47 protein-coding genes, 1 tRNA gene and 1 pseudogene (2 of these 49 only partly in view) are annotated in these 57671 nt (G+C 56.5%); 16 read left to right on the top strand and 33 right to left on the bottom strand.

Annotated features, from left to right (window positions below):
* Both ACRDD5_RS19350 and rplY read left to right on the top strand, forming a co-directional pair.
* Positions 1-1321, top strand: partial view of a DEAD/DEAH box helicase gene (locus ACRDD5_RS19350; protein ID WP_438677712.1) — the 3' portion only. The gene continues 440 nt to the left of window position 1, outside the view; 1321 of the gene's 1761 nt are visible here — the last part of the coding sequence; its start codon lies off the left edge, out of view; its stop codon occupies positions 1319-1321.
* A gap of 124 nt (positions 1322-1445) precedes the next feature.
* Entirely contained in the window at positions 1446-1730 is a 285-nt protein-coding gene (gene rplY, locus ACRDD5_RS19345) for a 50S ribosomal protein L25 (RefSeq protein WP_271282788.1), read from the top strand.
* 51 nt (positions 1731-1781) lie between these two features.
* Here rplY and yejK read toward each other — a convergent pair whose 3' ends face one another.
* Positions 1782-2789, bottom strand: a complete 1008-nt coding sequence (gene yejK / locus ACRDD5_RS19340; protein WP_438677711.1) for a nucleoid-associated protein YejK — start codon at positions 2787-2789, stop codon at positions 1782-1784.
* Between the two features lie 134 nt (positions 2790-2923).
* Between yejK and ACRDD5_RS19335 the strand changes: the two genes are divergently transcribed.
* From ACRDD5_RS19335 to ACRDD5_RS19325, 3 genes are all read left to right on the top strand, one after another.
* Positions 2924-3151, top strand: a complete 228-nt coding sequence (locus ACRDD5_RS19335; RefSeq protein ID WP_271282790.1) for a YejL family protein — start codon at positions 2924-2926, stop codon at positions 3149-3151.
* A gap of 19 nt (positions 3152-3170) precedes the next feature.
* Positions 3171-4931, top strand: coding sequence for an LPS biosynthesis-modulating metalloenzyme YejM (gene yejM, locus ACRDD5_RS19330; RefSeq protein WP_438677710.1), 1761 nt, complete (start codon positions 3171-3173; stop codon positions 4929-4931).
* Between the two features lie 73 nt (positions 4932-5004).
* Positions 5005-5081 (top strand) — tRNA-Pro (locus ACRDD5_RS19325).
* 67 nt (positions 5082-5148) lie between these two features.
* On the opposite strand, the gene ACRDD5_RS19320 is transcribed toward ACRDD5_RS19325, so the two are convergent.
* The 4 genes from ACRDD5_RS19320 to ACRDD5_RS19305 form a co-directional block, all read right to left on the bottom strand.
* Entirely contained in the window at positions 5149-5535 is a 387-nt protein-coding gene (locus tag ACRDD5_RS19320; RefSeq protein ID WP_438677709.1) for a hypothetical protein, read from the bottom strand.
* 361 nt (positions 5536-5896) lie between these two features.
* Positions 5897-7300 carry a DUF1996 domain-containing protein gene (locus ACRDD5_RS19315; RefSeq protein WP_438677708.1) on the bottom strand — a complete coding sequence of 468 codons (1404 nt, stop codon included), beginning with the start codon at positions 7298-7300 and terminating at the stop codon, positions 5897-5899.
* 91 nt (positions 7301-7391) lie between these two features.
* On the bottom strand, positions 7392-8576 hold the full coding sequence (locus tag ACRDD5_RS19310; RefSeq protein WP_438677707.1) for an MFS transporter: 1185 nt from the start codon (positions 8574-8576) through the stop codon (positions 7392-7394).
* Positions 8577-8585: 9 nt separating this feature from the next.
* On the bottom strand, positions 8586-8846 hold the full coding sequence (locus ACRDD5_RS19305; protein ID WP_271282795.1) for a DUF2534 family protein: 261 nt from the start codon (positions 8844-8846) through the stop codon (positions 8586-8588).
* Positions 8847-9040: 194 nt separating this feature from the next.
* On the opposite strand from ACRDD5_RS19305, the gene eco reads away from it, so the two are divergent.
* Positions 9041-9532, top strand: coding sequence for a serine protease inhibitor ecotin (eco, locus tag ACRDD5_RS19300; protein WP_438677706.1), 492 nt, complete (start codon positions 9041-9043; stop codon positions 9530-9532).
* Positions 9533-9573: 41 nt separating this feature from the next.
* Here eco and mqo read toward each other — a convergent pair whose 3' ends face one another.
* Positions 9574-11223, bottom strand: coding sequence for a malate dehydrogenase (quinone) (mqo, locus tag ACRDD5_RS19295; RefSeq protein ID WP_438677705.1), 1650 nt, complete (start codon positions 11221-11223; stop codon positions 9574-9576).
* A gap of 188 nt (positions 11224-11411) precedes the next feature.
* Here mqo and ACRDD5_RS19290 point away from each other — a divergent pair.
* Positions 11412-12709, top strand: a pseudogene (locus ACRDD5_RS19290) (SulP family inorganic anion transporter).
* Here ACRDD5_RS19290 and mgtE read toward each other — a convergent pair.
* From mgtE to ACRDD5_RS19260, 6 genes are all read right to left on the bottom strand, one after another.
* The gene (gene mgtE, locus ACRDD5_RS19285; protein WP_271282799.1) at positions 12672-14108 is read right to left on the bottom strand and encodes a magnesium transporter; all 1437 of its coding nucleotides are present in this window, start codon (positions 14106-14108) and stop codon (positions 12672-12674) included. The pseudogene ACRDD5_RS19290 and the gene mgtE overlap by 38 nt on opposite strands.
* A 146-nt stretch (positions 14109-14254) precedes the next feature.
* Positions 14255-15898: a multidrug ABC transporter permease/ATP-binding protein gene (locus ACRDD5_RS19280; protein ID WP_438677704.1), complete on the bottom strand. Its 1644-nt coding sequence runs from the start codon at positions 15896-15898 to the stop codon at positions 14255-14257.
* A gap of 76 nt (positions 15899-15974) precedes the next feature.
* Positions 15975-16625, bottom strand: coding sequence for a DNA oxidative demethylase AlkB (gene alkB, locus ACRDD5_RS19275; RefSeq protein WP_438677703.1), 651 nt, complete (start codon positions 16623-16625; stop codon positions 15975-15977).
* Positions 16625-17689 carry a bifunctional DNA-binding transcriptional regulator/O6-methylguanine-DNA methyltransferase Ada gene (gene ada / locus ACRDD5_RS19270; RefSeq protein WP_438677702.1) on the bottom strand — a complete coding sequence of 355 codons (1065 nt, stop codon included), beginning with the start codon at positions 17687-17689 and terminating at the stop codon, positions 16625-16627. Before ada ends, alkB begins: the two co-directional genes overlap by 1 nt.
* A 72-nt stretch (positions 17690-17761) precedes the next feature.
* Positions 17762-18817 (bottom strand): FAD:protein FMN transferase ApbE, encoded by a 1056-nt coding sequence (apbE, locus tag ACRDD5_RS19265; RefSeq protein ID WP_438677701.1) that lies wholly within the window; start codon positions 18815-18817, stop codon positions 17762-17764.
* A 120-nt stretch (positions 18818-18937) separates the two neighbouring features.
* Positions 18938-20059, bottom strand: coding sequence for a porin OmpC (locus tag ACRDD5_RS19260; RefSeq protein ID WP_271282805.1), 1122 nt, complete (start codon positions 20057-20059; stop codon positions 18938-18940).
* Positions 20060-20805: 746 nt separating this feature from the next.
* Between ACRDD5_RS19260 and rcsD the strand changes: the two genes are divergently transcribed.
* Entirely contained in the window at positions 20806-23478 is a 2673-nt protein-coding gene (gene rcsD, locus ACRDD5_RS19255; protein ID WP_438677700.1) for a phosphotransferase RcsD, read from the top strand.
* 16 nt (positions 23479-23494) lie between these two features.
* Entirely contained in the window at positions 23495-24145 is a 651-nt protein-coding gene (gene rcsB, locus ACRDD5_RS19250) for a response regulator transcription factor RcsB (RefSeq protein ID WP_271268840.1), read from the top strand.
* A gap of 100 nt (positions 24146-24245) precedes the next feature.
* Here the strand turns inward: rcsB and rcsC are convergent, their stop codons facing one another.
* Both rcsC and gyrA read right to left on the bottom strand, forming a co-directional pair.
* On the bottom strand, positions 24246-27092 hold the full coding sequence (rcsC, locus tag ACRDD5_RS19245) for a two-component system sensor histidine kinase RcsC (protein WP_271282807.1): 2847 nt from the start codon (positions 27090-27092) through the stop codon (positions 24246-24248).
* A 143-nt stretch (positions 27093-27235) separates the two neighbouring features.
* Positions 27236-29872 (bottom strand): DNA topoisomerase (ATP-hydrolyzing) subunit A, encoded by a 2637-nt coding sequence (gene gyrA / locus ACRDD5_RS19240; RefSeq protein WP_438677699.1) that lies wholly within the window; start codon positions 29870-29872, stop codon positions 27236-27238.
* A 146-nt stretch (positions 29873-30018) separates the two neighbouring features.
* On the opposite strand from gyrA, the gene ubiG reads away from it, so the two are divergent.
* From ubiG to yfaE, 4 genes are all read left to right on the top strand, one after another.
* Positions 30019-30747 (top strand): bifunctional 2-polyprenyl-6-hydroxyphenol methylase/3-demethylubiquinol 3-O-methyltransferase UbiG, encoded by a 729-nt coding sequence (gene ubiG, locus ACRDD5_RS19235; RefSeq protein WP_271282809.1) that lies wholly within the window; start codon positions 30019-30021, stop codon positions 30745-30747.
* A 333-nt stretch (positions 30748-31080) separates the two neighbouring features.
* Positions 31081-33366: a class 1a ribonucleoside-diphosphate reductase subunit alpha gene (gene nrdA / locus ACRDD5_RS19230; protein WP_438677698.1), complete on the top strand. Its 2286-nt coding sequence runs from the start codon at positions 31081-31083 to the stop codon at positions 33364-33366.
* Between the two features lie 100 nt (positions 33367-33466).
* On the top strand, positions 33467-34597 hold the full coding sequence (gene nrdB / locus ACRDD5_RS19225; RefSeq protein WP_271282811.1) for a class Ia ribonucleoside-diphosphate reductase subunit beta: 1131 nt from the start codon (positions 33467-33469) through the stop codon (positions 34595-34597).
* A complete protein-coding gene (gene yfaE / locus ACRDD5_RS19220) occupies positions 34597-34851 on the top strand; it encodes a class I ribonucleotide reductase maintenance protein YfaE (protein WP_438677697.1) in 255 nt (84 codons plus the stop codon). Before nrdB ends, yfaE begins: the two co-directional genes overlap by 1 nt.
* 9 nt (positions 34852-34860) lie before the next feature.
* Here yfaE and ACRDD5_RS19215 read toward each other — a convergent pair whose 3' ends face one another.
* Both ACRDD5_RS19215 and ACRDD5_RS19210 read right to left on the bottom strand, forming a co-directional pair.
* Positions 34861-36060 (bottom strand): nicotinamide mononucleotide deamidase-related protein YfaY, encoded by a 1200-nt coding sequence (locus ACRDD5_RS19215; RefSeq protein ID WP_438677696.1) that lies wholly within the window; start codon positions 36058-36060, stop codon positions 34861-34863.
* Between the two features lie 93 nt (positions 36061-36153).
* Positions 36154-36696, bottom strand: a complete 543-nt coding sequence (locus ACRDD5_RS19210) for a YfaZ family outer membrane protein (protein ID WP_271282818.1) — start codon at positions 36694-36696, stop codon at positions 36154-36156.
* Between the two features lie 270 nt (positions 36697-36966).
* Here ACRDD5_RS19210 and ACRDD5_RS19205 point away from each other — a divergent pair, with 270 nt between their 5' ends.
* On the top strand, positions 36967-38415 hold the full coding sequence (locus tag ACRDD5_RS19205; protein WP_438677695.1) for a catalase: 1449 nt from the start codon (positions 36967-36969) through the stop codon (positions 38413-38415).
* Between the two features lie 42 nt (positions 38416-38457).
* Here ACRDD5_RS19205 and ACRDD5_RS19200 read toward each other — a convergent pair whose 3' ends face one another.
* The 9 genes from ACRDD5_RS19200 to ACRDD5_RS19160 form a co-directional block, all read right to left on the bottom strand.
* Positions 38458-39390: an Rpn family recombination-promoting nuclease/putative transposase gene (locus ACRDD5_RS19200; protein ID WP_438677694.1), complete on the bottom strand. Its 933-nt coding sequence runs from the start codon at positions 39388-39390 to the stop codon at positions 38458-38460.
* Positions 39391-39483: 93 nt separating this feature from the next.
* Positions 39484-40851: an o-succinylbenzoate--CoA ligase gene (gene menE / locus ACRDD5_RS19195; RefSeq protein ID WP_438677693.1), complete on the bottom strand. Its 1368-nt coding sequence runs from the start codon at positions 40849-40851 to the stop codon at positions 39484-39486.
* On the bottom strand, positions 40848-41813 hold the full coding sequence (gene menC, locus ACRDD5_RS19190) for an o-succinylbenzoate synthase (protein WP_438677692.1): 966 nt from the start codon (positions 41811-41813) through the stop codon (positions 40848-40850). Before menC ends, menE begins: the two co-directional genes overlap by 4 nt.
* The gene (gene menB, locus ACRDD5_RS19185) at positions 41813-42670 is read right to left on the bottom strand and encodes a 1,4-dihydroxy-2-naphthoyl-CoA synthase (protein WP_271282822.1); all 858 of its coding nucleotides are present in this window, start codon (positions 42668-42670) and stop codon (positions 41813-41815) included. The genes menC and menB overlap by 1 nt, the downstream gene beginning before the upstream one ends.
* Positions 42667-43443 carry a 2-succinyl-6-hydroxy-2,4-cyclohexadiene-1-carboxylate synthase gene (menH, locus tag ACRDD5_RS19180; protein WP_438677691.1) on the bottom strand — a complete coding sequence of 259 codons (777 nt, stop codon included), beginning with the start codon at positions 43441-43443 and terminating at the stop codon, positions 42667-42669. The genes menB and menH overlap by 4 nt, the downstream gene beginning before the upstream one ends.
* Positions 43440-45110, bottom strand: coding sequence for a 2-succinyl-5-enolpyruvyl-6-hydroxy-3-cyclohexene-1-carboxylic-acid synthase (menD, locus tag ACRDD5_RS19175; RefSeq protein ID WP_271282824.1), 1671 nt, complete (start codon positions 45108-45110; stop codon positions 43440-43442). The genes menH and menD overlap by 4 nt, the downstream gene beginning before the upstream one ends.
* 88 nt (positions 45111-45198) lie before the next feature.
* Positions 45199-46494 (bottom strand): isochorismate synthase MenF, encoded by a 1296-nt coding sequence (gene menF, locus ACRDD5_RS19170; protein WP_438677690.1) that lies wholly within the window; start codon positions 46492-46494, stop codon positions 45199-45201.
* A 92-nt stretch (positions 46495-46586) separates the two neighbouring features.
* Positions 46587-46892 (bottom strand): stress response protein ElaB, encoded by a 306-nt coding sequence (elaB, locus tag ACRDD5_RS19165; protein WP_142486542.1) that lies wholly within the window; start codon positions 46890-46892, stop codon positions 46587-46589.
* 71 nt (positions 46893-46963) lie between these two features.
* Positions 46964-47416, bottom strand: coding sequence for a GNAT family N-acetyltransferase (locus tag ACRDD5_RS19160; RefSeq protein WP_438677689.1), 453 nt, complete (start codon positions 47414-47416; stop codon positions 46964-46966).
* A 71-nt stretch (positions 47417-47487) separates the two neighbouring features.
* Between ACRDD5_RS19160 and rnz the strand changes: the two genes are divergently transcribed.
* Positions 47488-48405, top strand: a complete 918-nt coding sequence (gene rnz / locus ACRDD5_RS19155) for a ribonuclease Z (protein ID WP_438677688.1) — start codon at positions 47488-47490, stop codon at positions 48403-48405.
* A 66-nt stretch (positions 48406-48471) separates the two neighbouring features.
* Positions 48472-49476, top strand: coding sequence for a chemotaxis protein (locus ACRDD5_RS19150; protein ID WP_438677687.1), 1005 nt, complete (start codon positions 48472-48474; stop codon positions 49474-49476).
* Positions 49477-49563: 87 nt separating this feature from the next.
* Here ACRDD5_RS19150 and nuoN read toward each other — a convergent pair whose 3' ends face one another.
* The 8 genes from nuoN to nuoG form a co-directional block, all read right to left on the bottom strand.
* A complete protein-coding gene (nuoN, locus tag ACRDD5_RS19145; protein ID WP_438677686.1) occupies positions 49564-51021 on the bottom strand; it encodes an NADH-quinone oxidoreductase subunit NuoN in 1458 nt (485 codons plus the stop codon).
* 6 nt (positions 51022-51027) lie between these two features.
* A complete protein-coding gene (gene nuoM, locus ACRDD5_RS19140) occupies positions 51028-52557 on the bottom strand; it encodes an NADH-quinone oxidoreductase subunit M (protein WP_438677685.1) in 1530 nt (509 codons plus the stop codon).
* A gap of 75 nt (positions 52558-52632) precedes the next feature.
* A complete protein-coding gene (nuoL, locus tag ACRDD5_RS19135; RefSeq protein ID WP_438677684.1) occupies positions 52633-54474 on the bottom strand; it encodes an NADH-quinone oxidoreductase subunit L in 1842 nt (613 codons plus the stop codon).
* Positions 54471-54773, bottom strand: a complete 303-nt coding sequence (nuoK, locus tag ACRDD5_RS19130) for an NADH-quinone oxidoreductase subunit NuoK (RefSeq protein ID WP_271268862.1) — start codon at positions 54771-54773, stop codon at positions 54471-54473. The genes nuoL and nuoK overlap by 4 nt, the downstream gene beginning before the upstream one ends.
* The gene (gene nuoJ, locus ACRDD5_RS19125; RefSeq protein ID WP_271282831.1) at positions 54770-55324 is read right to left on the bottom strand and encodes an NADH-quinone oxidoreductase subunit J; all 555 of its coding nucleotides are present in this window, start codon (positions 55322-55324) and stop codon (positions 54770-54772) included. The genes nuoK and nuoJ overlap by 4 nt, the downstream gene beginning before the upstream one ends.
* An 11-nt stretch (positions 55325-55335) precedes the next feature.
* Positions 55336-55878 (bottom strand): NADH-quinone oxidoreductase subunit NuoI, encoded by a 543-nt coding sequence (nuoI, locus tag ACRDD5_RS19120; protein ID WP_038256279.1) that lies wholly within the window; start codon positions 55876-55878, stop codon positions 55336-55338.
* Positions 55879-55891: 13 nt separating this feature from the next.
* Positions 55892-56869 carry an NADH-quinone oxidoreductase subunit NuoH gene (gene nuoH, locus ACRDD5_RS19115; RefSeq protein WP_271282832.1) on the bottom strand — a complete coding sequence of 326 codons (978 nt, stop codon included), beginning with the start codon at positions 56867-56869 and terminating at the stop codon, positions 55892-55894.
* Positions 56866-57671: the 3' end of an NADH-quinone oxidoreductase subunit NuoG gene (gene nuoG / locus ACRDD5_RS19110; protein ID WP_438677683.1), read on the bottom strand. It continues 1921 nt past the right edge of the window; the window shows 806 of its 2727 coding nt (coding positions 1922-2727); its start codon lies off the right edge, out of view — the gene reads right to left on this strand; its stop codon occupies positions 56866-56868. The genes nuoH and nuoG overlap by 4 nt, the downstream gene beginning before the upstream one ends.

Raw genomic sequence — 57671 nt, 5'->3', positions numbered from 1 at the left:
GGGGCTGACCGCCACGCCGTTTCGGCTCGGCAAGGGCTGGATCTACCGCTTCCACTATCACGGCATGGTGCGCGGCAATGAAAAGGCGTTGTTTCGCGACTGTATTTACGAGCTGCCGCTGCGCTATATGATTAAACACGGCTACCTCACGCCACCGGAGCGACTGGATATGCCGGTGGTGCAGTACGATTTCAGCCGCCTGCAGGTACAGAGCAACGGCCTGTTCAGCGAGGCGGATCTTAATCTGGAGCTGAAAAAGCAGGATCGCATTACCCCGCACATTATCAGCCAGATTATGGAGTTCGCCGAGGCGCGCAAAGGGGTGATGATTTTTGCCGCCACCGTGGAACACGCCCGGGAGGTCACCGGCCTGCTGCCCGCCAATGACGCCCGACTTATCACAGGCGAAACGCCGGGCCCGGAGCGCGACCGGCTGATTGAGGATTTTAAGGCGCAGCAGTTTCGCTATCTGGTCAACGTCTCGGTCCTGACCACCGGCTTTGATGCCCCGCATGTGGATCTGATTGCGATCCTGCGCCCGACCGAATCCGTCAGCCTTTATCAGCAGATTGTCGGCCGCGGGTTGCGTTTAGCCCCCGGCAAAACCGATTGCCTGATTCTGGATTACGCCGGCAATCCGCACGATCTCTATGCCCCGGAAGTGGGTGCGCCAAAAGGCAAAAGCGACAATGTGCCGGTACAGGTGTTTTGCCCGGCCTGTGGATTTGCCAACACCTTCTGGGGAAAGACCACCGCCGACGGCACCTTAATAGAGCACTTTGGTCGTCGCTGTCAGGGCTGGTTTGAGGATGATGAAGGCCATCGGGAACAGTGTGACTTCCGCTTTCGGTTTAAAAACTGCCCGCAGTGCAACGCCGAAAATGATATTGCTGCCCGTCGCTGCCGCACCTGCGATACGGTACTGGTGGATCCGGACGATATGCTGAAAGCCGCCCTCAAGCTGAAAGACGCGCTGGTGCTGCGCTGTAGCGGCATGGTGCTGGCTCACGGCGCGGATGAAAAAGGGGAGTGGCTGAAAATCACCTATTACGATGAAGATGGCACCGATGTGAGTGAGCGCTTCCGTCTGCAGACACCCGCCCAGCGCACCGCCTTTGAACAGCTGTTTATCCGTCCGCATACCCGCACGCCCGGGGTGCCGCTGCGCTGGATCACCGCCGCCGATATCGTTCAGCAGCAGCCGCTGTTACGCCATCCTGACTTTGTGGTGGCACGTAAAAAAGGCCTGTTCTGGCAGGTGCGCGAGAAGGTTTTCGATTACCAGGGCCGCTACCGCCGGGCCAATGAATTGCGGGGATAAGGGCACTTTTCATTGATGTGCGGGCCGTTTAAGTATAAAATGCCGCCCGCTTCACATCCGTGAGGCAGAACACTTACCTGTTACTGGGTCGCCTGTAGCAGGACTAATTTACAGAGAGTAATCAATGTTCACTATCGATGCAGAAGTACGTGCAGTGCAGGGTAAGGGTGCGAGCCGCCGCCTGCGCACAGCTAACAAGTTCCCGGCTATCGTTTACGGTGCCGATGTTGCTCCAGTAGCTATCGAACTGGATCATGACAAAGTCTGGAACCTGCAGACTAAAGAAGGGTTCTACACTGAAGTTCTGACTATCGTTGTTGACGGTAAAGAAGAGAAAGTGAAAGTTCAGGCTGTTCAGCGTCACCCGTTCAAGCCAAAACTGACCCACATCGACTTCGTTCGCGCTTAATCGCTAACACGTCGAGAAAAAACCCCGCGCTGCGGGGTTTTTTTATGGCGCTTACTTACCACCCGCGCTACGGCGCTGCAGCTGGTCGCGCAGGTTCGGCGGCGTGCCTTTAATGGTCAGCGTGTCGGTTGCCGGATCCCAAAAAATGCGCTCGCCCAGCAGCATGGCGTCAAAGTTAATGGTTAACCCACCGCCGCTACCGGCAAACTTCGTCAGCTGACGCAAGGTACTGCGATCCGCCGGGAAGCTCTCTTCCAGCTCATACCCTTTCTCTGCGGTAAAGTCCTGGAAACTCACCTCGCTGACGCCCGCCAGCTCTTTTGACAGCGACTCCAGCTCGATCTCTTCACCGGCCTGCAGCTGTTCGTTGCAGTAGGCGTAAACCTGCTGACGCACGTTTTGTCGCTCGGATTTATCCAGCGCCGCCTCTGCGGTGAAATCATCCACCGCCTGCAGCAGACCTTTGTTCTGCGCTTTAGCGTTCAGACCTTCGCTGGCGCCGAGGAAATCCATAAAGAAGTCGGCGACTTTGCGCCCTACCCGCCCTTTCAGGAACGTCAGGTAGCGGGTTGATTCCGGATTGGTTTCCCATTCGGTCAAATCAATACGCGCCACGATATCCGCGTGGTTGATGTCCAGATAGTGCGTTGGGTTGATATCCAGCTGTTCGTTAACGCGCATGCTGCTTAAATTGTTCAGCACCGTCACCAGCAGGTATTCGACCGCCAGATAGCGATAGTGGCAGAACAGGACGATCCCGCCATCAGCAAAGGGGTATTTTGCCAACTCATCGCGCAGGCGTCCGGTTGCCGCCCGGCTGAAGGCGAGGAAGTCCTCTTCACCCTGACGCTGCAGGCGCAGCGCTTGCGCCAGCTCACTCTCTTCGCTAAACAGGCCATAGGCTTTGTTTTTGGCGCTATACACCCGATGCAGCTCCGCCACCATGTCAACAACGGTAGCTGTCGGTTCAAGTAACGAATCGCGCAGCACCAGCTCAAGGGTTTGCTCATCGCGCTTGATAAGCTGGTGCAGGGCAATCTGGTTGATATCCAGACTCATGATAAACTCTCCTTTTAGACCGGGCCGTATTCAACCACCCCCCAGTCATCTGTGCAACAGAAGATAAAAAAGGGGAAAAAAAGCTGTTGCTACGGTAATATGTTGCCCTTTCCTCCACAAACAGATTTCGATTTATGCCACAACTCTCCCGCTACAGTGATGAACACGTTGAACTCATGCTCAGTGAGCTGCTCAACGTATTGGAAAAACATAAGGCACCGACCGATCTTTCCCTGATGGTTCTGGGAAATATGGTGACTAACCTTATCAATACCAGCGTTGCGCCGGCCCAGCGCCAGGCAATCGCGAAATCTTTCGCTCAGGCCTTACAGTCTTCGGTTAACGACGACCAGGCGCACTAAGGGAAACGAACGACAGTCTATGGTGACGAATCGTCAGCGCTATCGTGAAAAAGTCTCCCAGATGGTTAGCTGGGGGCACTGGTTTGCCCTGTTCAACATTTTGTTGGCGATGGTGCTGGGCAGTCGCTATCTGTTTGTTGCCGACTGGCCAACAACGCTTGTCGGGCGCGTCTACTCATGGATTAGCGTCATTGGCCACTTTAGCTTTCTGGTCTTCGCCACCTATCTACTGATCCTGTTTCCGCTGACGTTTGTCGTCATGTCGCAGCGGCTGATGCGGTTTGTCTCCGCAATCCTGGCCACTGTGGGCATGACGCTGCTGCTCATCGACAGCGAAGTCTTTACCCGTTTTCACCTGCATCTCAACCCCATCGTCTGGGAACTGGTGATCAATCCCGACCAGAACGAAACCGCACGCGACTGGCAGCTGATGTTTATCAGCGTGCCGATCATCCTGCTGATTGAGATGCTATTTGCCACCTGGAGCTGGCAGAAGCTGCGCAGCCTGACGCGCCGTCGTCACTATGCCCGACCTGTCGCCGCCCTCTTTTTTGTTGCCTTTATTAGCTCGCACGTCATGTACATCTGGGCCGATGCTAACTTCTATCGTCCCGTGACCATGCAGCGCGCGAACCTGCCGCTCTCCTATCCGATGACGGCGCGCCGTTTTCTGGAAAAACACGGTCTGCTGGATGCGCAGGAGTATCAGCGTCGACTGGTTGAACAGGGCGATCCCGAGGCGGTTTCAGTACAGTATCCGCTTAGCGAGCTGCGCTATCGCGATATGGGTCAGGGCCAGAACGTCCTGCTGATTACCGTCGACGGACTGAACTATTCGCGTTACGAGAAGCAGATGCCTGCCCTGGCGGAGTTTGCCGAACAGAGCATCAACTTTACCCAGCACATGAGCTCCGGTAACGCGACTGATGCCGGGATCTTTGGCTTGTTCTACGGTATTTCGCCAGGTTATATGGACGGGGTATTGTCATCGCGTACGCCTGCGGCACTGATTACCGGCCTGAATCAGCAGGGTTATCAGCTGGGGCTGTTCTCTTCCGATGGTTTCACCAGCCCACTGTATCGCCAGGCGCTGCTGTCCGACTTTTCGCTACCTGCAGCAAAAAGCCAGTCAGACGAACAAACTGCCGGTCAGTGGATCAGCTGGCTTAACCGCTATGCGCAGGATGATAACCGCTGGTTCTCCTGGGTTGCGCTCAACGGGACGTCAATTGATGACGGCAACCAGAAAACCTTTGCCCGCCGCTATGCGCAGGCCGCAGGTGAAGTTGATGCCCAGATTGCGCGCGTACTGAACGCCCTGCGCGACTCCGGCAAGCTGGAAAACACGGTGGTGGTGATCACCGCCGGTCACGGTGTTCCGTTGGGAAGTGAGCGCAATGACGTTGAGTGGTCGCGCCCTCGCCTGCAGGTTCCACTGGTGATCCACTGGCCTGGCACGCCGTCGCAGCGCATCAGCACCCTGACCGATCATAAAGACGTGATGACGACCCTGATGCAGCGTCTGCTGCACGTCAGTACGCCAGCCAATGAATATTCCCAGGGTCAGGATCTGTTCAGCGCAACGCGTCGCCATTCCTGGGTTACCGCCGCCAGCAGTAACACGCTGGCCGTGACCACGCCGTCGCTGACACTGGTGCTGAACAGCAACGGCAGCTACAGAACCTATAACCTGCAAGGTGAGAAGCTCAATGACCACACGCCGCAGCTGAGTCTGCTGCTGCAGGTGCTGACGGAAGAGAAACGGTTCATCGCTAACTGATTAATTTTTAATCAGTTAGTCTGGGCTATTCTTGCATTACACGCGGAAATGAGTAGTATAAATTTCCATGTGTCGGCACGTAGCGCAGCCTGGTAGCGCATCGTCATGGGGTGGCGAGGGTCGAGAGTTCAAATCTCTCCGTGCCGACCAACTCAATCAAAAAAGGGATGAACTCATCGAGTTCATCCCTTTTCTTTTACCTGAAATCAGTCTGTAATCAGTGAGCGGATGTGGCGCTCGTCACGACATCAGCACTGTTCACTTTCAGTGTGACCTTCTGCTTCCCTTTGACCCAGATCAGAGGCTCATTATTTTTGAAACCATATCCCTCAAGCGCACTGTAAGCATCATCCGTTTTCTGTCCACGAACGCTGTCACGCAGAAAATTTTCCAGCTCAGCACGATCGCCTGAGGTCGCGGCAGAGGCTTTCGCTGCTTTCTGGTTTTCCGCTTTGGTTTTATGGATGTTGCAGGTTCCGTCCAGCTCGGTTTGCTGCGTACAGCCGGAGCGCTCAAGCTGCGCGCGATAGTTGGCGCTGATCGCAAATGCCGGCGCTGCCACGAAAGAAGAGAGCACAACAGAGATAATCAATTTCTTAAACATACCCGTCACCACCACAATAAAGAAAAATGAGGATTAACAGCCGATATAAACAGGCAGTGTTAATACGTCCTGAAAATTAGCATTTCGTGCTGTAATTCACAAAAGAAAATATTACGTTAGTGAACTAATGAAAATTTGACATAAGTCAGGGCAGGCAGATAGCGTATTATTTTGATTGAGAAAAAGCACGGATTTACGCCCGTAACGGGGATTTCGAATGAAACACATCTGGACTCTTATTATTGGTAACCTACTGATATAAAGACTTTTTACAGGCACCCCTTTCAAGTGTAAACAATTGTAATACAAAAAAGCCAGTCAGTGGCCTGACTGGCTTATGCCTTACGCCTCACCTATTCCATCAAATTTCCGGCGTGGTTTTGAACCCCGTCAGCATCAGCAGCAGGCTCTCTTTTGAAGATGCCGGGCTGAACTGGTAATGGTTGCCCTGGCGATCGCCGCCAATATACCAGGAGATCTCCGTTTTCCCTGCCGCCAGCGCTTTACGCACCGCTTTGTCCACGTCCACCATCCGGTATTCAACCTTGTTATCGAGATACAAGATCGCATCCGAGTTGTAGCTGGTGGTTGGGCGTTTTTTCCAGGTCACCGTAGCCGGATCCCAGTCGTTGCTGGCCGGATAGAAGAAGATCTGGTCGGCACCGTTGGCTTCGACTTTCCCACCGTAGATCCGCACCTTGTACTTGAACAGGGAAGGATCCTGGCCGGTTGGTAGCGCAGGGATTGTAAATTTGACCAAACTCATGGTCTCCGGATTACGGGTTCGGCCGCCGTTTTTCCAGTTATCCTGAATTAGCAGCATCTGCGCGTCTGGCACGGGAACGGTCGGCGTCTCGCTGCTCACCCAGACGTTGGCCTGCGCTTTCGAATAGCCGTAAGGCACGTTAGTCCCGCAGTCGGTGCCTTCGTTCATGCACATATCGGTCATAAACTGCGCGCCCTGTTCCGTCCAGCCATTCATAAAATCGGCATGAGCAGTATACAGGCTGCCCCAGTGCTCTTCGCGTACATCGCCGTTCATGGTGGGATCGAGAGAAAGCTGCGCTTTGGCGGTATCAAGGGAGGTGATGCCCTTAAGCACATACGCCACGTTCATATTGACGGTCGGGATTTTCACCGGGAAGCCGGACGGGCACTGCCCTTTCACGTCGTAAGTGGCATTCGCCATGCCGTGCATCGGCTGCAGGTGAATACCGTCCCAACAATTGGGGAACTGGATCCCGATATTAAACTGGACTCCATCTTTGGCATTTCTCAGGCCGCAGACTTCCCCCACTTTATTGCTGTAGCCTTTGCCGTTGGCGCACAGAAAGGTGATGCGGGAGCTGGGTTGAGTACCGTGGTGATCGCCCGCCAACAGCGCCAGTCCGGCCGGGAACGGACTGAGGGGAAACTGCTCAACGTTGGATGCCTGGTAATAGGTTTTCTGGTAAGCGGGTTGCACCACCGTCCCGTCCGGCAGGCGCAGCGACGGTGCCCAGTACGCCGAGCTGTCGGCTTTGTTATCGCAGGTGGTTTCTGGCTGCTGACGCAGCGACTGATAGCTGGAATGGGCATCGGTGCGGGTGTTGCCGAAAAAATCATGCCACATCGCCTGATTGGTTTTGCCGAACATCATAATGGCATCGTCGCCCAGGGTGTGATTGTAGGCGCAGACAACCTGCGCCTGCGGGCCAGCATGTGCATACAGTGATGGCAGCAACAGAGCAAATGCCAGGGCGGTGTAAAGTGTGGTCCTTTTCATAACGTTCTCCTGAAATAAAGGACCACATTGGTACCAAAACCGCGCTAACGCGCCGAATTAATTACAGAATAATTTTCCTCTGCACGACGCTTTACAGCACCGCCGGGCGCTTCAACAGGTACACCAGCGTCAGCAGGCAGATAGCGGCGCCGGTCCAGAAGGTGTATTCCGCCCCCCAGGTTTCCCAGATGATACCCGCCCCAAGGCTGGCAATCAGCAGCGCTACGCCACTCACCATGCTGAACAGGCCAAACGCCGTACCGCGCAGATCCGCAGGCGCCGTTCTGGCGATCATCGCCGCCAGCAATCCCTGGGTCATTCCCATATGGATACCCCACAGCGCCACACCAGCTATGATCCCAACCCAGTGCGTACTCAGCGCCAGCACGATATCCGCCGCAATCAACACCACCAGCCCCCACTGCAGCAGGCGGGTATGGCTCATGGAATCGGATAATTTGCCGAAGGGATAGGCCGAGAAGGCATACAGCAGGTTCATGGCGACCATCACCAGCGGGATCAGCGCCAGCGCAATGCCCGACTGCTGGGCGCGCAGCACCAGAAAGGCTTCGCTGAAGCGCGCCAGGGTAAAGACTGCGCCCAGGCCAATCACCCACCAGCAGCGGGTGCCGAGGCGTTTCAGGTTCTCTTTTTTGATGGGATTGGTACGCTTGTGGGCAATCGGGGTGGCGGGCTCATGCAGACCGAAAAACAGCAGCGCAACGGCCAGCACGCCGGGAATGACGGCAACCCAGAAGATGGTGCGGAAGTCGTCGTTCCACAGCAGCATCATTCCGACTGCCAGCAGAGGACCAAGAAATGCGCCGATGGTGTCCATCGACTGACGCAGCCCAAAGGCCGCGCCGCGCATCTCGGGCGGCGTGACGTCAGCCACCAGCGCATCGCGAGGTGCGCCACGAATGCCCTTGCCTACCCGATCAATCAACCGCGCCCCGAGGATCATCCCGGAAGAAGACGCGAGCGCAAACAGCGGCTTGCTGGCCGCCCCGAGCCCGTAGCCCAGCAGCGCAAGGCCTTTTCGCTTACCCAGATAGTCGCTGATTGCACCTGAAAACACCTTGATGAACAGCGCCGTGGCTTCCGCCAGTCCTTCTATGAGGCCGATAAAGATGACGCTGGCGCCAAGGGTGGTGACCATAAACAGCGGCAGCAGGCTGTGAATAATCTCCGAGGAGATATCCATCAGCATACTGACGCCGCCCACCACCCAGACCCCTTTCGGGATCCGGCGAAGGGTAGAAAACCGGGAAAGCAACGTGAAAACTTAGCGTTTATCGCTACCGCCGAGGAAAAAAATCCCCAGCGGAATCGCCAGCAGGACGGTAAACACCGTGCTGTAGACCAGCACCATCGCCGACTGCAGGAAGAACATGCTGGTGGTCCACTCCGTCAGCGGAATGTTGTATTGCTCAACCACGCCGATAATGGTGACGCGCCCCACGCCCGCGACCGCAATGAGAAAAACCGTCAGCAGTGCCAGCAGAAATTTGCGCCCCGCCGGGGTGTTAAGTTTTTCACGTACCATGGTTTTTTCCTTCACAGATGAATAACAATGATTGCCGCTCACCCTACCACGATCCCCTTCATGGCACCAATCCAGTATTTAAAACTATTATCAAGCTAATTACTCAGTGATTTACACTTGTTATAAATAAATTTAAGGTAAAAACAGCTACCATGATAGTCTGAAAGCGAACGGATCGACATAAAGGAATAACTGTGAAAAACACATCGAAAAGTGTCATTGCCCTGCTGGCGCTGACCTGTCTTAACGCATACGCCAGTGATGCCCCCCAGCCATTAAGCAAAACGGCCCCCTACCCGCAGGCTGAACAGGGGATGAAACGCCAGGTTATTGACCTGCCAACACAGCAACAGGAAGCGGATTTTAACGTTGAGCTGCTGATAGGACAGACGCTGGAAGTGGACTGCAATCGCCATCGGCTCGGCGGCCAGTTAACCCGCAAAACGCTGGAAGGCTGGGGTTACGACTATTACGTCTTCGATAAGGCGACCTCACCGGTCTCTACCATGATGGCGTGCCCGGAAGGGAAAAAATCTAAGCAGTTTGTGACGGCGAATCTGGGAGAGAACAGCCTGCTGCGCTACAACAGCAAGTTGCCGATTGTGGTCTATACCCCGGCGAATATCGAGGTGAAGTACCGAATCTGGAAGGCCGACGAGAAGGTTGAAAACGCCGTCGTGCGTTAATGCCATGATGCCCGGCAGCGTGCGCCGCCGGGCAAATAACATTACAGGGCGATATCGGCGACCGGTTTGCTTTCCGGCTTCGCCTGCAGTTGAGCCTGTGGTGCCGCGTCAGGAGCCTGCGGCTTGTCATAGTTCAGCTGCAGAACGCGGCTGGTGAACTCCAGCTCCTGTTCGGTGGCTTCTACGTTGCCGTTCAGCGCCGTACCGTAAGACGGGATAATGGTCTTCAGCTTCGCCTGCCATTGTGGGCTGGCGACTTTGTCTTTGAACACTTTTTCCATCAGATGCAGCATGATCGGCGCCGCCGTCGACGCGCCCGGAGAAGCCCCCAGCAGCGCAGCGATGGTGCCTTCTTTATCGCTCACCACTTCGGTGCCCAGACGTAGCACGCCGCCTTTATCCGCATCGCGCTTGATGATCTGCACGCGCTGACCCGCCTGCCACAAACGCCAGTCTTCTTTCTTCGCTTGCGGATAGTACTCTTTCAGCGCCTCGAAACGATCGTCGTCAGAGAGCAGCACCTGGCTAATCAGGTATTTCACCAGATCGAAGTTATCAAGCCCTACGTTCATCATCGGCACCACGTTGGAGGTGGTGGTTGAACTCAGGAGATCCCACAGGGAGCCGTTTTTCAGGAACTTCGTCGAGAAGGTGGCGAACGGGCCAAACAGCACCACGCGCTTACCGTCCAGCATACGGGTATCAATGTGCGGAACCGACATTGGCGGTGCGCCTACCGAGGCCTGGCCGTACACTTTCGCCAGATGACGATTCACCACTTCCGGGTTTTCCGACACCAGGAACTGCCCTCCAACCGGGAAGCCACCATAGTTGTCGGCTTCCGGAATACCGGTTTCCTGCAGCAGCTTCAGCGCCGCGCCGCCTGCGCCGATAAAGACAAACTTCGCTTTAATCACGCGCTCTGCGTCGTTGTTTTTCAGGTCGGCAACGGTCACGTTCCAGGAGTTGTCCGCGTTGCGGGTAAAGCCGCGCACCTCGGTGTTCACGGACAGGCTGAAGTTCTCTTTCTTCTGCAGCCCGCTCACCAACTGACGGGTAATTTCGCCGTAGTTGACGTCGGTACCAATGTCGGTACGGGTGGCGGCCACTTTCTGGTTCGGGTCGCGCCCTTCCATCACCAGCGGTGCCCAGGCTTTAATCTGCGCATGATCTTCGGAATACTTCATCCCGCGGAAAAGGGTGCTTTGCTGCAGGGCAGCGTAACGCGCACGCAGGAAGTTAACGTTCTCATCACCCCAGACAAAGCTCATGTGCGGCACGGTGTTAATGAAGGAGTGCGGGTCGTGCATCACACCGCTATTCACCTGATGAGACCAGAACTGGCGCGAAATCTGGAACGCTTCGTTGATTTCAACGGCTTTCTCAATACTGATGGTGCCGTCTTTCTTCTGCGGGGTGTAGTTGAGTTCCATTAAGGCCGAGTGGCCGGTACCGGCGTTATTCCAGCCGTTGGAGCTCTCTTTTGCCACGCCGTCGAGGCGTTCAACCATGGTCATTGACCAGTCTGGCTCAAGCTCTTGCAGATAGGTCCCAAGCGTGGCGCTCATGATACCGCCGCCAATTAAAAGAACGTCTGTTTCCTGCGCCTGCGGGGCCTGCGCCTGTGCCGCCATTGGGGCAGCGCTGAGGCTTACGGCCACGGACAAGAGCATGGCAGTCATTTTTTTCATCATTAATGCCTTCGTGATAAGCGTATTTTTTGCTGTTAATACTGGAAGTGGAGTGCGGCGCCAACGGTAGCAACATTTAAATATTGTTTAAAGGTTAAATAATTATTGTAATTATGATAATTAATGTTGCGCATTTTGTAGGGTTATCCGATTTGGCGGGCTGGCAAAGCGCGCGCTTACCCGCTACTATGCTGCCCTTTGTGATCTATCGCACAGAACCCTTTGTCCTGCTGGCGCCACTAACCTGCGAAAAACTATGTCCCAGACACATGCCTCTCCCCGGATCGTCACGGTCCTGCGTTCTCCCTCACTTTTCATGCGTGAAACCCTGGCTGGGGTGATCACCGCCCTGGCCCTGATCCCGGAAGTGATCTCGTTTTCGGTGGTGGCGGGCGTGGATCCCAAAGTTAGCCTGTTTGCCTCGGTGGTGCTGTGCCTGGCGCTGTCGGTGATGGGCGGTCGTCCGGCGATGGTGACCGCCGCAGCCGGTTCCGTGGCGCTGGTGATTGGCCCGATGGTTCATCAGCACGGCGCGCAGTACATTCTGCCGGCGGTGCTGCTTGCGGGCCTGATCCAGATCCTGTTTGGTGCGCTGGGGATGGCGCGCCTGATACGCTTTATTCCACAGGCAGTGATGACCGGGTTTGTTAACGCGCTGGGGATATTGATTTTCTTTGCCCAGGTGCCGCATTTCTGGAGCAAAAGCCCGCTGATTGTCGGCCTGTTTGTCCTGACGCTGCTGATTGTGCTGTGGGCACCCCGCTACATTAAAAGCGTGCCTTCCCCACTGATTGCGATTGTGGTCCTGACGCTGTTTACCGTCACCAGCGGCCAGCTGCTGCCGACCGTCGGGGATGAAGGCTCGATTGGCGGCGGCCTGCCGGGCATCAGCCAGATGCTGGTGCCGCTTGACCTGCACACCCTGAGCATCATCTGGCCCTGCGCATTAAGCATCGCCTTCGTCGGGTTGATGGAATCCCTCTTGACCGCAAAGCTGGTGGATGAGCTGACCGCGACGCCCTCCAGCAAGCGCCGGGAGAGCATGGGACTGGGCGTGGCAAATATCATGGCGGGCTTTTTTGGCGGGATCGCGGGCTGTGCGATGATCGGTCAGACCATCGTCAACGTCGAGATGGGCAAAGGCCGCAGCCGCGTCTCTACGCTGGCCGCCGGGCTGGTGCTGCTGCTATTGGTGACGGCGCTGAGCGACGTGATGGCAAAAATCCCGATGGCGGTGCTGGCGGGCATTATGGCGATTGTGGCGGTCAAAACCTTCAACTGGCACAGCATTCAACCGGCCAGCGTAAAAGGGGCGCCGATCGCCGAAACCCTGGTGATGCTGGTGACCGTTGCGGCCACCGTCTCAACCGGTAATCTGGCGATTGGCGTGGTGGGCGGCATTATTGCGATGGCGATAATGCCGTCCCGCATCAAACGTCGGCACGCTGCTACAGCAGAAACACCGTCGCCAGACCAAGAAAAATAAAGAAACCGCCGGTATCGGTGATGGCGGTAATCATCACGCTCGACCCCACTGCGGGGTCGCGCCCGAGGCGGGTCATGGTCAGCGGAATAATCACCCCCATCATCGCCGCCACCAGTAGATTCAGTACCATCGCCAGAGTCATCACCCCACCCAGCGCCATATCGTCGTACAGCCACCAGGTCACCCCGCCCATAATACCGCCCCACACCAGGCCGTTGATCAGCGCTACGCCCAGCTCTCGCAGGATCAGGAAGGTAAAGTTGCCCGGCTGAATGTGCTGTAGCGCCAGCGCGCGCACGATCATGGTGATGGTCTGGTTGCCTGTGTTGCCACCAATGCCCGCCACAATTGGCATCAGCGAGGCCAGCGCCACCAGCTGCGAGATGGTGTGTTCAAATCCGTCGATCACCCTGGAGGCGATAAAGGCGGTACAGAGGTTAATCGCCAGCCATGCCCAGCGGGTTTTGACCGCTTTGCTCACCGGGGCGTAGACATCCTCTTCGGCGCTTAGCCCCCCGAGGGCGCGCATATCGTTGTCCGTCTCTTCATAGACCACATCGACGATCTCATCGATGGTCACACGCCCCATCAGCTTACCCACCGAGTCCACCACTGCGGCACTGATCAGGTTGTCACGCTCAAAGGTACGCGCCGCTTTTTCGGCATCATCTTCAGGGGAGAAGATCATCGGCTGGGTGTCCATCACCTCACTCACCCTACGCTGGGCGCTGTTCAGCAGGATGGTCTGCAGCGCCAGCTCGCCGAGCAGGATTTTATCGCGCGAGGTGACAAACAACTTATCGGTGTTTTCCGGCATTTTACCCAGCCGGCGCAGGTAGCGCTGCACAGTACCCAGCGTCACGTCCGGACGGACCATGATTACGCCAAACTCCATGATCGCGCCGACGCGGTTCTTTTCGTAGTGCATCACCTGGCGGACGCGGGCACGTTCGCTGGCGGGCAGCGAGGCCAGCAGACGACCGGTCAGGTTACGCGGCAGATGCTGAACCAGGTAAATCTGCTCGTCGATATCCAGGGTACGCAGGGCATCGAGAATAGCGTGGTCGCTCATCTCGTCAATCAAGTCTTCCCAGACGTTTTCGGAGGCTTCCAGCAGTACCTGCCCACGCTCGTGATCCTGGACCAGTCGCCACAGGGCGTGGCGCTCTTCCGAGGGCAGCGCTTCGAGGGTATCGGCAAGATCCGGCGGTGGCAAATGGGCGACCAGTGCCCCTACCTCAGCAATATCGTCGGCTAAGGTACCGACATCATATTGCTCAGCCAGGGTCAGCTTGCCCAGCAGGGTGGAGGTGAGCGCTTTGTCGGTGGTCATCAACCAGATAAGACGCGCGCGCTCCTGATCGCGCAACCTTGCGCTATTTTTCGATAATCCAGGCATCAATCATTAATCCATGAAATGAGTTGGCATTAAGAATAGCGCGGGGTTGTGTAAATTTTAATAAACGAATGACAGGAAAGGGGAAAAAATCGGTAACGGGGGGCAAATAGCCCGGCAACAGGGTGCCGCCGGGCAGGTTCAGGGCATTATGCGGTGCGCGCCACCGCATCACGCGACGCGGCGTCACGCTCGGCGCCGGTCAGTTCGCTCAACTGGCCGCTGCGCATCTCAAGCAGACGGTCGGCGTGGATAAAATAGTGATCGTCATGGCTGATGGCAAAGATGGTTTTACCCATCTGCTGCATCAGCGGCAGCAGCACTTGATAAAACTCGCGGCGGAAATGCGGGTCCTGATCGGCAGCCCACTCATCCAGCAGGATAATGTCGCGCTCTTCCGCCAGTGCCAGCAGCAGCGCCACCCGTTTTTTCTGCCCTTTCGACAGCTTCAGATTCAGGATTTTGCCGTCCTGTAGCTCCAGCTTGTGCGACATTTGCAGGTGCGCCAGCCACTTCTCCACCAGCGCCGGATCGGCCTGTTTGCCTTCCGGGCCCAGCAGTTGATCGAACAGCCAGACGTCGGTAAACACGGCGGAAAACAGCTTGCGGTAATCTTCCGGCTTTTCTGTGCTCAGCGGTTTACCATCCAGCAGGATTTCACCTGACTGGGGCTGATACAGCCCGGTCAGCAGCATCGCCAGCGTCGATTTACCGCTGCCGTTGCCGCCAATCAGGAACAGCAGTTCGCCGCGGTTGAGGGTGAGATTCACCGGCCCGACGGAGAAGGTGTTGTCCTGATAGGTAAACGTCACGTTGCGCAGTTCCAGCGTTTGCCAGTTTGGAAACGCTTCAGGTCGCGGGAATTCTTCTTTATACGGCGCGAGGTCAAACTTTCTCAACTTGTTAAACGCCACCTGTGCGCTAAGCAGGGTGGGAAGCGCCCCGACGGCCGAGAGCAGCGGGGTACGCAGAAAGAGTAAGGTCAGCGAGTAGGTCGCCGCCACGTTGGTGTCTGCCCAACCGAGGCTGTTTGCCATCCAGAACACCAGCCCAATCGCGCCCAGCATCATGATGTTTGACCAGTTCACCGCGCTCAGGTGGAAGGTGTCGGCGCGCACAATATGATGACGATACTCACGGGCATCGGGAACATACAGATTGTTGAAGATGTGCTCGGCGCGCTCGCGGTTCAGGGTCAGCTCCTTGCGCCCTTCCAGCACGGTTTGATAGTCGTTGTAGAGCTTATCCTCCGTTTCACGCAGCACAGCCATGTGGCGGTAAACCCGCGCCACCAGCATGTAGCCACCCCAGATAGTGATCACAATCCACAGGGCAGTGATCGCCAGCATTTTGGTCGACAGCCAGGCCAGATAGGCGGCCGAGCCGAAGGTCAGGATAATTCCCTGCACCAGCTCCGGCAGACGCACAAAGGCGATGGTAATGGCGCGCACATCGCTGGTCAGCCCCGCCAGCAGCGAAGCACTGCCCAACTGCTCCACGCGCTCAACCTGGGTATCCAGAATGCGTTTGATAAACTCGCTGCGCAGACGATAGACGAAGTGATGGCCGAGGGTCGTCAGCGCCAGCTGTGAACCGAGGGTCACTGCCATCAGCAGCAACAGCAGTCCAAGAAATTCCGGCAGCACCATCAGGGTGGTGTCGACCGTTTCAATTAAGCGCAGGTTGATAAAGGCGATCAGACCAATACCCAGCGCGGCGCTGAGCAGGCTTAACGCCATCACCGCGATAAACGGCCAGCGGTATTGACGCCAGACCAGTAACAGGAGTTCCATGCAGAGCAATCCAGACAAGAAAAAACAGCCAGCAGTGTAAACTGCCCGCCGCTTACAGCAAGAATAATTCTTATTTTTATTCGTTATTCGCTGCCCGGCGGAACGTCAGGTTGTAGCGACAGTCTCCGGTCAGGGGATGCGTGCCAGCCTTTAGCGGCTGGATGCCGTGGTAAAACAGACGCGAAGGCCCACCCCACACCACGACGTCGCCGTGCTCCAGCAGCAGGCGCTTAAGCGGATCGTTGCGGCGCAGCCCGCCAAACTGGAAGACGGCAGGCAGGCCGAGCGATACCGAGACAATCGGCGCTCGCAGGTCCGCTTCATCTTTATCCTGATGCAAAGACAGCTTCGCCCCGATGCCGTAGCGGTTAATCAGGCAGGCGTCAGGCTGAAAATCGGGGTAGCCCGCAGCGGTTGCAGCCGCCTGGCACAGTTCAGCAAACGCCTGCGGCATCGGCGGCCAGGCCGCGCTGGTCAGCGGGTCGGTGGGTGAATAGAGGTAGCCGTGCGCGTCGGTGGTCCAGCCCAGCGCGCCGCAGTTGCTCATCGCCACCGACATGGTGTATCCGCCCGGGGTAACCATCTGGCGAAACGGCGACTGTCCGGCAACCTGTTCGATGCCCTGCATCAGCGCTGATGCACGCGTCAGCGCAAAGCGGCGCAGGATCAACGCCCCGGGCGCCAGGGGTTCGTGCCAGGGTTCGGCGTCGGCAAACAGATCGAGCATTATTCCTCCAGCTTATTGGCTTCGCGCTTAAGCAGCGCAGCTTTACGTACGGCACCCCAGCGATAGCCAGAGAGTCCGCCGTCGCTGCGCACCACCCGGTGACAGGGAATGATAATCGCCAGTGTATTGGCGGCGCAGGCCCGGGCAACGGCTCGCACCGCGCCAGGATTGCCAATGGCGTTGGCCACCTGCTGGTAGCTCGCGGTCTCGCCGCCGGGGATAGCCCGCAGCGCCTGCCAGACCTGCAGCTGAAAGGCGGTCCCGCGGATATCCAGAGGCAGCGTCAGCGCCAGGGCGTGGTTATCGACGCTGGCAATCACCTGACTTACCCGGGCCGCAAAGGCCGCGTCGGCCTGATCGCGTTGAGCGTGTGGAAACAGCGTCTCCAGCTCGGCAATCAGGGCGCGGTCGTCATCGCCGGGCAAAATTGCGCAGATACCGCGCACGCTTTCCGCCACCAGGCAGCGGCCCAGCGCGCAGTCGCTCAGGGCGTACTGCACGGTCGTAGATTCCCCACCACGGCGGTACTGCTTCGCGGTCATGCCCAGCGCGGCATCAGCCTTACGGTAATAGCTGCTGCTGTCGGGAAAACCCGCAGCCAGTACGGAGTCGGTGACCCTGTCGCCCTGCGCCAGCGCCTGACGAAGACGCGCCGCCCGCGCCGCCTGCTGCCAGGCTTTTGGCGTCATGCCGGTTGCGGCTTTAAACAGGCGATGAAGATGATACGGGCTTACCGCCACCGCCTGCGCCAGCTGATCCAGGGTCAGGGGCTGATCCTGCTCCAGCAAGCGGCAGGCTTTTTCGATGGTGGTAACCCGCTGCGCATTGGGATCGCGGAGATCGGGTCGGCAGCGTTTGCAGGGGCGAAAACCGGCCTGCTCCGCCTGACAGGCATCAGGATAAAAGCGAACGTTTTTACGCAGAGCGTGGCGAGCCCGACAGGAGGGGCGACAGAAGATACCGGTGGTGTGCACGGCAAACACAAACTGACCGTCGGCATGGGGATCGCGGGCCAGCACCGCCAGCCAGCGCAGATCGTCGTTTTTCAGGTTCGGGTTTTTCATGATTGGCTCCTTCTTTAAGCATACTCATACCCTGCCTGAGCGCCAGCGACGAAAAACCCGCAACCTTGCTTTTTAATTCGGGCCGTTCACCAGGAAGCTGGCGAACTGCGGGGACATCCAGGTTTTGAATCCCTCCCCTTCCCGGATGATCATATAGACCGCCAGACCTTGCTCACGCACAATCTCCCGGGCTTTATCGGTGCCCAGTACCATCAGACCCGTATCCCAGGCATCCGCTTCCAGCGCGGTGGGGGCGATTACCGTTACCGACACCAGATTATGGCTAATCGGGCGACCGGTCTGCGGATCGATCACGTGCGAGATACGCTTTCCGTCCAGTTCGTAATAGTTCCGGTAGCTGCCGGAGGTACTGATGCCATGGCCGTTAATGTCGACAATCGCCTGTACCGCATTTTGCCGATCGGTCGGCTTCTGGATCGCCACCCGCCACGGCTTATCGCTGGCGTTCAATCCCCGGCTGACCAGCGCCCCACCGACCGAAACCAGATAGCGAGAGACCCCTTCTTCGGCCATCAGCGTCGCCAGATGATCCGCCGCATACCCTTCCCCCACGGTGGAGAGATCGACAAACAGATCCGGGATATTTTTTTCCAGATATTGCTGACCGGACTGATTGATCACCGTCAGGTGCTGCAGGCCCGTTTGCGCCCGCGCATCGTCAATCTGTGACTGATCGGGGGTTTTCACCGGCTGTTTATTGGGGCCGAATCCCCACAGATTCACCAGTGGGCCAACGGTGACATCCATCGCCCCCTGGGTTTTATAGCCGACGCGCAGCGCTTCGGTAACGATATCCGCCATCGCTTCGCTCACCGGCCATGGCGAAGTGCTCTGGGATTTGTTAAAGCGCATCAAGGCAGAATCAGGTTTATAGGTGGACATCAACTGGTCGTCTGCATCCAGCTGGGACTGAATTTTTCCGCGCAGCTCATCGGCCCGGGAAGCAGGCATATCCATGACGCTGACCCGCCAGAAGGTGCCCATTGTTTTGCCTTCCAGCACCGTCGCGGTGGCCGTCGTGGCCTTTACCGGAGGGGGAGAGTTGTCACATGCTGTCAGCATAAAAAGTGTCGCCAGGAAGCCGACACGAAGAAAAGTAATTTCCATTCGTTATTATCCTCAAGCCTGAGAGCGGCAAGAGTACACCAAAAAGTGGGGTTTGTAAGACCCTAAAGTGGAGGCCAAAAAAAGGGGCCGATTGGCCCCTCATACAATACTACGTGCGACTTAGAACTGGTAAACCAGACCCAGTGCTACGATGTCATCAGTACTGATACCCGCCTGGCGAGTGAAGTTGCTGTCATCCAGCAGGTTGATTTTGTAATCAACGTAGGTGGACATGTTTTTGTTGAAGTAGTAAGTCGCGCCAACATCAACATATTTCAGCAGATCCTGATCGCCGAAGTTGTTGGTGCCGTTGCTCACGTCCTTACCTTTAGACTGCAGGTAAGCCACGGATGGACGCAGACCGAAGTCGAACTGGTACTGCGCAACCACTTCAAAGTTCTGCGCTTTGTCAGCAAAACCGTAAACGGTGGTGTTGTTCTGGGAGTTACCAAAACGGGTCGCGTTGTAAGTCTGGGAGTACTGCGCCGCCAGGTAGAGGTTGTTCGCGTCGTATTTCAGGCCGCCGCTGTACACGTCAGCACGATCCCCATGACCGTACACCTCTGCACCGTTCTGGTCAGCAGAACGCTTAGAGGATGCTGCTGCTGCACCGACGCTGAAGCCTTCGCCCAGATCGTAAGTTACGGAGCCGCCGAAGCCGTCACCGTTCTGTTTCAGCAGGCTACGACCCGTGTCGTTTTCACCGCTGGCGCTGCCGTTTTTACCCTGATACTGCAGAGCAAAGTTCAGACCCTCAACCAGACCGAAGAAGTCCTGGTTACGGTAGGTTGCAACGCCGTTAGCACGGGATTGCAGGAAGTTATCAGAACCGTAGGTGTCACCGCCGAATTCTGGCAGCACGTCGGTCCAGGAAGTGACGTCGTACACAACGCCATAGTTACGACCGTAGTCGAAAGAACCCGCGTCAGCGAATTTCAGACCGGCGAAGGCCACACGTGTCCAGGACTGGTTGCTGCTGCTTTCTGTATCATTAGCCTGAACGTTGTATTCCCACTGACCGTAGCCGGTGATCTGATCGTTAACCTGGGTTTCGCCTTTAAAACCGATACGCATGTAGGTCTGATCGCCATCGCTACCTTTGTCATCAGAGAAATAGTGCAGACCATCAACTTTACCGTACAGATCTAATTTGTTGCCGTCTTTGTTATAAATTTCAGCCGCATTTGCTGCGCCCGCTACCAGCAGTGCTGGTACCAGGAGGGACAGGACTTTAACTTTCATTATTTTAACCCTCTGTTATATGTCTTTTATTTATTGCCACTGCTTACTGGTTAACCCTCTTAACCAGTCGGCAACTTCATTCTCCGCAAAAATACAGAATAATCCAACACGAATATGATACTAAAACTTTTAAGATGTTTCATTTTACCATATAGGTGTTTCATTTTGTAAATTCAAGGGAACTTTTTGATAGCACGATAAGTTAAAAAATAAAGCACCAAAAATCAAAAAATAATAAATAGCCATATAAAACAATAAGTTAAACAAAATTTAATTATAGCACTGATTGACAAAACAAATTCAGCCCTCACGACTAAAATATCTCTCGCTATCATCATTAACTTTATTTATTACCGTCATTCATATTTGAATGTCTGTTTATCCTTTATTGAGCCGAATGCACTCTGCATTCGGTTTTTTTTTACCCTTCTTTACGCAAATGTAATTATTTGTGCTACCACATTGAAACTATAACCTCTATTAACCATCCTTCTGGTGAACATCTTCCCGCCCTGTAAATATAATGGATAATTTAATTTCTTGTTTATTCGTGCTATTTACCCGACGCTATTGCGGACAATTTGTACAATATCGTTCTCTTCGTACAGATTTAAAACAAAAGCGCAAACCTGGGTGGCGAGGATAAAAAGTCAGCCCCGCCGGTGGCGTGACGCTGGAAATTCGATTATTACTCTTTATACTGCCCTATTCGTCGCCAGCGCAGCCATAACGGGTCAAACACATCAATGAGTCAGTCAGAAACCACCGCCGCGAACAAATTCTCTCTGCTTCCGGGTAGTATCACCCGTTTCTTTCTTCTATTGATCGTTGTGCTGTTAGTGACCATGGGCGTAATGGTGCAAAGCGCGGTTAACACCTGGTTAAAAGACAGAAGCTATCAGATTGTGGATATCAGCCATGCGCTGCATAAGCGCATCGATACGTGGCGCTACGCGACCTGGCAGATCTACGACAATATTGCAGCGACGCCTACTACCTCCTCCGCTGCCGGTTTGCAGGAAACGCGCCTGAAGCAGGACGTCTACTATCTTGAGAAAACACGACGCAAAACCGAAGCGCTGATTTTTGGCTCGCACGACAGCGCCACGCTTGAGATGACCCAGCGCATGTCGTCTTATCTGGATACGCTGTGGGGCGCCGAGACCGTGCCCTGGTCGATGTACTATCTCAATGGTCAGGACAACAGCATGATCCTGATCTCGACGCTGCCGCTAAAGGATCTCTCTTCGGGTTTTAAAGAATCGTCGGTAGGCACGGTTGTCGACTCCCGCCGCGCGGAGATGCTGCAGCAGGCCAATGCCCTGGATGAGCGCGAAAGTTTCTCCTCCCTGCGCCGGCTGGCCTGGCAAAATGGCCACTACTTTACCCTGCGCACCACCTTCAATCAGCCAGGGCATCTGGCGACAGTGGTCGCCTTCGATCTGCCGATCAACGATCTGATCCCGCCGGATATGCCGCTGGAGAGCTTCCGCCTGGAACCGGATACCGCCGTCCAGAACCTGCGCTCGCCTACGGATAAAGAGAGTCCGGACAGCGTAGCGATCTCCTTTAATGGGTCGAAAATTGAGATTGCCTCGTCGCTGAACACCACGGGGATGCGCCTGGTCTGGCAGGTGCCGTTCGGTACCCTCCTGCTGGATACGCTGCAAAATATCCTGCTGCCGCTGCTGCTTAACATCGGACTGCTGGCCCTGGCGCTGTTTGGCTACAGCACCTTCCGCACACAGCCTGGCCGTCAGAGCGATCTCCCGGCCACCACCGCCTCCAGCAATGAGCTGCGGGTGCTACGGGCACTCAACGAAGAGATTGTCTCTGTGCTGCCGCTCGGCCTGTTGGTGCACGATCAGGAAGCGAACCGGACGATTATCAGCAACAAAATTGCCGACCACCTGCTGCCGCACCTGAATTTGCAAAACATCACCAGCATGGCGGATCAGCACCAGGGGGTGATTCAGGCCACCATCAATAATGAGCTGTATGAGATCCGCCAGTTCCGCAGCCAGGTGGCCTCCCGCACGCAGATTTTCATCATTCGCGATCAGGATCGCGAGGTGATGGTGAATAAAAAGCTCAAACAGGCGCAAAGGCTGTACGAGAAGAACCAGCAGGGCCGGGCCGCGTTTATGCAGAATATTGGCGAGGCGTTTAAGCTGCCGCTGAAGGCGCTGGCCAGCGAAGCGGCGCATCTCACCAGCCCGGAAAGCCTTCAGCTGTCGAGTCACGCCGATACGCTGGTGCGCCTGGTGGATGAAATCCAGCTGGCCAACATGCTCGAAAACGAGAGCTGGAAGAGCACCGCTACGCTGTTCTCCATCCAGGATCTGATCGATGAAGTGGTGCCGGACGTACTGCCGGTGATTAAACGCAAAGGGCTGCAGCTGCTGATTAATAATCCGCTGCCCGCCAACGATGAGCGTCACGGCGACCGCGACGCGCTGCGCCGGATCCTGCTGATGCTGATCCAGTATGCGGTCACCACCACCCAAATCGGTAAAATCACTCTTGAGGTGAGTAACGACGAATCTGCCGACGATCGTTTGACCTTCCGTATCCTCGATACCGGAGAAGGGGTCACGACCAGCGAGATCGACAATCTGCACTTCCCGTTCCTCAACGACACGCAGAGCGATAATTACGGTAAAGCCAACGCCCTCACCTTCTGGCTGTGCGATCAGCTGGCACGCAAACTTGGCGGCCATCTGAATATTAAAGCGCGCGAATCGCTTGGCACTCGATACTCACTGCATGTCAAAATGCCTGCCAGCCCGCAGGAAATTGATGATGACGAGCGTCTGCTGGATGAGGTTGTGGCCATGGTGGACGTCACCTCAAATGAGATCCGCAGCATCGTGGTGCGTCAACTGGAAAACTGGGGAGCGACCTGCATCTCGCCGGATGAAAGACTGGCAAGTCAAGAATATGATCTTTTTATCACTGATAATCCGTCTAATCTTACTGCCTCAGGCTTGCTTTTAAGCGATGATGAGTCTGGCGTGCGCAAAATAGGCCCAGGCCAGGTGCGCGTTAACTTTAATATGAGCAATGCTATGCAGGAAGCTGTACTACAACTAATAGAGGAGCAGCTGGCGCAGGAAGCGACCCCGGAATCCCCACTGGGCGGCAACGAAAGCGCCGAACTTCAGGCCAGCGGTTATTATTCGCTCTTTGTAGACACAGTACCAGATGATGTTAAGAGGTTGTATACTGAGTCGGCCGCGAACGATTTTGCGGCGCTGGCTCAGACAGCACACCGGCTTAAAGGGGTGTTTGCCATGCTTAATCTGGTTCCGGGCAAGCAATTATGTGAAACGCTGGAACATCTTATTCGCGAGAAAGATGCCGCCAGCATAGAAAAATACATCAGCGACATTGACACCTATGTCAAAAGCTTGCTGTAGCAAGGTAGCCCTATACATGAACAATATGAACGTAATTATTGCCGATGACCATCCGATTGTACTGTTCGGTATTCGCAAATCACTTGAACAGATCGAATGGGTGAATGTTGTCGGCGAATTTGAAGATTCCACAGCACTGATTAACAACCTGCCTAAACTGGATGCCCACGTGCTCATCACCGATCTTTCCATGCCTGGAGATAAATACGGTGACGGGATAACGCTTATCAAGTACATCAAGCGCCATTTCCCAAGCATTTCGATTATCGTGCTGACCATGAACAACAACCCGGCCATCTTAAGTGCCGTGCTGGAACTCGATATCGAAGGGATCGTTCTGAAACAGGGCGCACCAACCGATCTGCCAAAAGCGCTGGCTGCGCTGCAGAAAGGGAAGAAATTCACCCCGGAAAGCGTGTCTCGCCTGCTGGAAAAAATCAGCGCAGGCGGTTACGGCGACAAACGCCTGTCACCGAAAGAGAGCGAAGTGCTGCGCCTGTTCGCCGAAGGCTTCCTGGTCACCGAGATTGCCAAAAAGCTGAACCGCAGCATCAAGACTATCAGCAGCCAGAAGAAATCCGCAATGATGAAACTGGGCGTCGAAAACGATATTGCCCTGCTGAACTATCTCTCTTCCGTGACCCTGAGTCCGGCCGACAAAGACTGATTGTAGCTTAATGCCGGCTGGCGCTGACGCCTGGCCGGCCTGGCTTTCCCGCAGCCCAGCACAAACGAAACGCCCAAAACAGCCCAATACTGGGCTGTTTTTATTCCCTCGTCTTCCTGACCCGTTCGGCATATACCTTCAGCGTCTGCTTGAGAACGTCCAGCGTCACCGGTTTGGACAGACAGCTGTCCATTCCCGACTCCAGACAGCGCTGCTTTTCTTCTGCCAGCGCGTTAGCGGTAACGCCAACCACCGGCAGCGTCAGGCCAAGCTGGCGAATGCGCTGGGTCAGGCGATAACCGTCCATATTCGGCATGTTAACGTCGCTGAGGACAATGTCGATATGGTTTTTGCTCAGCACGTTCAGCGCGTCCACACCGTCATTGGCCGTTTTACACTGATAGCCTAGCGACCCGAGCTGGTCAGCCAGCAGGCGGCGGTTGATCGGATGGTCATCGACCACCAGAATCATCATATCTTCGTTCAGTGACTGGGCCGACTCCGGCGACGGTAGCACGTTGCTGGCGTCGCCGGTCTCCATCTCTACGCGATAGATGCGCGCCAGCAGGACGATCAGCTCATGCGGCGATGCCACGCTGTTCACCCACTCCCCGTGAGCACGCTCCAGTGGAATGCCGATATGACGTCGGCAGAAGATCACCGCCGCTTTGCCCTGCCACGGCTGCGTCAGTTCATCATCCGTAATTAACATATCTTCCGCATCCGGCGTTTGACCGGCGTAGCGCGCCACCCGAATACCGTTTTGCGTCAGCAGTGATTCCAGGAAGGTAAACAGCGAGGCGTTATTGACCGCCAACCAGCAGCGTTTGTCACTCAGGCCTTCTGGCGATGGGTTGACCGAAGGCTGCGCCGCATACAGCGGAATGCGGATAGTGAACTGGCTACCCATGCCCGGCTCGGTATCCACCGAGATGTCGCCATCCATCATGCTGATCAGTTTTTCACAAATGGCCAGCCCCAGCCCGGTGCCCTGGAAGTTACGCTGCACCCCGGTTCCTACCTGGAAGAAGGGATCGAACAGTTTAACCACCTCTTTCGCCGGAATGCCCACCCCGGTGTCGCGCACCCGGATGCTCAGGTAGTCCCCTGCCCTTGACACATGCATCACAATGCAGCCCATATCGGTGAATTTAATCGCATTGCTAAGCAGGTTTGAAATCACCTGCTGGAGGCGCATCGGATCGCCCTCCAGCGCCATCGGCACGTCGGGTTCAATAAAGCAGTACAGTCCCAGTTGCTTACGCACCACCAGCGGCAGGTAGTTGGAACTGATATGGCTCATCACCTCGCGCGGAGAGAATTCCCGCGGTTCGATTTTCAGCTGCTCCGACTCGATTTTCGAGAAGTCGAGAATATCGCTGATAATTTTCAGTAGCAGACTGGAGGAGTTGTTCATCGCCGTTACCAGACGATCGACGCCCCGCGGCAGCTCTTTGGTTTGCAGCAGATCGAGGTTACCGATAATGCCGTACAGCGGTGTACGCAACTCATGGCTGACGGTCGCGAGGAACATCGATTTCGACTGGCTGGCCTGTTCGGCCGCCTGCGCCATATCCTGCAGCGACTCTTCCATTTTGACGCGCGCTGAGACGTCCACCAGCACGCAGATGGCCACGTTCTCGTTGCGATAGCGCGAATGGACAAAGCTGATTTGCAGATTGGTGTTGTTACTGGTTAGCACATCAACAAAGTTGACCTGCTGACCGCAGATAATTTGCGTCAGCCGCTGTCGGTCCTCATGGGTCAGCATGTTCAGGTAATTGTGCGCCAGCTCGTTACTCAGGATATTGGTCCCGTCGAGGGTACGCAGGATACAGATCCCGACCGGAGCAGAAGCGACAATCTTGCGGTTGAACTGCTCATGCTCTTCGAGCCGCTGGGCGTCGATCTCCGCCGGGATAAAGATTTTACGCTCGTACATTCGTGCCAGGGTGAACAGCGCGATCCCCACCAGCACGTTGAGCAGGACCGAGTTGAGGATCAGCATGCGGATCCGTTCCAGTACCATATCCACCGGAACAGAGTAGACGATGCTCAGCGATGACGGCGGCAGGCTTTTTTTCAGCACCAGTTCGCGGAATCCGGACGTGTAGCCAAAGAATGAGCGTTCCTGCATCCAGCGCGGATCGACCTTCAGGCGAGTTTCTGGTCCCACCAGCGAGATCAGGGCGTGGCCGTTTTCATCAAGGATGGTCACCCCCATCGGTAGCGTGCCGGGGGTGAAAAAGTTTTCCATGCGGATGGTTTGCTCGGTGCCGAGCATCGCCTGCAGACGGTTGCCGAGATAGACTGGCGTCAGGGCATAGAAATACCCCACGCCCGGACGCGGCCCCTGGCTTATCCAGAACAGGTTACTGCCCCGCTCATCCTGCGGTGCATTACGGTATTTAACGATCCGCTCGTGCAGGCTTTTCAGCGCACTGTCGCGCTCCACCGGCATATCGCGCAGGCCAAAGTCGGCCATACAGAGGTTTTCGCTGCCAATTAAAAAAACGCGGTTGAGATCGTAAGCGGCCGAGAAGTTATCGCGCCAGTAGCGCATAAACCAGGCCAGCGACTCGAGCGACCCGCGCCAGGCGTTGCCCATCACCGAGCAGTCTGAATCCGGGAACAGCGGCTCAAAGTTGGGCACGTCGGCTTTGCTGTCGCGTCCGCGCGTCGCCAGAATGCCGTTCTCTGCCGTCAGCCGGTTCTCGGCGATGTACTTGAGTTCCTTCATCACGTCCGAGGTGCGCTGAATATAGCGCTGGGACTGATCGAAGCTAAGGTTAAATTCCTGACGGATCTCCGATTCCTTCTGGTGCAGGGCATTAACGATGTAGAACACCGAAAACAGCGCAATCAGCAGCCAGATCATGAGCGCCAGCGCCCGAAAAAGATAACGAGAAACTTTCAGCGTGGTTCGAAAGGAGACGAGGTATTTCAAGGGGGCGAGGCTCCGCCGTCAGGTCATAAGGAATGGGGTTAAGGTAGCGGTAAATCACCGCCGTCGCAATGTTCGGTTGTCTGCAATTCCGCGCCAATGCAAAAGAAAAGGGCCGGAAACCGGCCCTTTATCGTCAGGAGACATTACTCGGCGTCTTCATCCGCCGCATCGTCGTCGCTTTCGGCTTCTGGCGCGATTTCGTCGTCGCCTTCTGCCGCACTGCCGTCGATGGAGTCAAGCTCTTCATCATCCACCGGCTCAGCAACACGCTGCAGACCTACCACGTTTTCATCTTCCGCAGTACGGATGAGGATCACGCCCTGGGTGTTACGGCCCACCACGCTGATTTCCGACACGCGCGTACGCACCAGCGTACCGGCATCGGTGATCATCATGATCTGGTCGCAGTCGTCAACTTGCACCGCGCCCACCACGGAGCCGTTACGCTCGGTGACTTTGATGGAGATAACGCCCTGAGTGCCGCGAGACTTGGTTGGATACTCCGTCTCAGCGGTACGTTTACCGTAACCATTCTGCGTTACAGTCAGGATCGCACCATCACCACGCGGCACAATCAGGGAGACCACGCTGTCTTTACCCGCCAGCTTGATGCCGCGCACGCCGGTCGCAGTACGACCCATTGCGCGCACTGCGCTCTCTTTGAAGCGCACCACTTTACCGGCGGCAGAGAACAGCATCACGTCGTCGGAACCGGAGGTCAGATCCACGCCAATCAGTTCGTCGCCTTCGTTCAGGTTGACGGCAATAATACCGGCAGAACGCGGACGGCTGAACTCGGTCAGGGCGGTTTTCTTCACGGTGCCGCTGGCGGTCGCCATAAAGACGTTCACGCCTTCAGCATACTCGCGAACCGGCAGGATCGCGGTGATACGCTCGTTCTGCTCCAGCGGCAGCAGGTTGACGATTGGACGTCCACGCGCGCCACGGCTCGCTTCCGGCAGCTGATAAACCTTCATCCAGTACAGACGACCACGGCTTGAGAAGCAGAGGATAGTGTCATGGGTGTTGGCCACCAGCAGGCGGTCGATAAAGTCTTCTTCTTTAATACGTGCTGCAGATTTGCCTTTACCACCACGACGCTGTGCTTCGTAGTCGGTCAACGGCTGATACTTTACGTAGCCCTGGTGAGACAGGGTGACAACAACGTCTTCCTGGTTGATCAGGTCTTCGATGTTGATATCCGCGGTGTTGGCCGTGATTTCGGTGCGACGCGCATCGCCAAACTGATCGCGGACCAGCTCCAGCTCTTCACGGATCACTTCCATCAGACGATCGGCGCTGCCAAGGATATGCAGCAGCTCGGCAATCTGTTCCAGCAGCTCTTTGTACTCGTCGAGCAGTTTTTCGTGCTCAAGGCCGGTCAGTTTCTGCAGACGCAGATCCAGAATCGCCTGGGCCTGCTGTTCGGTCAGATAATATTGACCGTCACGCACGCCAAACTCAGGCTCCAGCCACTCCGGACGCGCAGCGTCATCGCCCGCACGTTCCAGCATCGCGGAAACGTTGCCCAGCGCCCATGGCTGAGCCACTAACGCCGCTTTCGCTTCTGCAGGCGTTGGCGCACGACGGATGAGCTCGATGATCGGATCGATGTTAGCCAGCGCAACCGCCAGCGCTTCAAGGATGTGCGCACGGTCGCGCGCTTTGCGCAGTTCATAAATAGTCCGGCGGGTCACCACTTCACGGCGGTGACGCACGAACGCGCCCAGAATATCTTTCAGGTTCATGATCTTCGGCTGACCATGGTGCAGTGCCACCATGTTGATACCGAAGGAGACCTGAAGCTGAGTCAGGGAGTACAGGTTATTGAGTACCACCTCCCCTACCGCGTCACGTTTGATTTCAATGACAATGCGCATGCCGTCTTTATCAGACTCATCGCGCAGGGCACTGATGCCTTCAATACGTTTTTCTTTGACCAGCTCGGCAATTTTCTCGATCAGGCGCGCTTTGTTCACTTGATACGGAATTTCGTGGACGATGATCGTCTCACGGCCGGTTTTGGCGTCAGCTTCGACTTCGGCACGGGCACGGATATAAATTTTGCCGCGGCCGGTGCGGTACGCTTCTTCAATGCCACGCCGACCATTGATAATGGCGGCAGTCGGGAAGTCCGGACCCGGGATGTGTTCCATCAGCCCTTCAATGCTGATGTCTTCATCGTCGATATAGGCCAGACAGCCGTTGATCACTTCCGTGATGTTGTGCGGCGGAATGTTGGTCGCCATCCCTACAGCGATACCGGACGAACCGTTCACCAGCAGGTTTGGGATCTTGGTTGGCATCACTTCGGGAATTTTTTCCGTGCCGTCGTAGTTATCGACGAAATCCACGGTCTCTTTTTCCAGGTCGGCCATCAGCTCGTGAGCGATTTTCGACATACGGATTTCCGTATAACGCATCGCCGCAGCGGAGTCGCCATCGACCGAACCGAAGTTACCCTGACCATCAACCAGCATGTAACGCAGTGAGAATGGCTGCGCCATACGTACGATGGTGTCGTACACCGCGGAATCACCATGAGGATGGTATTTACCGATTACGTCACCAACGACACGGGCAGATTTTTTGTAGGCTTTATTCCAGTCATTGCCCAATACGTTCATGGCGTATAGTACGCGACGGTGTACCGGCTTAAGTCCATCGCGGACATCCGGCAGCGCACGGCCAACAATGACCGACATCGCATAATCCAGATAGGAGCTCTTAAGCTCTTCCTCGATGTTAACCGGTGTAATTTCTCTCGCAAGGTCGCTCATCTAACCGCTATCCCTCTACTGTATCCCGGATTCAAAGGTCGCAAATTATAACACAGCCATAGTGATAGAGGTAAACCAATACGGTTTATTCACGCCAGCCAACTGATATACTCGCGGGTCTGAACAAAAAAGGAGTAAAAGCGCCCATGAATGCCGAAAAAACGCCGCTGGTTCACAACGTTGACCATGAAGAGATCGCCAAATTCGAAGCCGTCGCCTCGCGCTGGTGGGATCTTGAAGGTGAGTTTAAACCGCTGCACCGCATTAACCCGCTGCGCCTCGGCTATATCGCAGAACGTTCCGGCGGCCTGTTCGGGAAAAAGGTGCTTGATGTGGGCTGTGGGGGCGGCATCCTGGCAGAGAGCATGGCGCGCGAAGGCGCAACGGTCACCGGGCTGGATATGGGCTTTGAGCCGCTACAGGTAGCGCGTCTGCATGCGCTGGAAAGTGGCGTCCAGGTTGAGTATGTTCAGGAGACGGTCGAAGCGCACGCCGGGAAATTTGCCCATCAGTATGACGTCGTCACCTGCATGGAGATGCTTGAGCACGTTCCGGATCCGCAATCGGTGGTGAAAGCCTGCGCGGCGCTGGTTAAGCCAGGTGGCCAGGTGTTCTTCTCAACCATCAACCGTAACGGCAAGGCGTGGCTGATGGCGGTGGTCGGTGCAGAGTATGTGCTGCGCATGGTGCCGAAAGGAACCCACGATGTGAAGAAGTTCATTAAACCGGCGGAACTGCTGAGCTGGGTTGACGGAACATGGCTCAAAGAGCAGCACATGACCGGCCTGCATTACAACCCATTGACTGACAAGTTCAAACTGGCACCGGGTGTGGATGTTAATTACATGCTGCACACAACCGCAAAAAATGACTAACGTCAGCACTTGTTTTTCTAAAGATTGCGCAGCATTCGTTGCGCAATTCTCTCCTCGCGATGAAGAAATCAGCACTCGATCAAATTTTCGATTTTTTTTGCTGAATATTGACATCTCGTCCAGGCCTTACGGTACGTGGACTTAGCCTTTATTACGCTTTGGCAACCTGAATTTAACGTCAAAATCAACTCTTGTGCTGAAAAGAATCCTTACTAGAATACTCACCATCTTGCGTTATCCTTATCGTAAAACCCCTATATATAGTATTTATCCACAGCAGTCTGTGGATAAGCGGGGGATATTTTCATTTTTCACGGACAGGTAAAAACCCACATGAATCAGAGTCTGCTGGTGACAAAGCGCGACGGTGCAACCGAGCGTATCAATCTGGACAAAATCCATCGTGTTCTCGACTGGGCAGCAGAAGGGCTGAATAACGTATCGATTTCTCAGGTTGAACTGCGCTCCCATATCCAGTTCTATGACGGCATCAGAACCTCTGACATCCACGAAACCATCATCAAAGCCGCGGCGGATCTGATCTCCCGCGATGCGCCGGATTATCAGTACCTCGCTGCTCGTCTGGCGATTTTCCACCTGCGTAAAAAAGCGTACGGCCAGTTTGAACCGCCAGCGCTGTTCGATCATGTGGTGAAGATGGTTGAGTTGGGCAAATACGACACGCATCTGCTGGAAGACTACACGGAAGAAGAGTTCAAGCAGATGGACGGGTTTATCGATCACTGGCGCGATATGAACTTCTCCTACGCGGCGGTGAAGCAGCTCGAAGGCAAATACCTGGTGCAGAACCGCGTCACCGGTGAAATCTACGAGAGCGCCCAGTTCCTGTACATGCTGGTCGCAGCCTGCCTGTTCTCTGGCTACCCGCGCGACACCCGTCTGAGCTACGTGAAGCGTTTCTATGATGCGGTCTCTACCTTTAAAATTTCGCTGCCTACGCCGATCATGTCTGGCGTGCGTACGCCGACGCGTCAGTTCAGCTCCTGCGTGCTGATCGAGTGCGGCGACAGCCTTGACTCCATCAACGCTACTTCCAGCGCGATCGTGAAATACGTTTCCCAGCGTGCCGGTATTGGCATCAACGCCGGTCGTATTCGTGCGCTGGGCAGCCCAATCCGTGGTGGTGAAGCGTTCCACACCGGCTGTATTCCGTTCTACAAACACTTCCAGACCGCAGTGAAGTCGTGCTCCCAGGGCGGCGTGCGCGGCGGTGCTGCGACCCTGTTCTACCCAATGTGGCACCTCGAAGTTGAAAGCCTGCTGGTGCTGAAAAACAACCGTGGCGTGGAAGGCAACCGCGTACGTCACATGGATTACGGCGTACAGATCAACAAGCTGATGTACACCCGCCTGCTGAAAGGCGGCGACATTACGCTGTTCAGCCCGTCCGACGTGCCAGGCCTGTACGACGCCTTCTTTGCCGATCAGGACGCCTTTGAGCGCCTGTACGTGCAGTATGAAAACGACGACAGCATCCGCAAACAGCGCGTGAAGGCCGTGGAACTGTTCTCCCTGATGATGCAGGAACGTGCATCAACCGGGCGTATCTACATTCAGAACGTCGATCACTGCAACACCCACAGCCCGTTCGATCCGGCTGTAGCGCCAGTGCGCCAGTCCAACCTGTGTCTGGAAATCGCCCTGCCGACTAAACCGCTGGATGACGTGAACGATGAGAGCGGCGAAATCGCGCTCTGTACCCTGTCAGCCTTTAACCTGGGCGCGATTAAGAGCCTGGATGAGCTGGAAGAGCTGGCGGTGCTGGCAGTCCGTGCGCTGGATGCCCTGCTGGATTATCAGGATTACCCAATCCCGGCTGCCAAACGCGGGGCCATGGGTCGTCGTACGCTGGGTATTGGCGTGATCAACTACGCCTACTGGCTGGCGAAAAACGGCAAGCGTTATTCCGACGGCAGCGCCAACAATCTGACGCACCAGACCTTTGAAGCCATTCAGTATTATCTGCTGAAAGCCTCTAACGAGCTGGCAAAAGAGCAAGGCGCATGCCCGTGGTTCAATGAAACCACCTACGCCCAAGGCGTGATGCCGATCGACACCTACAAGAAAGACCTGGATGCGATCGTCAACGAGCCGCTGCATCTTGACTGGAATGGCCTGCGTGAATCGATCCAGACTCACGGTCTGCGTAACTCCACGCTCTCTGCCCTGATGCCGTCTGAGACCTCTTCGCAGATCTCTAACGCCACCAACGGTATTGAGCCACCGCGCGGTCACGTCAGCATCAAAGCGTCGAAAGACGGGATCCTGCGTCAGGTAGTGCCGGACTATGAACTGCTGAAGAACAACTATGAACTGCTGTGGGAAATGCCCAATAACGACGGTTATCTGCAGCTGGTTGGCATCATGCAGAAATTTATCGACCAGTCGATTTCGGCGAACACCAACTACGATCCGTCCCGCTTCCCGTCAGGCAAAGTGCCGATGCAGCAGCTGTTGAAAGACCTGCTCACCGCCTATAAGTTTGGCGTGAAGACCCTGTACTATCAAAACACCCGCGACGGTGCTGAAGATGCGCAGGACGATCTGGCGCCTTCGATTCAGGACGACGGCTGCGAAAGCGGCGCATGTAAGATCTAAGTTATTTGCCGGGTGGCGCTACGCTTACCCGGCCTACGGTCTATTGTAGGCCCGGCAAACGCAGTGCCGCCGGGCGATACAATCTCAACAGGACACACTCATGGCATACACCACCTTTTCACAGACGAAAAATGACCAGCTCAAAGAGCCGATGTTCTTCGGCCAGCCGGTCAACGTGGCGCGCTACGATCAGCAAAAATATGACATCTTCGAAAAGCTGATTGAAAAGCAACTCTCCTTCTTCTGGCGTCCGGAAGAAGTTGACGTTTCTCGCGACCGCATCGACTTCCAGGCCCTGCCGGAACATGAAAAGCATATCTTCCTCAGCAACCTGAAGTACCAGACGCTGCTGGACTCCATTCAGGGCCGTAGCCCGAACGTGGCGCTGCTGCCGCTGATCTCCATTCCAGAGCTGGAAACCTGGGTTGAGACCTGGGCGTTCTCCGAGACCATCCACTCCCGCTCTTACACTCATATCATCCGTAATATCGTTAACGATCCGGCGATCGTTTTTGATGATATCGTGACCAACGAACAGATCCTGAAGCGTGCCCAGGGTATCGCGCATTACTATGACGATCTGATCGAGATGACCAGCTACTGGCATCTGCTGGGTGAAGGCACGCATACCGTTAACGGCAAAACCGTGACCGTGAACCTGCGTGAGCTGAAGAAAAAACTGTACCTGTGCCTGATGAGCGTCAACGCGCTGGAAGCGATCCGCTTCTACGTTAGCTTCGCCTGCTCCTTCGCCTTTGCGGAACGCGAGCTGATGGAAGGTAACGCCAAAATTATCCGCCTGATCGCCCGCGATGAAGCCCTGCACCTGACCGGCACCCAGCATATGCTGAACCTGCTGCGCAGCGGCGTGGATGACCCGGAAATGGCTGAAATCGCCGAAGAGTGCAAACAGGCCAGCTATGACTTGTTCGTTGAAGCTGCCGTACAGGAAAAAGAGTGGGCGGAATACCTGTTCCAGGACGGTTCAATGATCGGCCTGAATAAAGATATTCTCTGCCAGTACATTGATTACATTACCAACATCCGCATGCAGGCGGTAGGGCTGGATCTGCCGTTCCAGACCCGCTCCAACCCGATCCCGTGGATCAACACCTGGCTGGTGTCAGATAACGTGCAGGTTGCGCCGCAGGAAGTGGAAGTGAGCTCTTACCTGGTCGGCCAGATTGATGCTGAAGTCAACACTGACGATCTGAGCAGCTTCGAGCTCTGATGAGCCGCGTGACCCTTCGTCTTTCTGGCACAGAACTCCTGTGCCAGGAAGAACATCCCTCTCTGCTGATCGCGCTGGAATCCCACCAGGTGGAAGTCGAATACCAGTGCCGTGAAGGCTACTGCGGCTCCTGCCGTTGTCGCCTGGTCTCCGGCCAGGTCGACTGGCTTACCGAGCCGCTGGCGTTTATCCGCGAAGGGGAAATTTTGCCCTGCTGCTGCCGGGCAAAAGGCGACATAGAAATAGAGATGTAACCCCGTGTTTCAGGGCAGGAACAGCGTGTCGACCACGTTGATCCAGCCATGTTCACTGGCAATCGGCTTCCCATTCAGCCAGCGACGCAGCATATTCAGTGCCATCATGGCGCACACCTCCTGACGCACCACCATGCTATAGCGCGTGGTGCTCATTTTCACCCGCAAGGCATGGGTGCCTTCCGGCGTTGAAAGCGCCACGTTAAGATGCTCATCTTCCAGACCCGATACCGCCAGCGCCAGCCCGGCAAAATGTTTGACCCGTCGTTCGGCGGTCCAGCGAGCCGTTTGGGCCAGCGTCTCCTCCTGAGAAGGAACGACTTCGCTTGCCAGCAGCGGCGCAGCGGCTCTGGATAGCTGCAGGGCCAGCAATCCCCCCGTAAGCTGTTCGCTTAAGGTCAGGCTCAACTGTCGGGCCTGCAGCTCGCGGGCAATTTGCGCGGGTAAGCCTTCGGTCCCTTCGAAAATTAAACTCTCACCTGCCACGCGTTGTACTTCGGGCCACAGCGCAAGCATGGCGGCCTTCTCGGTTGCCGGGCCGGTTAATTTCAGCTCGATAATCGGCATCGAGGAACGATAGCCCATCGAGACACCGGCGGGCAGTTGCAGGTGATCGAGACTTTGCGCTAAATCGCTTTCTGAACGACCAAAGGTCGTCAACCGTAAACAGAGTGGCGGTTCCGGCAGGGTAAAGCGCGCCCGTAGACGGGGCAGGATCTCTTTTTCAACCATCACTTTAAATTCCGACGGCACGCCGGGAGTGAAAAACATCAGGCAGCGATTAAGCTGAACGGCAAAACCGCAGGCAGTACCGACCGGATTATCGACCAGCTCCGCGCTGGCAGGGATTTCTGCTTGCTTGCGGTTGCTTGGCGCCATCACCCTGCCGCGTTCGCTGAAGAAACGTTCCATATGGGCGAGCCATTCGGTATGCAGCACCAGTTCTTCACCTTTGGCGGTCGCGGCGGCCAGTGCGCTCAGGTCGTCGCTGGTTGGACCGAGGCCACCATTGACGATCAGCACATCCGCATGCTGGCTGCGCTCACGCAGAATATCAACCAACGACTCCAGCGAGTCGCCGACGGTGTTGCGTCGCGTTAAAGGTAATCCTTGCTCAAAGAAAATATCTGCCAGCCAGGCTGCATTGGTATCGGTAATTTGCCCGTGCAGTACTTCATCGCCGGTGGACAGCATCTCCACGTTTATCATTGTGTTCTCCCGCTTATGTGGTGAAAACACTATAACGCAATCGGATGCCGGAGGAAGAGAGAAACAGGCGCGGCAGAAGACCGCGCCAGAGGATCAGAAACCGGCGCTCACGCCAACGTACGGGCCATCGGCAATCGCGCTGTCGCGGTCGCCGTCTTTACCCGACAGGTTCAGATAGCGATAGCCTGCTTCAAGGGTGATGGGGCGCATGATGGTCCAGCGCGCACCGGCATTCGCTTCTTCGTAGCTGTCGATACCACTGGAGAGTGAGTCCGGAGAGTAGTAGTACTCGCCAAACAGAGCGAAGCTGTCGCCAATTTTCCACTGCAGGCCGCCGCCTACCGCTGCGGCATAGCCTTCATCGCCAGCTTTCGGATTGGTGTAGATGCCTTTCCCGCCGACGGTCGCCAGGAACGGACCGAGAGGTATATTCAGGCCCAGACCCAGGCTTGCGATGTCACCTTCATCATCGTTGTTGGTCCAGTTACCGCTCAGCGCTAAGCCCGACGTTTCAGTACCAAAACCGAAACCGAGGTTGGTGTAGTCCTCACCGGCCTGACCGCTGATAGAAATCGCGTTCGCCGCTGCAGAAACAAACATCAGGCCGCCCAGGCCCAGTAATGCCACTTTTTTCATTGTCGTGATCCCACACAATTATTTATCGAAAGTCCCAAACCGCGTGATTTTAACGTGAGTTCGCCAGCGATCAATGCTGATGTGAAGCAATAAATATTTAGATTGTAACGAGTTGATACTCACAGGTTTTAACAATGTTAAATCGGGGGATACAGCATTGCGCGGCAAAAATTGCGCCGGATCAATAACCTCCATAACTAATTTACTTAGATTAATTCTCGCTCTAAAAGGAAATTCATCGCTTAAACACGCACTATCAGGGAGATAACAATGAGTAAAAACGGTTTAACCACGCTGTCTGGCGCACCGGTCGTCGACAATAACAATGTTGCTACTGCAGGCCCACGCGGACCGATGCTTTTGCAGGACGTCTGGTTCCTTGAAAAACTGGCACATTTCGACAGAGAAGTGATCCCGGAACGTCGCATGCATGCCAAAGGCTCTGGCGCGTACGGCACATTCACCGTCTCTCATGACATCACCGCCTTTACCCGGGCAAAGCTGTTTTCTGCTGTAGGTAAAAAAACCGATCTTTTCGTCCGTTTTTCCACCGTCGCCGGTGAGCGCGGGGCAGCCGATGCTGAGCGTGATATCCGCGGCTTCGCCATCAAGTTTTATACCGAAGAAGGCAACTGGGATCTGGTCGGTAACAATACGCCAATCTTCTATCTGCGCGACCCGCTGAAGTTCCCGGATCTTAACCACGTTGTTAAACGCGATCCGCGTACCAACCTGCGCAATCCAACCTATAAATGGGATTTCTTCTCACTGCAGCCCGAAACGCTGCACCAGCTGACAATTGACTTCAGCGACCGCGGACTGCCGCGCTCGTATCGCAATATGCACGGCTTTGGTAGCCATGCGTTTAGTTTTATCAACCATAATAACGAACGCTTCTGGGTCAAATTCCATCTGAAATCGCATCAGGGTATTGATAATCTGCAGGATGATGAAGCTAAACGCCTGGTGGCGGAAGACCGTGAAAGCTCCCAGCGCGATCTGTTTACTTCTATTGAAAAAGGCGATTTCCCACGCTGGACATTTTACGTGCAGATTATGCCGGCAACCGACGCCGCGAAGGTGCCTTACAATCCGTTCGATCTGACAAAAGTCTGGCCACACGGCGACTATCCGCTGATTGAAGTCGGTGTTCTGGAGCTGAACCGTAATCCGGATAACTACTTTGCGGAAGTGGAGCAGGTGGCGATGTCACCCGCCAACGTGGTGCCGGGGATTGGTTTCTCGCCGGATCGCATGCTTCAGGGGCGCTTGTTCTCCTACGGCGATGCCCACCGCTATCGCCTGGGCGTCAATCACCAGCAAATCCCGGTCAACGCCCCGCGCTGTCCGTTCCATAACTACCATCGTGACGGCGCAATGCGCGTGGACGGCAACAGCGGTAACGGTGCAACCTATGAACCTAATATCTTTGGCGTGTTCCAGCAGCAGCCTGACTTTAGCGAACCGCCGCTGTCGCTGGAAGGCGCTGCCGACCACTGGAATCATCGTGAAGACAACGACTATTTCAGCCAGCCGCGCAAGCTGTTTGAACTGCTGAGCCCTGAAGAGCATCAGCGTATGTTCGAACGTATCGCCGGGGATATGAAAGATGTGCCGGCGTTTATTCAGGCACGCCAGATTGCCCTGTTCAGCGAAGTCCATCCAGAGTACGGCGCGGGTGTTCAGGAAGCGCTGATGCGCCTGTCAGAAGCGAAGTAAAAACGACAACGGGAGCTAAGGCTCCCGTTTTTAGTTGCACGCTTAATGTCTGGCCTGCTCGACAATCTCAGGTGCCAGACCGGTCAATTTTGTCACCATCTCTGGCGCTAAACCGTTACTCAGCATCGCTTTCGCAATGCGAAGCGCCTCCTGCTCAATACCCTCGGCTCGGCCCTGACTCAGGCCCTGACTAATACCCTGTGCCTTGCCCTCTTCCCGGAGAAATTGCGCGATATTCATTAACGTCTCCTTATGCTGATGATCGTTCGTCCTGTGTGCTAATGCATGCAAAAACGCTGCAGGATCGGTGGTATGTCCCGCCTGGAGAAGGTAATTCAGCAACGTTTTTAGCTGTGCGCTGCTAGTGTATCCCAGCGCTAGTAGCCTGACCAGTTGCTCCTGAAGTTCCAGCATATCCCGCTGACGAACGTGCTTTTGCAGCAGTTCAAGCATCGCCACTCGACGGTGCTGCATGATGGTTTCATCGGGCAGGCAGGTGATATCAATCAGTGGAAACGCCCCGGTATAGAGGGACTCGGCCTGCGCCGACTGTTGAAAACCGTCGAGCCAGCGTAATGACCACGGATAGGGTGAGATCTTGCCATGATAGAAAAGCAGCGGGATCACCAGCGGCAGCTCCCGGTGGCCCTTTTCAAGATGACGCTGCATGGCGGCGATGCAATAGCGCATCAGGCGAAAGGCCATGTTCCGGTCCGGAGAACTTTGATGCTCAATCAGCGCGTACACATAACCTGCGCCAGCGGTGGTGTTAACGGAATAGAGGATGTCGGAATAGCTGAGCCGCAGATCCTCTTCGACAAAACTGCCTGATTCCAGGCGCAGCGACGACAGATCGCACAGCGCGCGCAGAGTCTCAGGCAGATGAATGGCTAAAAAATCACGTGCGGTATCGACCTGCGACAGGAGGTGACGAAAGACCGCGTCATGCGGTGTCGGTGAAGATGGGCTGTGCATATTTCCCCTTGCGTCAGTGACTTTGGCCGCAACATAGCACAGGATAAGCAAGGGGGAAGTCTGGTGATTCCCTTCCCCGAGCCCGCTCGCAATTCAGCCCTTCAACGACTGATGAACCCACTGTTGCAGGGCGCGGCGGGAAATTTTAATGCCGCCATTTTTCAGCTCGCCAGGTAGCACCAGCCAGTGTACTGGCTGCTGAAAACGCGCCAGCTTGTCGCTTATCCAGTGAGGCAACTGAGCAATGTCTGCCCCACTTTCGCACTCAACGACCGCCACCGGCCGTTGACCAAATTCGGCATCGTCGAGAGGCACCACAAACACCTGACTGACCTGCGGGTGAGTGCCGATCACGCGCTCGACCTCTTCCGGCTGGATCCCTTCCCCGCCGCTGAAAAAGAGATTGTCCATCCGCCCGAGGATCGTCAGACGTCCGTCCGTCATCTCACCGCGATCGCGGGTGGCAAACCAGCCCTGCGCATTGTCGATTGGCAAGAGCTTACCGTCACGCCAGTAGCCGCTGGCCATACTGGCGGCCTTGATCCACACTTCGCCATCGACCAGTTGCACGTCGCGACCGGACAATGCATAGCCAACATCAGCTTTACCATCCGCCTCTTTGGCACACACCGTCGAGGCAAATTCCGTCAGGCCATACCCGCACCAGCTGCGAATGCCGCGGCTCGCCGCCCGACGCGTCAGGTCGACTGGGATCGCCGCGCCACCTAGCAGGACCGCTTTTAACGCCACGTTCCCCCCGGAATTGAGCAGACGCCAGAGCTGGGTGGGGACCAGCGAAGCATGGGTACAGCCCTGCAGCATCTGTTCCAGAGGCTGTTTTTCGCAAACGGTCAGTCTGGCACCGGCCACCAGCCAGCGCCAGAGAATGCCCTGCCCGGAAACGTGGAACAGCGGCAGAGAGAGCAGCCAGTCGTCATCAGCCCTGTAGGGGAGAAGCGTCAGGACACCGTCAGCGCTGGCAACGTGTGCCGCACAAGTATGAACCGCCGCTTTCGGCAGTCCGGTCGAGCCCGAGGTCAACGTCATGGTCGCCAGCCGCGCCGGCTGCCAGACCACCCCGGCACTGCCATGCTGATTCACCATCCTCAGCGGCAACAGATCGGGATAACCGCCATCGCCGTTGAGCACCAGCGCAAAACGCAGCGTTAAGGACGGCAGGAGGGTTTCGAGCAACGGACCGGGCAGCTGCGGATTCACCGGCAGGATGCGCGCCCCGCACTGCAACAGCGCCAGCCACGCCAGCAGCGTATCGGGATGATTGTGCGCCTGTAGCATCACCCCATCACCTTCACGCACGCCCTGCTGCACAAAACCGCTCACCAGCGTGTCAATACGCTGGCAGAGCTGGTTCCAGCTCAGACGCTCCCCGTTCAGCCGCAGCGCCGGTTTGTCGGCATGCTCTGCCCGCCAGTGTCGCCATGGCCAGTCGGTAAAAATCATAGCAGCGGCTCCAGCGCCTCATGGCCCAGCTGCGGTAGCGTATTGCCCGGCCAGCATCGCAGCAGCTGCGCCTGCATCAGGTTCAGCGTATCCAGCCCGGGTACCGTGTCTGGCGTGAGCCAGGCCGCGATCCGCGCCAGTTGGGTCAGGCCGAGGCTCGACTCAATCGACGAGCTGATCACCACCGTCAGCCCTTGCGCCTGTGCGGCGTTCACCTGCTCACGCACCTTTGCGATACTGCCGGTCAGCGTGGGTTTGATCACCACAGCACGCACCCCCGGCTCCGCGATAAACCGGAAGTCGTCTTCGCGCAGGCTTTCATCCCAGGCAATGGCAATCCCGGTCTCACGAGCGAATGCCAGCGAGTCCGCGCGGGTTTTGCACGGCTCCTCGAGAAAGGCAATCCGATCCCGGTAGGCCGGGTTGACGTATTTCGCAAACTGCTGCGCTTTCAGCGGCGTCCAGGCGCGATTGGCATCGAGGCGCAGGTACAGATCCGGGATGGCTTCCAGCAGCAGGTTCGCCACCATGCCGTCGCGGACCGCTTCATACAGGCCAACCTTGATTTTTGCCACCTTCTCGCCCGGCATGGCGGCGAGTACGGCAAACAGTTCGTCTGGATCGCCGGTGCAGAGCGGCGCAGCGCGATAGTCCGCCGCCTCCGGCAAGGTTCCGTTCAGTTCCGCCAGCGCACAGCTGATACCAAAATCCACCGACGGCAGGCCCGACAGCAGCGGCTCACCGCCGTCGCGCCAGGCAAGGCTCCACGCCCGCAGCGCAGCTTCGGCGTCTTCCAGCGATTCGCGGCTAAAGCCCGGCAAAGGGGCGATTTCGCCCCATCCTTCCCGGTCGGCGATTTGCAGATGAACAAACAGTCCGTCCCGGGTTTTTAACCGCCTGTCGCGCAGTACTACCCCCGCGTCCATCGGTATCTGCCAGCGGTAAACCTGCGCGCGGCGCATTACGGATTCCGTTTGTATTTGCTGAAGTCCGGCTGACGCTTCTCATTGAAAGCGTTGCGTCCTTCCTGACCCTCTTCGGTCATGTAGAACAGCATGGTGGCGTTACCCGCCAGCTCCTGCAAACCGGCCTGACCGTCGCAGTCGGCATTCAGAGCCGCTTTCAGGCAGCGCAGCGCCATCGGGCTGTTCTGCAGCATTTCACGGCACCAGCGCACGGTCTCTTTTTCGAGCTCGGCAACCGGTACGACGGTGTTAACCAGGCCCATGTCCAGCGCTTCCTGGGCATTGTACTGACGGCACAGGAACCAGATTTCACGCGCTTTTTTCTGCCCGACGATGCGCGCCATGTAGGATGCGCCCCAGCCGCCATCGAAGGAGCCGACTTTCGGTCCGGTCTGGCCGAAGATGGCGTTTTCTGCTGCAATCGTCAGGTCACACATCATGTGCAGCACGTGACCGCCGCCGATAGAGTAGCCTGCGACCATCGCTACTACCGGTTTCGGGCAGGTACGGATTTGACGCTGGAAGTCGAGCACGTTGAGGTGATGCACCCCGGAATCATCCTGATAGCCGCCGTAGTCACCACGAACCTTCTGATCTCCACCGGCGCAGAAGGCCAGTTCACCTTCCCCGGTCAGCACGATGACGCCGATGTTGTCGTCATAGCGCGCATCCGCCAGCGCCTGGATCATCTCTTTAACGGTGATCGGGCGAAACGCATTGCGTACCTGCGGGCGGTTGATGGTGATTTTGGCGATCCCGTCTGTCGATTTATGATAACGAATGTCGGAATAACCTTCGGAGCAGTCCTGCCATTCCACCGGGGCGTACAGCATGTTTTCATCAGGGTAGATCATAGAGTGTCCTTAATGGGAAGACGGAGTATCTGAGTCATACGCTCGGCCACCACACGGGGGTTTTCCCGATGGGCGTTATGTCCGGCATACGGAATTTCATGGCAAATGGCGGCAAGTTCACTCGCGATACGCCTGAACTTGTCGTCACGCTCACCATAAATAAAGTAAAACGGGGCCGCGCACGCAGCGAGCGCAGGCCGTAAATCGGGTTGTGCCGCCAGCGAGGTGGCCTGCAGCATGGCGGCCAGAGTTGCGCCATTGTTGCGGCTACGCAGCGCGATCAACAGCTGGCGTTGTTCATCCGTTAGGTGAGCGAATACGGGCTGCTGATACCAGTCGGCAAACACCGCCTCCAGAGGCTCGTGTCTGAAGCGGGCCGCCCAACGGGTGTCAGAGGCTCGACGGCTTGCACGTTGTTGCTCGTCGCCCAGCCCCGGATGTGCCCCTTCGACTATCAGCCCCTGCAGTCCGTTCGGATGCTGGCAGGCGTGATACAGGGCAATGCGGCCGCCGAGGGAGTACCCCACCAGCCAGTACCTGAGTATGTTGTAACTAACAAGAGTAGCATTCAGCAGCGCGCTGACTGCGGGAAAATCATTCACGGCGATGTGCGCAGAATCGCCGTGGCCTGGCAGATCCAGATACAGCCGGGGCCAGGCGTCAAAGCCCTCGCCGACCTGCTGCCATTCGCGGCGATCGCCGGAAAAACCGTGCAGGAACACCAGCCAGGGTTGTTCCGCACTGCCTGCCTGCGGCTCGCCAGCGAGGATCATAGGTGGCTGACCTGTGCCAGCAGGTTTTGCAGCATCTGCGCCCCGTCGCTGTCATTAACAACAACTTCGATAAGCGTAGTTCTTGGTTTGCTCCACGCCGCGTTCAGCGCGGTCTCCAGCTCCGCCCAGCTTTCCGGGCGCTGATAGCGCAGGCTGAACATCGCCGCCGCATGTTCAAACTGCACGTTTTGCGGCATCAGATAAAAGCGCTCGCGCTCGCTCTGCGGCGTCGGCAACAGAGAGAAAATCTGCCCGCCGTTATTGTTGACAACCATCAGCACAAACGGCGCAGAGGTCTGTCGCAGCAGCGCCAGCGCGTTCAGGTCGTACAAGGCCGACAGATCGCCAACGATGGCCAGCGTCGGGCGGGCATTGGCGCGCTGGACCCCGGCTGCAGTTGAGATCAGACCATCAATTCCGCTGGCTCCCCGGTTGCTAAAGACCGGATAACCCGCCGGGAGCCGGGATAAAGCATCAATCAGACGCACTACCAGGCTATTACCGACAAACAGCTGCCCCTGCTCGGGCAGATAGCGACGAATATGATGCGCCAGCTGTGCTTCACCGAAGGCTTCACTGCGCTCTGCCGTAAGTTGCCACGCCTGATGAGAAAGCCCGGGGATCGCAGTGGCCCACGGGGCGCGTTTCTCCGCGGGATGCTGCTCCAGCCAGTTCGCCACGTTCGAAATCAGCCGACGGCCACGATGATGCGCCGGATCCAACCGTCCTTCCTGGGTATCCACCAGCCAGTACTCTTCCGGGGTGCAGCTGGCCTGCCACTGCAGGAGCCGTTTACCGGTCAGGCTGGCGCCAAGCTGAATCACAATCTGCGCTTCCTGCAGTTCAGTTGTTGCTTTCGCATTACCGAGCCACAGGTCGGCGCACGGCAGCGGCTGTCCGGTCTGGGAGAGCACATCGCCAATCAGCGGCCAGCCCAGGGTTTGCGCCCACTCTGCCGCCAGTTTGCCTTCGGCAGCGCTCATTCTGCCAGCCACCACCACGCCGCGCTTCTGCCGCCAGAAAAACCAGTCGCGCTGTTTCGGGCTTGAGAGCTCTACCGGGGTCTTCAGCCAGGGTTTATCGCTTCGCCACCAGTCGCCCAGCGCCTGCTGCCAGTCAAGATCGGCATCATCCATTTCGCCATACAGCGGCTCGGCAAACGGACAGTTGATGTGCAGTGCGCCCGCGCGCAGAGCTGAGAGGGCGTTATCCACCGTCGACACCAGCCAGCGTGCGGGAATATCGCGGGTGGGCCGCGGCAGCGACAGCGTGTCGGAAGGGTGCGAGGCAAAGATACCCGGCTGACGAATGGCCTGGTTGGCGCCACAGTCGATCAGCTCCGGTGGGCGATCCGCAGTCAGCAGCACCAGCTTTTCGCCAGTCAGTCCGGCCTCAATCAGTGCCGGATAGAGATTCGCCACCGCGGTGCCCGAGGTCACGATCACCGCCACCGGCGCATTGCTGGCTTTTGCCAGCCCGAGCGCCAGATGGCCTAGACCGCGTTCATCAAAATGGGTGTGATGAATAAAGGCGCGATTTTCAGCGGCGGCCAGGGTCAGCGGCGTAGAACGCGAACCCGGTGCGATGCAAATATGCCTGACGCCATGGCGGGTCAGGGCTTCAAGGATCACCGCCGCCCAGCGTCGGTTAAAAGAACTCACTGACATGGAATTGTCCGGTATCAATATTGCGACTAAGTATAAATAATAGAAAAAGATGTAATTTTGATATGAATCGGGAAAGGACGACTCAGTATTAATCCTTTAGGAGGAGAGTGCGCAGTCCGGCGGCTTTATTTTCGATCTCCTGCCACTCCTGCTCGGGGTCGGAACCGCTGACGATCCCTGCCCCGGCGTACAGGCGCACGCTGGTTTTTTGCACCCGGGCCGAGCGCAGCGCCACGCAGAACTCACTCTGCGCCAGCGAAAGATAGCCTGCCGAACCGGCATATCCCTCCCGGTCGAACGGTTCATTGCGGGCGATAAAATCCCAGGCGGCACGGCGCGGCAAACCGGCCACTGCCGCCGTGGGCTGCAGCAGAAGCAAACACTGTGCATCGTCGGGCTGTTGCAGCGCCGTCCAAATACAGCGGCGTAAATGCTGGACCTTACGCAAGCGCACAATTTGCGGCGGGAGCACATCCAGTACGCCGCTGTCGCGCTGCAGGCGCTGGCAAATATCTTCTACCACCAGCATGTTTTCACGCTGGTTCTTGTCGTCGTTCATTAGCCAGTGGCCCAGCCGGGCGGCGTGCGCGTCGTCGTGGTGGCTGGCGACCGTGCCGGCAAGCGCTTCGGTGCGCAGGAGCGAACCCCGACGCCGCCACAGCCGTTCCGGGGATGACCCCAGAAACGCGTTGTCGGCATCGCTGCACATCAAAAAGTGGTAGCACTGAAAATTAACCTGACGGCTGGCTGCCATCAGTGCGGCCGGATTCACCCCACCGTCAAACTGCAGATCCGTGACCCGGGCCAGCACCACTTTATCAAACTCACCCTGCGCAATTGCCTCTGTCGCCCGGGTAATGAGATTCATCCAGCCGGTTTTGTCGGGCCGATGCGTTTCACTCATCACCTGCTGGCTGAGCGGCGCAATCGCCGTGAGGTCACGCAGCGTCTGCAGAAAATCGCGCGCACGCTGCGCGTCGTCGTTAAGCGAGGTGTCGCTCCAGAGCTGCAGACGCAGCGTGGCAAGACCGCCGCAGCGCTGCCACAGCAGGCGCGGTAAAAACAGATCGCCCTGTCGGGGGTCGAACGCATTCACGCCGACGACGCGGGTATCGGGATAGGCGGGGAAGTGCAGTAAGAACTGACGGGCAGCGGATAAAGACGAAAAGCGGTTAACTGCCCCCAGCGCGGCGTACTCTTCATCGCCGTTACGCTGCTGCCAGTAGAATTGCGGGTAACTGACCTGGGCATTCAGCCAGGCGAGAGGATCGAACGCATCGTTAAGCGCGAAAGAGACATCAAGATGATGCAGGCCTGGTGCGTCGGGAAACGCGGCTGCCAGCTGTCCGGCAAGGCCTTCCAGCGCGATGGAAATCGAATGCACGTGAACCTCTCCCCGCTAAAACCTCACATTATACGGGGTACTGGCCTGAAAAAGCAGTACCCACGTTTTGGCAGGGAAAGGTGGTGTGCAGATTAACGGCGGGCGAGCAGAATACCCAGAACCAGACCCGCGGCAGCACCAACCCCTATGCCCTGCCAGGGTTTTTCACGGACATAGTCATCCGCGCGGTAGACCGCTTTTTTGGCCCGATAGTAGTAAGTGTCCGACGCCTGACTCACGCGCGTCTTCACGTCGTGCAGCGCCTGTTCAGCACGCGCCTTCAGCTCAATGTACTTTTGATCGGCCGGATCGCCTGAAGAACGGAGGACTTCTTCCAGCGTTTCACTTAACAGCGTCAGATCATCATCAACGTGCGTTTCCGAGGATTGGAAGGACATAGTTTTCTCCATGTGGTTGCATCAGTCCGCTAACTATAGACAATGCCTGCCGATTTCGCTTGCGCTGTCCGCTATGCTTCTTTCGCCATTCCGATATGCGGGATGCCATCTTCGTCGTAGATTTCAGTGACCGGCGCAAAGCCAAAGCGGGCATAAAACGGCTGCAAATGCGCCTGCGCGCCGAGATATAACGCTTTGTCCGGCCACTGTTTTTCGCAAGATATCAGGGTCTGCTCCATCAGCGCGTACCCCAGCTTTTCACCCCGCGCCTGGCTGCTGATAATCACCCGGCCAATCACCACCGGTGAAAAATCATCGTCGCTTTTCAGAATCCTCGCATACGCCACCAGCTGGTTATCTTTCCAGCCGAGGATGTGCCGGTTCTCGCCGAGCAGATCGTCGCCGTCGATATCCTGATAGGGGCAGGTCTGCTCAACCACAAAGACTTCGCAGCGCAGCTTGAGCAAGGCGTACAGTTCGGGAACAGTCAGTTCGCTGTGGTGCAGGTCTTGCCACTGAATCATCGCTTTCTCCTTATCGGCAGGTTGCCGTTATACTCATGATTTTTCGCGTCTGGCACAGAGGCTAATGCACTATGGAACTGCTGTTTTTGGGAACATCCGCTGGCGTGCCGACCCGTGCGCGCAATGTTACGTCAATGTTGCTTGATTTGCAGCACCCGACCCGCGGCGGGCTGTGGCTGTTTGACTGCGGCGAAGGTACCCAGCATCAGATGCTGCACACCGCCAGCCATCCGGGCAAGCTGGATAAAATTTTTATTACCCACCTGCATGGCGATCACCTTTTTGGCCTGCCGGGGCTGCTATGCAGCCGCTCGATGGCCGGTAATGTCCACCCGCTGACGATTTATGGCCCGACCGGGATCCGTGAGTTTGTCGAAACCAGCCTGCGTCTGAGCGGCTCGTGGACCGACTATCCGCTGGAGATTATCGAGATACGTGAAGGGGTCGTGTTCAGCGACGATGCCTGGACGGTGACCGCCGCATTGCTCAACCATCCCGTCGAGTGCTACGGCTTTCGTATTGAAGAACATGATAAACCCGGCGCGCTGGATGGCGCGGCGCTCGCCGCCGCAGGCGTTCCCTCCGGGCCGCTGTATCAGCAGCTGAAACGAGGGGAACGCGTCACCCTGCAAGATGGTCGGGTCATTAACGGCGCGGATTACCTCTCCCCCCCTCGCCCCGGTAAAACACTGGCGATTTTTGGTGATACCGCGCCCTGCGAGGCTGCGCTTGCGCTAGCGAAGGGTGTCGATCTGCTGGTGCATGAGGCGACGCTTGAGACAGCAATGGAGGAGAAAGCCAACAGCCGGGGCCACAGTTCAACGCGTCAGGCTGCACAGCTGGCCCACGACGCGCAGGCCAGGAAGCTGGTCATCACCCACGTCAGCTCGCGCTATGACGCTCAGGGTTGCGCCATGCTGCTGGCGGAGTGCCGCGCCGTGTTTGCCAACTGCGAGCTGGCGCACGATTTCACTCCGGTTCGCGTTTAACGCTCGATTTTTCCTCATCACTGCCGATAACGATCAGCAGGTCGGCATTTTCACATGAGGAAAAACATGGATAATTTCCAGAAAGACATTGATGACAGGGCAAATCTGACCCTGTCGAACCGTTTTGAGCTGTTGCTGTTCCGTCTCGGCACATCTATGAATGAGAACAAATCTGAGCTGTTCGGCATCAACGTCTTTAAGCTTCGCGAGATTGTGCCGATGCCCACCTTCACCAAACCAGCGGGCATGAAGTCGCCGCTGATGGGGATGGTGAATATTCGTGACCAGGTGATCCCGGTTATCGACCTGGCGGCGGTGGCGGGCTGTAAACCTGCAACAGGCCTGAACATTCTGCTGATCACCGAGTATGCTCGCAGCGTGCAGGCCTTCGCGGTGGAGTCGGTCGAGAATATTATGCGTCTGGACTGGAAGCAGGTGCACGCGGCAGAAACCGCCGTCAGCGGCCGCTATATCACCAGCATCGCCTGTCTCGACGAGAAAACTGACACCAACGATCTGGCCATGGTGTTGGACGTGGAGCAGATCCTGTACGACATCACTCCCGCCAACCACGATCTGCACGCCAACAATCTGAACACCCCGAAATTCAACATCAAACCGGGTGCGGTCGCGATTGTGGCAGAAGACTCGAAAGTGGCGCGCTCAATGCTGGAAAAAGGTCTGCAGGCGATGGAGATCCCGGCGCTAATGCACATTACCGGCAAAGAGGCGTGGGAGAAGATTGGCGTACTGGCAGCGCAGGCGCAGGCAGAAGGGGTGCCGATTACCGATAAGATCGCACTGGTGCTGACCGATCTCGAAATGCCCGAGATGGACGGTTTTACCCTGACGCGTAAAATCAAAACCGATGAGATCCTGAAAGCCATTCCGGTGGTGATCCACTCTTCCCTTTCCGGCAATGCCAACGAAGATCATATCCGTAAGGTGAAGGCCGATGGCTACGTGGCGAAGTTTGAGCTGAACGAGCTGTCCTCGGTGATTGAGGAAGTGCTGGAGCGGGCAACGAAGCAGATTGATGGGCCGTTGATAAGCCGTAAGCAGCTGGCTTGATTTTTCCCTTGTGCGGCCTGATACCCTCTCCCACGGGAGAGGGTACAGACATTAAAAAAGGCAACTTTCGTTGCCTTTTGTTTTTCCTTACATCAGCGGCATCGCGTGCTGCACGAGGCTTATCAGCGGCTGCGGGTAGATACCGAAAATCAGTACCAGCAGGGCTGAAATCAGTACCACAATCCCGCCCGCGCTGTACTGCCAGTTGGTCGGCGCATCGCGGTTAAGCTGCTGCGGTGCATTCAGATACAGACTCACCGCAACGCGCAGGTAGTAGTACAAACCGATTGCCGAACCGACAACCACTGCCCCGGTCAGCCACCACAGGTTCGCCTGCACACCGACGGCAATGATGTAGAACTTACCGATAAACCCGAGCGTCATCGGGATACCCGCCAGCGACAGCATCATCACGGTCATTACTGCTGACAGAATCGGACGGTGCCAGAACAGGCCACGGTAAGAGTACAGGGAGTCGGCATCCGGGCCACGGTATGGGCTGGACATCAGGCTTACCACGCCGAACGCGCCGAGGCTGCTGAACAGATAACCGGCCAGGTAAACACCGACGGATTCCATGGACATCTGACCGCTCTGCAGCGCAATCAGCGCCACCATCAGGTAGCCAAGGTGTGAGATGGAGGAGTAACCGAGCAGACGCTTAATGTTGGTCTGGCTCAGCGCCATCAGGTTACCGAAGATGATTGACACGAAGGCGATAACGCCCAGCACCACGCGTACCGCTTCGCTATCGCCAACCGGTGCGTAGAGGAACAGACGCATCACCACACCGAAGATAGCGATTTTACTCGCCGTCGCCAGGAAGGTAGAAACCGGAGCAGGTGCGCCCTGGTATACGTCTGGTGTCCACAGGTGGAACGGTACCAGCGACAGTTTAAAGCCCAAACCGACAATCATCATGCCCAGACCCGCCAGCAGCAGCGGTTCATGCAGCATACCGTCGCCGAGGCTCTTGCCGAGGGCAATGAAAGAGAGGTTACCGGACTGGGCATACACCAGCGCAATACCAAACAGCAGGAAGGACGAAGCAGCAGCAGACAGGATCGTATACTTGATACTCGCTTCCAGAGAGCGCTTCTGGCGGAAGGCATAACCAATCAGGCCGAACAGCGGCAGAGAGATCAGCTCAATACCGAGGAACAGCGCTGCCAGGTGGTTGGCATTCGCCAGCAGAATCCCGCCCAGTGCGGCAATCAGAACCAGCAGGTAAAACTCTTCTTTGTTGTCGTAGTAACCTTCCAGCCACGGGTAGGCAAAGGTACAGGTTGCGAGGCTCGCCAGCAGAACCAGCCCGGTATAGAGCATGGCAAAACCGTCGACGCGCATCAGCGGCGTCACGTCCATCGCCCCCGCCTGGCCAACAAACCAGAGGGAGACCAGTGCGGCGTTAAGGCCCAGAACCGACAGCGTGGCATTCAGGAAGTGATTGCGTCGCCACGCAATGGAGAGCATCACTACCACCACCGTCAATCCGACGATCAGCAGCGGTAGCAGCGCAATCAGGTGTTGTGGAGTTAAAGTCATGGCGATTTACGGCCTTGTAGTAGAAGCAGAATTAACAAACCACTGCTGGATATTGCCCATCGCAGAATGCGAGGTATCCAGAATCGGCTGCGGATAGAAGCCAAGCAGTACCAGAAGCACAACCAGCAACAGAATGATAAACAGTTCGCGCAGTGACATCCCCGGCAGCTCTTTCGCTGCGATTTCGCTCTTCGCTTTACCGAAGTAGGCGCGATGCAGCATCGCCAGAGAGTAAACGGACGCGAATACCAGACCGAAGGTTGATACCACCGTAATGACCGGCACCACTTTAAAGCTGCCGAACAGGATCATAAATTCGCCAACGAAGTTACCGGTACCCGGCATCCCCAGCGTGGCCACAGCGAAGAACATCGACATCGCCGGCAGCCATTTAATTTTGCTCCACAAACCGCCCATCTGACGCATATCGCGGGTGTGCAGGCGTTCATACAGCTGGCCACACAGGATGAAGAGACCCGCCGCCGACAGCCCGTGGGCAATCATCTGAATGATTGCGCCCTGGTACGCCAGCTGGCTGCCGGTGTAGATGGCAATCAGCACGAAGCCCATGTGGGACACAGAGGTATACGCGATCAGACGTTTGATGTCGTACTGCGTGAAGGCCATCCAGGCGCCGTAGATGATACCGATCACACCGAGCCACATGGCAATCGGCGCAAACTCTGCGGAAGCATTCGGGAACAGCGGCAGCGCGAAACGCAGCAGACCGTAGGCCGCGGTTTTCAGCAAGATCCCTGCCAGGTCAACGGAACCCGCCGTTGGTGCCTGAGAGTGCGCATCCGGCAGCCAGCCGTGCAGCGGAACCACCGGCATTTTCACCGCAAACGCAATGAAGAAGCCCAGCATCAGCAGGTATTCCACGCCGTGCGACATTGGCGTCTTCAGCAGGTCCTGATAGTTGAAGGTCCAGACACCGGTCGCGTTATAGTGCACGAACACCAGCGCCAGGATGGCAATTAACATCACCAGACCGCTCGCCTGGGTATAGATGAAGAACTTGGTTGCCGCCGTGATACGCGTTTTACCGTCGGATGCCTTATGGCCCCACAGCGCGATCAGGAAGTACATCGGCACCAGCATCATCTCCCAGAAGAAGAAGAACAGGAACATGTCGATGGCCAGGAACACGCCGATCACGCCGCCGAGGATCCACATCAGGTTCAGGTGGAAGAAGCCCTGGTATTTTTGAATTTCTTGCCAGGAGCACAGTACCGCCAGAACGCCGAGGAGACCAGTCAGCACCACCATCAGCAGCGACAGGCCATCAATCGCCAGATGAATGGTTATGCCGAAACGCGGGATCCACGGCAGGATAAATTCAGACTGCCACTGCGGCAGGCCCGCAGACTGGGTCAGTGAATAGCCGCCCTGCAACCAAAGTTGCAGGCCAAGCGCAAGCGTCAATCCCATGGTGATCAGCGCAATCCAGCGCGGCATCTTCACGCCAAAGCGTTCGGTCTGCCAGCACAGGAACCCACCAATGAAGGGAATTAAGATTAGCCAGGGTAATAACATGGCGATTTTTATTCCTTTTTAAGGCCCCCGACAGGGGCCTGATTTTCAACGAATTTTTATAAATTCACTTATGAATCAACGCAGAACCATCAGCAGCGCCAGTACGACCACCGCGCCAATGCTCATTGATGCCACATACCAGCGCAGATAGCCGTTCTCGCTGAACAGCAGGCCTTTACCTGCAAAGCGGGAAAGGATCGCCGGGGTGTTCATCATCGCGTTCAGCGGATCGCGCTTGATAAGCCACGCAATGCCGAGGAACGGTTTCACGAAGATCATGTCATACAGCCAGTCGAAGCCCCACGCGTTGTACCACCAGGTGCCCAGCAGACGGCCCGGCGCACTGTTGGCAACCGCAGTTACCAGCGTACGTTTGCCCAGCCACAGCCATGCTGCAATCAGGATGCCCGCAATCGCGACCACGCCAGAGGTGATTTCAAGCGTCAGCACACGACCGTGCTCAAGCTCGGTGGTGCCCGGCAGAACACCCTGCAGCGGCGGCACAATCAGTGCGCCAACGAAGGTGGAGAGGACCATCAGCACAATCAGCGGCAGATGGTGGGTAATCCCCTTCCCTGCATGCGCGTGAATTTGTTCTTTTCCATGGAAGACGATGAAAATCATACGGAAGGTATACAGGGAGGTCATAAACGCACCGACCAGACCGGCAACCATCAGATTGATATGGCCATTCGCCATTGCTCCCGCCAGGATTTCGTCCTTACTGAAGAAGCCTGCGGTAATCAACGGCAGTGCCGCCAGCGCCGCGCCGCCCACCAGGAAGCAGGCATAAACCAGCGGAATGGACTTACGCAGCCCGCCCATCTTGAAGATGTTCTGCTCGTGGTGGCAGGCAAGGATCACCGAACCGGATGAGAGGAACAGCAGCGCTTTAAAGAACGCGTGCGTCATCAGATGGAAAATCGCCGCATCCCACGCCTGCACGCCCAGCGCCAGGAACATGTAGCCAATCTGGCTCATGGTGGAGTAGGCGAGAACGCGTTTGATGTCGGTCTGCACCAGCGCCGCAAAGCCTGCCAGCACCAGCGTAACCGCACCGACGATCCCCACCAGATGCAGGATCTCCGGGGTCATCAGGAACAGGCCGTGGGTACGGGCAATCAGGTAGACGCCCGCGGTAACCATGGTTGCGGCGTGGATCAGCGCGGAGACAGGCGTTGGGCCTGCCATCGCGTCTGCAAGCCAGGTCTGCAACGGCAGCTGTGCGGATTTCCCTACCGCGCCGCCCAGCAGCATCAGGGCTGCCCACGTCAGCATGTTGTTACCGGCCTCGAAGTGCGCAGGTGCCAGTTCCACCATTTCGCGGAAGTTCAGCGTGCCCAGCTCGTTGTAGAGGATGAACAGCGCGAACGCGAGGAACACGTCACCCACACGGGTCACGACGAAGGCTTTCATTGCCGCTGCGCCATTCTTCGGATCGGTGTAGTAGAAACCGATCAGCAGATAGGAGCACAGGCCCACGCCTTCCCAGCCGAGATACATCAGCAGCAGGTTGTCGCCCAGCACCAGAATCACCATGCTGGCGATAAACAGGTTGGTGTAGGCGAAGAAGCGGGAGTAACCCTCTTCACCGCGCATGTACCAGGAGGCGAACATGTGGATCAGGAAGCCGACGCCGGTGACCACCGAGAGCATGGTCAGGGAGAGGCCATCCAGCACCAGGCTGAAACCGATATTGAAATCGCCGACCGACATCCAGTTCCACAGTGGCAGGGTATACGCCTGCTTGCCGTTGTTAAGGAAGTCGATACCCGCATACGCGGTAACCAGCGCGGCCAGGCCGATGGAGCCAATGCCCACGGTCGCAGACAGATTTTCCGACCAGCGGCCGCGAGAAAACGCCAGCAGCAGGAAGCCAATCAACGGGAAAATAATGGTTAAGGCAAGCATGTTCATCCACGCAACTCACTTACTGAATCGATGTTCAGGTTCTGGCGGCGACGATGGAGCTGCAGCAACAGCGCCAGGCCAATACTCGCTTCTGCAGCCGCAAGGGTGATGGCGAGGATGTACATGACCTGACCATCGGTCTGGCCCCAGTAACTACCGGCGACCACGAAGGCCAGCGCGGCGGCGTTGATCATGATTTCCAGGCTAATCAGCATGAACAGCAGATTGCGGCGGATAACCAGACCGGTTAAGCCCAGCACGAATAAAATCGCTGCGAGGATCAGTCCGTGTTGTAAAGGGATCATGCGTGATCCTCCGTTTTTCTTTTCGCACGGTCGTCAGCACGGTTGCTCAGCACCTCGCCAGCGCGATCTTCACGACCGACATGGAATGCCACAACCAGACCTGCCAGCAGCAGCATGGAGGCCAGTTCAACTGCCAGAACGTAAGGCCCGAACAGGGAGATCCCTACCGCTTTGGCGCTGATTGGCGTCCCGTCGATGCCCTGATCGTTGACGCCCAGAATGGCATACACGATCACCGCCAGCATGATGGCCGACAAAATTGCCGGACCAATCCAGACCTGCGGTTTTAACCACTGACGTTCCTGCTCAATTTCCGATCCACCGAGGTTCAGCATCATCACCACGAACACGAACAGCACCATAATGGCCCCGGCGTAGACGATGATTTCAAGCGCACCGGCGAAGTGTGCGCCCAGCGCAAAGAACACCCCAGAAATAGCCAGCAGCGAAATGATTAAATACAGCAGCGCATGCACCGGGTTGGTGTGCGTAATCACTCGCAGCGTAGCCAGGATGGCGATCAGGCCACAGATATAAAAAGCGAATTCCATTGCCCCTCTCCTTACGGTAACAGGCTCTTGACGTCGATAGGCTTGGCTTCGTTCTCTGCTTCGCCCTTATCTTTGCCGTCGATTGCCATACCCGCCATCCGGTAGAAGTTATATTCCGGGTATTTACCCGGACCGGAAATCAGCAGATCCTCTTTCTCGTACACCAGGTCCTGACGTTTGTATTCGCCCAGCTCGAAGTCCGGGGTCAACTGAATCGCCGTGGTCGGGCACGCTTCTTCACACAGACCGCAGAAGATGCAGCGTGAGAAGTTAATGCGGAAGAACTCCGGGTACCAGCGACCGTCTTTGGTCTCGGCTTTTTGCAGAGAGATACAGCCGACAGGACACGCTACCGCACACAGGTTACAGGCAACGCAACGCTCCGAACCGTCCGGATCGCGCGTCAGCACGATACGGCCACGGTAGCGCGGCGGCAGATAAACCGGCTCTTCTGGGTACATCTGGGTTTCACGTTTTGCAAACGCGTGCAGGCCGATCATCCAGATACTGCGTACCTGGGTGCCGAAGCCTACCAATAATTCTTTTAAGGTCATGGTCTAAAGCCCCTTATGGCTGCTGCCAGAGAATGACAGCCGCCGTTACCAACAAGTTGACGAGCGTCAGCGGCAGGCACACTTTCCAGCCGAAGGACATTACCTGGTCATAACGCGGACGCGGTAAGGACGCACGAATCAAAATGAACATCATCATAAAGAACGCGGTTTTCAGCGCGAACCAGATGAATGGCGGTAATAACGGGCCATGCCAGCCACCAAAGAACAGCGTTACCATCAGCGCAGAAATGGTGACGATACCGATGTACTCGCCCACGAAGAACAGACCGAACTTCATACCGGAATATTCAACGTGGTAACCATCGGCCAGTTCCTGCTCGGCTTCTGGCTGGTCAAACGGGTGACGGTGACACACCGCCACGCCCGCGATGGCAAAGGTAATAAAACCAAAGAACTGCGGGATCACGTTCCAGATGTCGGCCTGGTTGTTGACGATGTCGGTCATGTTAAATGACCCGGCCTGCGCCACCACGCCCATCAGGGAGAGACCCAGGAACACTTCATAGCTCAGCGTCTGGGCAGACGCACGCATCGCGCCCAGCAGGGAGTATTTGTTGTTACTGGACCAGCCCGCGAACAGCACCGCGTAAACCGCGAGGCCTGCCATCATCAGGAAGAACAGGATCCCGATGTTCAGATCCGCGACCACCCACGACGGGCTGACCGGAACGATAGCAAAGGCCAGCAGCAGCGAGGTGAAGGCGATCATCGGCGCAAGCGTAAAGATGACGCGATCCGAGAATTTCGGGATCCAGTCCTCTTTAAAGAACATCTTGATCATATCCGCGACCAGCTGGAGTGAACCACCCCAGCCCACACGGTTCGGTCCATAACGGTTCTGGAACAGACCGAGCAGACGACGTTCACCAAAGCTCATGAACGCACCGCAGGTGACGACCACCAGCAGAATGACAATCGCCTTCAGGATGCTCAGCAGAATGTCGATAAGATCCGGCGTTAACCAACTCATGCTTGTGCCTCCTGCAGATTATCGAGACGCGCGCCTGCCAGTACCGGCGCAATACCCGGTAATCCCATCGGCAGACCCACCTGCCCTGCACTCAGACCGTCGGTGATAATCAGCGGCAGGCTGATCGTCTGGCCTTCATAGCTAAAGGAGATACGGGCGCCTGCATTCACGCCAAGCTTCGCGGCATCAGCCGGGTTGAGCTTGATGTAAGGCTGCGGCATGCGGGTCTGGAACACCGGAGAACGCTGGGACATTTCGTCACTACCAAACAGATGGTAGTAAGGCGCGATACGCCAGTTACCCTCTTCCGCCTGGAAGCTTGCCGGAACAGTGGAGAAGAACTCGAGACCGGTTTCGCTTGCTTCGATCAGGCGCACGCCAGGATCGCCATGGCGCAGAGAACCGCCCACTTCAGCCTGGAACTTGTTCCATGCCTGCGGGGAGTTCCAGCCTGGTGCCCAGGCAAACGGAATCTGTGAACGTGGCGCAGACGGCTGGTTGTTCCCTTCCATTGAGAAGGCGAACATGGTGTCTTTATCCTGCGGCTGACGCGGTTCGTGCACGCTGATGTTAGCACGCATCGCAGTACGGCCACTGTAGCGGTGCGGTTCACGGGCCAGCTTCTGGCCGCGAATACGGAAGGAAGCATCCGGCGCCGCATCTTTGATGCCTGCCAGCTGCGGCAGGGCAGCAACGGCAGCATCGATCACGTCATCGAGTTGGGTCCAGTCCACTTCACGACTCTGGACGGTGCTGTGCAGGGAGTGCAGCCAGCGCCAGCTTTCCAGCATCACGATGTTGG

The organism is Silvania sp. (assembly GCF_051656365.1).
Classification (GTDB): Bacteria; Pseudomonadota; Gammaproteobacteria; order Enterobacterales; family Enterobacteriaceae; genus Enterobacter; species Enterobacter hatchlandensis.
The sequence above is the reverse complement of the archived record's forward strand: the minus strand, read 5'-3'. Positions and strand labels throughout refer to the sequence as shown.

Excerpts from the sequence above, each read along its gene's own strand:
- rplY (WP_271282788.1), top strand. The coding sequence starts at position 1,446 with ATGTTCACTATCGATGCAGAAGTACGTGCAGTGCAGGGTAAGGGTGCG.
- yejK (WP_438677711.1), bottom strand. The coding sequence starts at position 2,789 with ATGAGTCTGGATATCAACCAGATTGCCCTGCACCAGCTTATCAAGCGC.
- ACRDD5_RS19335 (WP_271282790.1), top strand. The coding sequence starts at position 2,924 with ATGCCACAACTCTCCCGCTACAGTGATGAACACGTTGAACTCATGCTC.
- yejM (WP_438677710.1), top strand. The coding sequence starts at position 3,171 with ATGGTGACGAATCGTCAGCGCTATCGTGAAAAAGTCTCCCAGATGGTT.
- ACRDD5_RS19320 (WP_438677709.1), bottom strand. The coding sequence starts at position 5,535 with ATGTTTAAGAAATTGATTATCTCTGTTGTGCTCTCTTCTTTCGTGGCA.
- ACRDD5_RS19315 (WP_438677708.1), bottom strand. The coding sequence starts at position 7,300 with ATGAAAAGGACCACACTTTACACCGCCCTGGCATTTGCTCTGTTGCTG.
- ACRDD5_RS19305 (WP_271282795.1), bottom strand. The coding sequence starts at position 8,846 with ATGGTACGTGAAAAACTTAACACCCCGGCGGGGCGCAAATTTCTGCTG.
- mqo (WP_438677705.1), bottom strand. The coding sequence starts at position 11,223 with ATGAAAAAAATGACTGCCATGCTCTTGTCCGTGGCCGTAAGCCTCAGC.
- mgtE (WP_271282799.1), bottom strand. The coding sequence starts at position 14,108 with ATGCCTGGATTATCGAAAAATAGCGCAAGGTTGCGCGATCAGGAGCGC.
- ACRDD5_RS19280 (WP_438677704.1), bottom strand. The coding sequence starts at position 15,898 with ATGGAACTCCTGTTACTGGTCTGGCGTCAATACCGCTGGCCGTTTATC.
- alkB (WP_438677703.1), bottom strand. The coding sequence starts at position 16,625 with ATGCTCGATCTGTTTGCCGACGCCGAACCCTGGCACGAACCCCTGGCG.
- ada (WP_438677702.1), bottom strand. The coding sequence starts at position 17,689 with ATGAAAAACCCGAACCTGAAAAACGACGATCTGCGCTGGCTGGCGGTG.
- apbE (WP_438677701.1), bottom strand. The coding sequence starts at position 18,817 with ATGGAAATTACTTTTCTTCGTGTCGGCTTCCTGGCGACACTTTTTATG.
- ACRDD5_RS19260 (WP_271282805.1), bottom strand. The coding sequence starts at position 20,059 with ATGAAAGTTAAAGTCCTGTCCCTCCTGGTACCAGCACTGCTGGTAGCG.
- rcsD (WP_438677700.1), top strand. The coding sequence starts at position 20,806 with ATGAGTCAGTCAGAAACCACCGCCGCGAACAAATTCTCTCTGCTTCCG.
- rcsB (WP_271268840.1), top strand. The coding sequence starts at position 23,495 with ATGAACAATATGAACGTAATTATTGCCGATGACCATCCGATTGTACTG.
- gyrA (WP_438677699.1), bottom strand. The coding sequence starts at position 29,872 with ATGAGCGACCTTGCGAGAGAAATTACACCGGTTAACATCGAGGAAGAG.
- ubiG (WP_271282809.1), top strand. The coding sequence starts at position 30,019 with ATGAATGCCGAAAAAACGCCGCTGGTTCACAACGTTGACCATGAAGAG.
- nrdA (WP_438677698.1), top strand. The coding sequence starts at position 31,081 with ATGAATCAGAGTCTGCTGGTGACAAAGCGCGACGGTGCAACCGAGCGT.
- nrdB (WP_271282811.1), top strand. The coding sequence starts at position 33,467 with ATGGCATACACCACCTTTTCACAGACGAAAAATGACCAGCTCAAAGAG.
- yfaE (WP_438677697.1), top strand. The coding sequence starts at position 34,597 with ATGAGCCGCGTGACCCTTCGTCTTTCTGGCACAGAACTCCTGTGCCAG.
- ACRDD5_RS19215 (WP_438677696.1), bottom strand. The coding sequence starts at position 36,060 with ATGATAAACGTGGAGATGCTGTCCACCGGCGATGAAGTACTGCACGGG.
- ACRDD5_RS19210 (WP_271282818.1), bottom strand. The coding sequence starts at position 36,696 with ATGAAAAAAGTGGCATTACTGGGCCTGGGCGGCCTGATGTTTGTTTCT.
- ACRDD5_RS19205 (WP_438677695.1), top strand. The coding sequence starts at position 36,967 with ATGAGTAAAAACGGTTTAACCACGCTGTCTGGCGCACCGGTCGTCGAC.
- ACRDD5_RS19200 (WP_438677694.1), bottom strand. The coding sequence starts at position 39,390 with ATGCACAGCCCATCTTCACCGACACCGCATGACGCGGTCTTTCGTCAC.
- menE (WP_438677693.1), bottom strand. The coding sequence starts at position 40,851 with ATGATTTTTACCGACTGGCCATGGCGACACTGGCGGGCAGAGCATGCC.
- menC (WP_438677692.1), bottom strand. The coding sequence starts at position 41,813 with ATGCGCCGCGCGCAGGTTTACCGCTGGCAGATACCGATGGACGCGGGG.
- menB (WP_271282822.1), bottom strand. The coding sequence starts at position 42,670 with ATGATCTACCCTGATGAAAACATGCTGTACGCCCCGGTGGAATGGCAG.
- menH (WP_438677691.1), bottom strand. The coding sequence starts at position 43,443 with ATGATCCTCGCTGGCGAGCCGCAGGCAGGCAGTGCGGAACAACCCTGG.
- menD (WP_271282824.1), bottom strand. The coding sequence starts at position 45,110 with ATGTCAGTGAGTTCTTTTAACCGACGCTGGGCGGCGGTGATCCTTGAA.
- elaB (WP_142486542.1), bottom strand. The coding sequence starts at position 46,892 with ATGTCCTTCCAATCCTCGGAAACGCACGTTGATGATGATCTGACGCTG.
- ACRDD5_RS19160 (WP_438677689.1), bottom strand. The coding sequence starts at position 47,416 with ATGATTCAGTGGCAAGACCTGCACCACAGCGAACTGACTGTTCCCGAA.
- rnz (WP_438677688.1), top strand. The coding sequence starts at position 47,488 with ATGGAACTGCTGTTTTTGGGAACATCCGCTGGCGTGCCGACCCGTGCG.
- ACRDD5_RS19150 (WP_438677687.1), top strand. The coding sequence starts at position 48,472 with ATGGATAATTTCCAGAAAGACATTGATGACAGGGCAAATCTGACCCTG.
- nuoN (WP_438677686.1), bottom strand. The coding sequence starts at position 51,021 with ATGACTTTAACTCCACAACACCTGATTGCGCTGCTACCGCTGCTGATC.
- nuoM (WP_438677685.1), bottom strand. The coding sequence starts at position 52,557 with ATGTTATTACCCTGGCTAATCTTAATTCCCTTCATTGGTGGGTTCCTG.
- nuoL (WP_438677684.1), bottom strand. The coding sequence starts at position 54,474 with ATGAACATGCTTGCCTTAACCATTATTTTCCCGTTGATTGGCTTCCTG.
- nuoK (WP_271268862.1), bottom strand. The coding sequence starts at position 54,773 with ATGATCCCTTTACAACACGGACTGATCCTCGCAGCGATTTTATTCGTG.
- nuoJ (WP_271282831.1), bottom strand. The coding sequence starts at position 55,324 with ATGGAATTCGCTTTTTATATCTGTGGCCTGATCGCCATCCTGGCTACG.
- nuoI (WP_038256279.1), bottom strand. The coding sequence starts at position 55,878 with ATGACCTTAAAAGAATTATTGGTAGGCTTCGGCACCCAGGTACGCAGT.
- nuoH (WP_271282832.1), bottom strand. The coding sequence starts at position 56,869 with ATGAGTTGGTTAACGCCGGATCTTATCGACATTCTGCTGAGCATCCTG.